This is a genomic window from Phytohabitans houttuyneae (assembly GCF_011764425.1).
GTDB classification, from domain to species: domain Bacteria; phylum Actinomycetota; class Actinomycetes; order Mycobacteriales; family Micromonosporaceae; genus Phytohabitans; species Phytohabitans houttuyneae.
The window spans coordinates 3,431,117-3,486,857 of sequence record NZ_BLPF01000001.1; the positions used below are offsets into that span (position 1 = coordinate 3,431,117).

A 55,741-nucleotide genomic window follows, 5' to 3' on the forward strand; every position below is an offset into this window, starting at 1 on the left:
TGGGCTTGCCCGGACGGATACCCGGGACGAAGCCGCCGTACTTCTTCATGTTCTCCGCGACCTCGGTCGGGTTGAACGTGATCGACACGTAGAAGTACGTGAAGAAGATGATCAGGAAGAAGTAGACGACGATGTACACCCAGTCGGCCGGGTTGGCCAGGTGGTTCTGCACCCACGCCTCGAAGGAGTTGAGGTCGTTGGGGTCGCCGAACTGGAGAGCCAGCTGCGGCAGGTAGAGCAGCGACGACGCGAAGATGACCGGGATGACACCCGCCTGGTTGACCTTGAGCGGGATGTAGGTCGACGTGCCGCCGTACATACGGCGACCGATCATGCGCTTCGCGTACTGCACCGGGATACGGCGCTGCGCCTGCTCGATGAAGACAACCGCGGTGATGACCACGAGAACGAGCGCGAGAACGAGGAAGAACTTGCCCCAGCCCTGGCTCTCCTTGATCGTCCAGCCCTCGGAGGGAAGCCGGGCGGCGATCGAGGTGAAGATCAGGACGGACATGCCGTTGCCGACGCCGCGGTCGGTGATCAGCTCACCGAGCCACATCACCACGCCGGTGCCGGCGGTCATCGTGACCACGAGCGCGACAAGAGTGATCCACATGGGCATCCCCGTGCCCTCGGGGATCAGCGGCCACTGGTCGCACTGGTTGTTGAACAGCTGTCCGGATCGGGCCAGCGCCACGAACGCCGATGCCTGCAGCACCGCCAGACCGAGGGTCAGGTACCGGGTGTACTGCGTGATCTTCGCCTGGCCGGCCTGGCCCTCCTTGCGCAGCTGCTCCAGGCGCGGGATCACCACGGTGAGCAGCTGGAGGATGATCGACGCCGTGATGTACGGCATGATGCCGAGCGCGAAAACCGACAGCGAGAGAAGCGCACCGCCGGAGAAGAGGTTGAGCAGCGTGAAGACGCCGGGCGTGCCCTCCTCCATCGCCTCGATGCATCGCTGCGCGTTGCCATACGACACGCCGGGGCTGGGCAGTGTCGCACCCAGCCGGTAGATCGCCACGATGCCTATCGTGAACAGCAGCTTCTTGCGCAGATCAGGCGTGCGGAACGCACTGAGAAACGCGGAGAGCAACGTCTTCCTCCTGCGCGAGGCGGCCGCCGGATCGTGGCGGACGGGTTGGGCGTCGGGCGGTCACCCGACATCCATACTGGCAACGGACTCTAACAGTACGGTGTGAGTTCGGGCAGATGCGCCCGGGGACATACACGCTTCACTATATTGCCGGCGCGAACCCCGATGTACAACTGGGACGAAACGCCAGATAGTAGACGTGGCGCCCGTCAGTCGCGAAGGCAACTGGCGGGCGCCACGGCTTGTGCCTAGAGCTCGGTGACCGAGCCACCGGCGGCAGTGATCTTCTCCTTGGCCGACGCGCTGAAAGCGTGCGCCGACACCTGGAGCTTCACGCCACCCAGGTCGCCAGTGCCGAGCACCTTCACCAGCTGGCCCTTGCGGACCGCACCGGCGTTGGCCAGCTCGATGGGACCGACCTCGCCCCCGTTGGGGAAGAGCTCGGCCAGCCGCTCCAGGTTGACCACCTGGAAGACGACCTTGAACCGGTTTTTGAAGCCCTTGAGCTTCGGCAGGCGCATGTGGATGGGCATCTGCCCGCCCTCGAACGCCGGCGAGATGTTCTTGCGGGCCTTGGAGCCCTTGGTACCGCGACCGGCGGTCTTGCCCTTGGAGCCCTCACCGCGACCCACGCGGGTCTTCTCGGTCTTGGCGCCGGGAGCCGGCCGGAGGTGGTGGACCTTGATCGTCATTACTCGACCTCCTCGACCTTCACCAGGTGGTTGACGGCGAAGATCATGCCCCGAATCTCGGGACGGTCCTCCTTGACCACCACGTCCCTGATCCGCTTCAGCCCGAGCGAGCGCAGCGAGTTCCGCTGGTTGCTCTTCGCGCCGATCTCGGACCGGATCTGGGTGACCTTCAGGCGTGCCATTACGCGGTCACCCCCGCCCGAGCCGCCAGCATGGCGGCGGGAGCGACGTCCTCGACCGGCAGGCCGCGGCGCGCCGCGACGGCCTCGGGAGCCTCAAGGCTCCGCAGTGCCGCGACGGTGGCGTGCACGATGTTGATCGGGTTGGAGGACCCGAGGCTCTTGGAGAGCACGTCGTGAATGCCCGCGCACTCCAGCACCGCGCGCACCGGGCCGCCGGCGATGACGCCGGTACCGGCCGAGGCCGGCTTGAGCAGGACGACGCCCGCGGCGTCCTCTCCCTGCACGGGGTGCGGGATGGTGGCGGCGATGCGCGGCACCTTGAAGAAGTGCTTCTTGGCCTCCTCGACGCCCTTGGCAATCGCCGCGGGCACCTCCTTGGCCTTGCCGTAGCCGACACCGACGGTCCCGTCGCCATCGCCCACCACGACAAGCGCGGTGAAGCTGAAGCGACGGCCGCCCTTGACGACCTTGGCAACGCGGTTGATCGTGACTACGCGCTCGAGATGGGGGGTCTTCTCGACCGGCGCGTTGCCTTCACCGCGGCCGCGACCGCGGCCTTCGCGACGGCCGCCACCCTCGTTGCCACCGGACCCGCCGCCCCGGCGCTGCTGACCTGGCATTGGTCTTTCCTTCCTAGAACTCGAGTCCGGCTTCGCGGGCGGCCGTCGCCAGGGCGGCGAGCCGCCCGGCGTACTTGTTGCCACCGCGGTCGAAGACGACCTTGGAGATACCCGCAGCCTTCGCGCGGTCGGCGAGCAGGGCGCCCACCTTGCCGGCGAGAGCGCTCTTGTCGCCCTCGCCACCCCGGATCGCCGAGTCCAGGGTCGACGCTGACACCAGCGTGTGGCCCTTGTTGTCGTCGACGATCTGGGCGGTGATGTGCCGCAGCGAGCGAGTGACCACCAGGCGCGGACGCTCGGCGGAGCCGAAGACGTTCTTCCGGACCCGGAAGTGCCTGCGCGCCCGCCCGACGGCGCGCTTCGCGGCCACGCCGCGGCGGCGCTTGAGCAGAGTCGCGCTCACTTCTTACCTGCCTTTCCTGCCTTGCGGCGGATGACCTCGCCCTGGTACTTGATGCCCTTGCCCTTGTAGGGCTCCGGCGGGCGGATCTTCCGGATGTTGGCGGCGATCTCGCCGACCTGCTGCTTGTCGATCCCGGCGATGTGGAACAGCGTCGGGCGCTCGACCGTGAAGGTGATGCCCTCCGGCGCCGGCACCAGCACCGGGTGCGAGAACCCGAGCGCGAACTCCAGGTCCTTGCCCTTGGCGGTGACGCGGTAGCCGGTACCGCTGATCTCCAGGCTCTTCCGATATCCCTCGGTGACGCCGACGATCATGTTGGCGACCAGCGTGCGGGACAGGCCGTGGAGCTCCTTGGCCCGGCGCTCGTCGTTGGGCCGGTTGACGTGCAGCTCACCGTCGTCGCCCCGCTCGGCCGTGATCGGCTCGACGAGGGTGTGCGACAGCTCGCCCTTCGGGCCCTTGACCCGCACGGTGCGGCCGCTGATGGTGACGTCGACACCCGACGGAACGGGGATCGACTTACGTCCGATTCGCGACATTTCTACCTGTCTCCCGTTACCAGACGAAGGCGAGGACTTCCCCGCCCACGCTCCGCTTGCGGGCCTGCCGGTCGGTGAGCAGCCCCTGGGACGTCGAAATGATCGCGACGCCGAGGCCGCCGAGCACCCGCGGGAGCTCGTCGGACTTGGCGTAAACCCGCAGACCGGGCTTGGACACACGCTTGATGCCGGCGAGGCTGCGCTCGCGGCTGGTGCCGTACTTCAGCTCGACGATCAGTCGCTTGCCGACGGCGCCTTCTTCGGGCTCCTCGACCACCCAGGAAGCGATGTAACCCTCGGCCTTGAGGACCTCGGCGATGTTCGCCTTGATCTTCGAGTAGGGCATCGTCACCCGGTCGTGGTACGCCTGGTTGGCGTTGCGCAGACGCGTCAGCATGTCTGCGATCGGGTCGGTCATCGTCATCGGTTCAGATCAGCCTTTCTCGCCGGGGTTCCCGGAGCGCCGCCCGCGGGCCTACGGCGAAGAGAGTTGGTTACCAAGAAGCCTTGGACACGCCGGGGAGCTCACCGCGGTGGGCCATCTCCCGGATGCAGACGCGGCAGAGACCGAACTTGCGGTACACCGCCTTCGGCCGCCCGCACCGCTGGCAGCGGGTGTACGCGCGCACCGAGAACTTTGGCTTCTTGGCGGCCTTGAGGATCAGGGCCTTCTTCGCCATGTTGTCAGTTCTCCTTGAACGGGAAGCCCAGGAGCTTCAGCAGCACCCGGCCCTCGTCATCGGTCTTCGCGGTGGTGACCACCGTGATGTCCATGCCCCGGACCCGATCGATCCGGTCCTGGTCGATCTCGTGGAACACCGACTGCTCGGTGAGACCGAACGTGTAGTTGCCGTTGCCGTCGAGCTTGCGCGCGTCGAGGCCACGGAAGTCACGGATACGCGGCAGCGCGATCGACAGCAGCCGGTCCAGGAACTCCCACATCCGGTCGCCGCGAAGCGTGACCTTGGCACCGATCGGCATGCCCTCGCGGAGCTTGAACTGCGCGATCGACTTGGTCGCGCGGCGCACCAGCGGCTTCTGCCCGGTGATCGTGGCGAGGTCGCGGACCGCGCCGTCGATCAGCTTGGCGTCGCGGGCTGCCTCGCCGACACCCATGTTGACCACGATCTTCACGAGACCCGGCACCTGCATCGGGTTGGCGTAGTTGAACTGGTCCTTCAGCTTCGCCACGATCTCGCTGCGGTACCGCTCCTTGAGGCGCGGCGTGATCTTGGTTTCGGTGGGGGCAGTCATCACAGGTCCTTACCGTTGCGACGCGAGACGCGGACCTTCTGGCCGTTGTCGTCGACGCGGTAGCCGACGCGGGCCGGCTTGCCGTCAGAGTCGACGACCATCACGTTGGAGACGTGGATCGCCGCCTCCTGAGTGACGATGCCGCCGGTCTTGGCGCCACGCTGGGTCGTGCGAATGCGAGTGTGCTTCTTGACGCGGTTGACGCCCTCGACGATGACCTTGTCCTCCCGCGGCAGGGCCTGAATGACCTTGCCCCGGGCGCCCTTGTCCTTGCCGGCGATGACCTCGACCGTGTCGCCCTTCTTAACCTTCACGGTTAGAGCACCTCCGGTGCGAGCGAAATGATCTTCATGAACCGCTTGTCCCGCAGCTCGCGGCCCACCGGGCCGAAGATGCGGGTGCCACGCGGGTCACCGCCGTCCTTGATGATCACAGCGGCGTTCTCGTCAAAGCGGATGTACGACCCGTCCGGGCGCCGCTTCTCCTTCGCGGTGCGGACGACGACCGCCTTGACGACGTCGCCCTTCTTGACACCCGCGCCCGGGATCGCGTCCTTGACCGTGGCCACGATGACGTCGCCGATACCGGCGTAGCGCCGACCCGAGCCACCGAGCACACGGATGCACAGGATCTCCCGGGCACCCGTGTTGTCGGCGACGCGCAGTCGCGACTCCTGCTGAATCACGTCTATCTCCTATGTCTGCCAGTTCTCCGGCGGGTCGGCCGCCGGAGCTTGGCGGAACGGTCGGCTCTACTACTTGGCCTTCTCGAGGATCTCCACGACCCGCCAGCGCTTGGTGGCGGACAGCGGGCGGGTCTCCATCAGCAGCACCCGGTCGCCGACGCCGCACGCGTTCTGCTCGTCGTGCACCTTCAGCTTGCTGGTGCGCCGCAGCACCTTGCCGTAAAGCGGGTGCTTGACGCGGTCCTCGACCTCGACAACGACGGTCTTGTCCATCTTGTCGCTGACGACCAGGCCCTCGCGGACCTTGCGCCGGGCCCGAGGCGCGGCGGCGGTCTCCGCCGCGGCGGTGTTCTCACTCATGACGCAATCACCTCAGTCGGCGCGGCCGAGAGCCCCAGCTCGCGCTCACGCATGATCGTGTAAATCCTGGCGATCTCCTTGCGGATGACCTGCAGGCGCTTGTTGTTGTCCAGCTGGCCGGTCGCGCTCTGTACGCGGAGGTTGAACAGCTCCGCCTTGGCCTCCCGCAGCTTCGCGGTCAGCTCCTCGTCGGACTGCTCGCGCAGCTCGGCAGCCTTGGTGCCCGCTGCCATCAGACCTCACCCACTTCGCGCGTCACAATGCGGCATTTCATCGGGAGCTTGTGGATCGCGCGGCGCATGGCCTCCCGCGCGATCGTCTCGTTCGGGAATGACATCTCGAACAGGACACGCCCCGGCTTGATGTTGGCGACCCACCACTCGGGCGAGCCCTTGCCGGAACCCATCCGGGTTTCGGCCGGCTTCTTCGTCAGGGCCTGGTCCGGGAAGACCGTGATCCAGACCTTGCCGCCACGCTTGATGTGGCGGGTCATGGCGATACGAGCCGCCTCGATCTGCCGGTTGGTCACGTAGGCGGGCTCCAGTGCCTGGATACCAAACTCGCCGAAGACAACCCGGTTGCCGCCCTTGCTCGCCCCGGAACGGGACGGGTGGTGCGGCTTGCGGAAGCCCTTCGGGGGCTTACGCGGCATCAGCATTTGTCAGCCCTCCTGCTGCTCACTCGGGGCGGCGGTGGCGGCGGGTGCGGCCTCTACGGGAGCGGCTGCCGGCGGAGCGGACTGCTCAGCAGCGGCAGCGGCAGCGGCGCGGCCCGCCTCGGTGCCGCCGGCGGTCGTACCGGACGAGCCGGAACGGCCACGGCGCGGACGCTCGGGACGGTCGCCCCGGTCGCGGCGCGGGCGGGCGGGCCCGGTGTCGGCCGGGGTCTCGCGACCCGGCACGGCGTCACCCTTGTAGATCCACACCTTCACGCCGATGCGGCCGAAGGTGGTACGCGCCTCGAAGAAGCCGTACTCGATGTTGGCCCGCAGCGTGTGCAGCGGCACCCGACCCTCGCGGTAGAACTCCGTACGGCTCATCTCGGCGCCGCCCAGGCGGCCCGAGACCTGCACCCGGATGCCCCGCACGATCGGGTTCTTCATCGCGGACTGCATCGCCTTGCGCATCGCCCGGCGGAAGCTGACCCGGCTGGACAGCTGCTCGGCCACGCCCTGCGCGACGAGCTGCGCGTCCGACTCGGGGCTCTTCACCTCGAGGATGTTGAGCTGCACCTGCTTGCCGGTGAGCTTCTCAAGCTCGCCGCGGATGCGGTCGGCCTCCGCGCCCTTACGGCCGATGACAATGCCCGGCCGGGCGGTGTGGATGTCGACCCGCACCCGGTCGCGGGTGCGCTCGATGTCCACCTTGGAGATGCCGGCGCGCTCCAGGCCCTTGGACATCATCCGCCGGATCTTCACGTCCTCGGCGATGTAGTCCTTGTAGAGCTTGTCCGCGTACCAGCGGGACTTCCAGTCGGTGGAGATGCCGAGCCGGAACCCGTGCGGGTGAACCTTCTGACCCATTACTCGGTCCCTTCCTCGGCGGTGGTCTTCTCCGCCTTCGTCTCGGCAGGCTCGGTGGCCTTGGCCGGAGCCGCCTTCTTCGCCGGAGCCGCCTTCTTGGCCGCAGCCTTGCGCGGAGCCGCCGGCGCGACCGCCTCCACCGCCACGGTGATGTGGCAGGTGCGCTTGCGGATCCGGTACGCCCGGCCCTGCGCCCGCGGCTGGAACCGCTTGAGCGTGGGCCCTCGTCGACGAACGCCTCGCTGACGAGCAGCGCGTCGGGGTCCAGCCGCTCGTTGTTCTCGGCGTTCGCGATCGCGCTGGCCAGCACCTTGTACACCTGCTCGCTGGCCGCCTGCGGGGCGAACTTCAGCACCGTGAGCGCCTCCTGCGCGGGCAGACCGCGGACGAGGTTGACCACCCGGCGCGCCTTCGTCGGCGAGATGCGCACGTGACGCGCAACCGCCCGCGCGCCCGGAAGCGCCGGAGCGTCGCCTTTAACTGGCATCGCTGTAACCCCTTGATCCTTTATCCGTAGTCCTGCTGCTTTACCGGCGCCGGCTCTTGCGGTCGTCCTTCTCGTGACCCTTGAACGTGCGGGTCAGCGCGAACTCGCCGAGCTTGTGCCCGACCATCGCCTCGGTGATGAACACCGGGACGTGCTTGCGACCGTCGTGCACCGCGATCGTGTGCCCGAGCATCTCGGGGATGATCGTCGAACGCCGCGACCAGGTCTTGATGACGTTCTTGGAACCCTTGTCGTTCTGCGTCTCCACCTTCTTCACCAGGTGGTCGTCGACGAAGGGGCCCTTCTTGAGACTGCGTGGCATGTGGGATTAACCCCGCTTCCGGTTGGCGTAACGACGGCGAACGATCAGCCGGTCGCTCGGCAGACCCTTGCGGCGGGTGCGACCCTCCGGCTTGCCCTGGGGGTTGACCGGGTGACGACCACCGGAGGTCTTACCCTCACCACCACCGTGCGGGTGGTCGACCGGGTTCATCGCGACACCGCGGACGGTCGGGCGCTTGCCCTTCCACCGCATCCGGCCGGCCTTACCCCAGTTGATGTTGGACTGATCGGCGTTGCCGATCTCGCCGACGGTCGCGCGGCAGCGCACGTCGACGCGGCGGATCTCGCCCGACGGCATACGGAGCGTCGCGTAGGCGCCCTCACGGCCGAGCAGCTGGATGCCGACGCCGGCCGAGCGGGCCAGCTTGGCGCCGCCGCCCGGACGCAGCTCCACGCAGTGGATCTGGGTACCCACCGGGATGTTGCGCAGCGGCAGGTTGTTGCCCGGCTTGATGTCGGCACCCGGGCCGGACTCGACCCGGTCGCCCTGCTTCAGGTCCTTCGGCGCGACGATGTAGCGCTTCTCGCCGTCGGCGTAGTGCAGCAGCGCGATGCGCGCGGTGCGGTTGGGGTCGTACTCGATGTGCGCGACCTTCGCCGGAACGCCGTCCTTGTCGACCCGCTTGAAGTCGATCAGCCGGTACTGGCGCTTGTGCCCGCCACCCTGGTGCCGCGTAGTGATCTTTCCACTCGCGTTGCGGCCGCCCTTCTTGGGCAGCGGCACCAGCAGCGACTTCTCCGGCGTCGACCGGGTGATCTCAGCGAAGTCGGCGACGCTGGAGCCGCGGCGGCCCGGCGACGTCGGCTTGTACTTACGAATCGGCATGATTTAACAACCCCTCAGCTGACCGGGCCGCCGAAGGCCTCGATGCGGTCACCGTCAGCCAGCTTCACCAGCGCCCGCTTGGTGGCCTTGCGCTGCCCCCAGCCGGTGCGGGTGCGCTTGCGCTTGCCCTCGCGGTTGGCGGTGTTGACCGTCAGCACGCGGACGTTGAAGATCTGCTGGATAGCGATCTTGATCTGGGTCTTGTTGGCGTCCGGCCGGACCAGGAACGTGTACCAGTTCTGGTCCAGAACGCTGTAGCTCTTCTCGGACACGACCGGCGCGATGATGATGTCGCGCGGATCCGGGATGGTGGTCACTTGTCGGCCTCCGTCTCGTCCGCCGGCTTCTCGCCCAGGAACTCGGCGAGCGCGTCCTTGGTGAACACGACGTCGTCGGCGACCAGCACGTCGTACGTGTTGAGCTGGCCGGCCTCGATCAGGTGCACGCCCTCGCCGGCCAGGTTGCGCAGCGACAGCCAGTTGAGCTCGTCTTCAGCGCCGAGCACGACCAGCACGCGCGCCCGCTCGCTGGCGGTGCGCAGCGTCTTGAGCGCCGCCTTGGTCGACGGCGTCTCGCCGCTGACGAACGCCTCGACGACGTGCAGGCGACCCTCGCGGGCCCGGTCGGAGAGGGCGCCACGCAGGGCGGCGACCTTCATCTTCTTCGGGGTCCGCTGGCTGTAGTCGCGCGGGACCGGACCGTGCACCACGCCACCGCCGGTGAACTGCGGCGCGCGGATCGAGCCCTGGCGGGCGCGGCCCGTGCCCTTCTGCTTGTACGGCTTCTTGCCGCCACCGGCGACCTCACCGCGGGTCTTCGCCTTGTGCGTGCCCTGGCGGGCGGCCGCGAGCTGGGCCACCACGACCTGGTGCATCAGCGGGATGTTCGCCTGTACGTCGAACACCTCAGCGGGCAGGTCAACGGTGCCGGCCGTCGTGCCCTCGGGGGTCAGAACGCCAACCGTGGTCACTTCGCACCACCCTTCACCTTCGCCTTGGCCGCGGTGCGGACCAGCACGAGAGCGCCGGCCGGACCGGGGATCGCGCCCCTGACCAGCAGCAGGTTGTTTTCCGTGTCGATCGCCTGCACCGTGAGGTTTTGCACGGTGTAGCGCACGCCGCCCATGCGACCGGCCATCTTCACGCCCTTGAAGACGCGACCGGGGGTCGCGCAGGCGCCGATGGAACCGGGCGAGCGGTGCTTGCGCTCGACACCGTGGCTGGCGCGCAGGCCGTGGAAGCCGTGCCGCTTCATGACGCCGGCGAAGCCCTTGCCCTTGGTCTTGCCGGTGACGTCGATGACGGTGCCCGCCCCGAACGCCTCGACAGTGACCTCCTGGCCGAGCTCGTACTCACCCGCGTCGGTCGTGCGCAGCTCCACGATGTGGCGCCGCGGCGCCGTGCCGGCCTTCTCGAAGTGGCCGGTGCGCGGCTTGTTGACCTTGCGCGGGTCGACGGCGCCGAACGCCAGCTGCACCGCGGCGTACCCGTCCTTGTCGGACGTGCGCACCTGGGTCACGACGCACGGGCCGGCCTGCACCACGGTCACCGGGACAACCTTGTTGTTGTCCCAGACCTGGGTCATGCCGAGCTTGGCGCCCAGGATGCCCTTCACTTGCCTGTCCATGAGTTCGCAGTCCCTACAGCTTGATCTCGATGTCGACGCCAGCCGGCAGGTCGAGGCGCATGAGCGAGTCGACCGTCTTGGGGGTCGGGTCGATGATGTCGATCAGACGCTTGTGCGTGCGCATCTCGAAGTGCTCGCGCGAGTCCTTGTACTTGTGCGGCGACCGGATCACGCAGTAACGGTTGATCTCGGTCGGCAGCGGCACCGGGCCCGCGACCTGAGCACCGGTACGGGTCACCGTCTCCACGATCTTCCGAGCCGAGGAGTCGACGACCTCGTGGTCATAGGCCTTGAGCCGGATGCGGATCTTCTGTCCCGCCATGGTGGCTTCGTTTCCTTCTCTCGCGATGCCGCTGTGTTGCGGATGGCTGTCCATCCCTTGGCCGACCCCCGCGGTCGGGCGTGTCGCGCCTTCGGGCCAGACTCCGCCCCAAAAAGCTGGGGCCTAACCTGGTGGCTTGCGGGGGTCAAGGCACCGGGCGTGTCAACACACCCCGGCCACCCGCGAGGATGGCCGGCTGCTGTGCTTTGAACGGCAGCAGCCGGCCACCCCACGAAACGCAACCTGACTAGTATGCCGTACTACCGCACGGCAGGTCTAATCGGGGTTACTCAGCTCACTTGATGATCTTGGTGACCTGGCCCGCACCGACGGTGCGGCCACCCTCGCGGATGGCGAAGCGCAGGCCCTGCTCCATGGCGATCGGCTGGATCAGCTTGACCGACATGGCGGTGTTGTCGCCGGGCATGACCATCTCGGTGCCCTCGGGCAGCGTGACGACGCCGGTGACGTCCGTGGTGCGGAAGTAGAACTGCGGCCGGTAGTTCTGGAAGAACGGGGTGTGCCGGCCACCCTCCTCCTTGGAGAGGATGTAGACCTGACCCTCGAACTCCGTGTGCGGAGTCGTGGTGCCCGGCTTCACGACCACCATGCCGCGCTCGACGTCCTCGCGCTTGATGCCGCGGAGCAGCAGACCGACGTTCTCACCCGCGCGGGCCTCGTCGAGCAGCTTGCGGAACATCTCGATGCCCGTGCAAACCGTCTTGGTCGACTTCTCGCGGATGCCGACGATCTCGACTTCCTCGTTCGGCTTGAGCACGCCACGCTCGGCGCGACCGGTCACCACGGTGCCGCGACCGGTGATCGTGAAGACGTCCTCGATGGGCATGAGGAACGGCTTCTCGATCTCACGCTCGGGCTGCGGGATCGCGGTGTCGACCGCGTTCATCAGCTCCATGAGCTTGTCGGTCCACTCCGGGTCGCCCTCGAGCGCACGCAGCGCCGAGACGCGCACGACCGGCAGGTCGTCGCCCGGGTACTCCTGCGCCGAGAGCAGCTCGCGAACCTCGAGCTCGACGAGCTCGAGCAGCTCCTCGTCATCGACCATGTCGCTCTTGTTGAGCGCCACGACGATGTAGGGCACGCCAACCTGGCGGGCCAGGAGCACGTGCTCGCGGGTCTGCGGCATCGGACCGTCGGTCGCGGCGACCACCAGGATCGCGCCGTCCATCTGGGCGGCACCGGTGATCATGTTCTTGATGTAGTCGGCGTGACCAGGACAGTCGACGTGGGCGTAGTGCCGCGCCTCGGTCTGGTACTCGACGTGCGCGATCGAGATGGTGATACCGCGGGCCTTCTCCTCCGGCGCCTTGTCGATCTCGTCGAACGGCGTGTAGGGGTTCAGGTCGGGCATCTTGTCGTGCAGGACCTTGGTGATGGCCGCGGTCAGCGTCGTCTTACCGTGGTCGATATGACCAATGGTGCCGATGTTGACGTGCGGCTTAGTCCGCTCGAACTTCGCCTTCGCCACTGGTGTCCTCCTGTGGACTTCTTGGTTCGTACGCTTGGTCTTGCAACTGTGCGGCCATCAGGCCCGGTCTGGTGCGGTCCGACTACTCGCCGGTCGCCTTGGCGATGATCTCCTTGGCGACGTTCTGCGGCACCTCGGCGTATGAGTCGAACTGCATGCTGTAGCTCGCCCGGCCCTGGGTCTTCGACCGCAGGTCGCCGACATAGCCGAACATCTCCGACAAGGGGACCAGGGCGCGGACGACGCGGGCACCGCCGCGCTCCTCCATCGCCTGGATGATGCCCCGGCGGGAGTTGAGGTCGCCGATGACGTCACCCATGTTCTCCTCGGGAGTGGTGACCTCAACGGCCATCATCGGCTCGAGCAGCGCGGGGTCGGCCTTGCGAGCGGCCTCCTTGAGCACCATCGAGCCAGCGATCTTGAACGCCATCTCGGACGAGTCGACCTCGTGGTACTTCCCGTCCAGCAGCGTCAGCCTGACGCCGACCAGCGGGTAGCCGGCGAGGATGCCGTACTGCATGGCGTCCTGGGCACCGGCGTCGACCGAGGGGATGAACTCCTTCGGGATGCGACCACCGGTGACCGAGTTCTGGAACTCGTACGTCGGGGCGTCGTTGTCGAGCGGCAGTGGCTCGAGGCTGACGATCACGCTCGCGTACTGACCGGAGCCACCGGTCTGCTTCTTGTGCGTGTACTCGACCTTGTCCACCTTGCGGCGGATGGTCTCGCGGTACGCCACCTGCGGCTTGCCGATGTTGGCCTCGACGTTGAACTCCCGGCGCATGCGGTCGACCAGGATGTCGAGGTGCAGCTCGCCCATGCCCGAGATGACCGTCTGACCGGTCTCCTGGTCGTTGGCGACGCGGAAGGTCGGGTCCTCCTCGGCCAGGCGCTGGATCGCGGTGCCCAGCTTCTCCTGGTCGGCCTTCGTCTTCGGCTCGATGGCGACCTGGATCACCGGCTCCGGGAACGTCATCGACTCCAGGATCACCGGGTTGGCCGGGTCACACAGCGTGTCGCCGGTGGTGGTCTGCTTGAGACCCTGCACCGCGATGATGTCGCCGGCCTGCGCGGTCGCACGCTCTTCTCGCTTGTTCGCGTGCATCTGGTAGATCTTGCCGATGCGCTCCTTGCGGTCCTTGGTGGAGTTGATCACCTGGGAACCGGACTCGAGCTTGCCGGAGTAGACCCGCACGTACGTCAGCTTGCCGAGGTGCTTGTCCGTCTGGATCTTGAACGCCAGCGCGGAGAAGGGCTCGGACATCGAGGGCCGGCGCAGGAGCGGGGTCTCGCCGTCAGTCGCCGTGCCCTCGATCGCCGGGATGTCCAGCGGCGACGGCAGGAAGTCGATGACGGCGTCCAGCATGGGCTGGATGCCCTTGTTCTTGAACGCGGAGCCACACAGCACCGGGTTGGCCTTGGAGGTGATGGTGGCGCGGCGGATGCCGGCCTTGATCTCGTCGGCCGAGATCTCCTCGCCCTCCAGGTACTTCTCCATCACGCTGTCGTCGACGTCGGCGAGCGTCTCGATGAGCTTCTCGCGCCACTCGGCGGCCTGGTCGGCGAGCTCGGCCGGGATCTCCTCGACCGCGTAGTCCTCGCCCTTCTGGGTCTCGCCGCGCCACGTGAGCGCGCGCATCCCGATCAGGTCGACGACGCCGATGTGGTTGCCCTCGAGGCCGATCGGGATCTGCAGCACCAGCGGGGTGGCGTTGAGCCGGTCGATCATCATCTGCACGCAGCGGAAGAAGTCGGCACCCGTGCGGTCGAGCTTGTTGACGAAGCACATCCGCGGAACGTTGTACTTGTCAGCCTGGCGCCAGACGTTCTCGGTCTGCGGCTCGACACCGGCCACACCGTCGTACACCGCGATCGCACCGTCGAGCACCCGCAGGTTGCGCTCCACCTCAACGGTGAAGTCGACGTGCCCCGGGGTGTCGATGATGTTGATGGGGTGGCCCTTCCACTCGACCTTTGTGGCGGCCGAGGTGATGGTGATGCCCCGCTCCTGCTCCTGCTCCATCCAGTCCATGACGGCGGCGCCCTCGTGGACCTCACCGATCTTGTACGTGATGCCGGTGTAGAACAGGATTCGTTCCGTCGTGGTCGTCTTACCGGCATCGATGTGCGCCATGATGCCGATGTTGCGTAGCTTGGCGAGCGCGTTGTCGGCGGCAGCCACGGTAATCCCTACTTCGTCGTCTCGTCGGGCGCTGGGGTCACCAGCGGTAGTGGGCGAAGGCCTTGTTGGACTCCGCCATCTTGTGCGTGTCCTCGCGCCGCTTCACCGAGGCGCCGAGGCCGTTGCTCGCGTCGAGCAGCTCGTTCTGCAGTCGCTCGATCATGGTCTTCTCGCGCCGGGCCTTCGAGTACTGCACCAGCCAGCGCAGGCCCAGGGTGGTCGCCCGGGTCGGGCGAACCTCAACCGGCACCTGGTACGTCGCGCCACCGACACGGCGGCTGCGGACCTCGAGGGTCGGCTTCACGTTGTCCATCGCGCGCTTGAGGGTCACGACCGGATCGGTGCCGGTCTTCTCCCGGCAGCCCTCCAGGGCGCCGTACACAACGCGCTCGGCGAGCTGGCGCTTGCCGCGCATCAGGATCTTGTTGACCAGCTGCGTGACCAGCGGCGAGTTGTACACCGGGTCAGCGACAAGCGGCCGGCGCGGCGCGGGGCCCTTACGCGGCATGTCAGCTCTTCTCCTTCTTCGCGCCGTAGCGGCTGCGCGCCTGCTTGCGGTTGCGGACACCCTGGGTGTCCAGCGAACCGCGGACGATCTTGTACCGGACGCCGGGGAGGTCCTTCACACGGCCGCCACGCACGAGCACGATCGAGTGCTCCTGCAGGTTGTGGCCGACGCCGGGGATGTACGCCGTCACCTCGATCTGGCTGCTCAGCTTCACACGAGCGACCTTGCGCAGCGCCGAGTTCGGCTTCTTGGGGGTGGTGGTGTACACACGCGTGCACACTCCGCGCCGCTGGGGCTCCCCTTCAGCGCCGGGGTCTTGGTCTTGCTCGTCTTGGCCTGCCGGCCCTTGCGGACCAGCTGCTGGATCGTGGGCACCGGGTTTCTCCGCTCCCTTGCTTCCTCTGTGCGTGCCTGTGTCTGTGTGCCGTGCCTCTGCGCCGGTCGGCACGCGGCCGACCTGGCACTTTCGCCGGGTGGCCCTCGTCCTCCCGGCACCCGCGGTCGGGCGTGTCGTCCGGCACACGGTTGCGGCGCGCGCTGTCACGTGCACCGCGTTTGTCTCGTTGCCCGTGTCGCGGCCCACTATGAGGGCGCACGCACGGATTGCCCGGGCACGCCCGGGCACGAGGGGAAAGAGTACCCACCGTGAGCGCACAGGTCAAAACGGGGGACCCGTCTTTGCCTTCTCGCCCGCGGCGAACAACTCCAGTCGTTCAGTGTACCCGCTCCTGTGCGGGCCACCCATCGACGGGGTCCTCAGACGCTCACTTGGATCAACAGGGAGGTCCCGACGCCGAGCGCGGTGAGCCCGAGCCCCACGGCACCGCAGACCAGGCCGGCGATGGCCACGCCACGGCCGGTGACCCGGATCCCGGAGACCGCCCGCTTGATCTGCCGCATGCCGAGCACCGCGAGCACGACCGCGGCACCCCCGGCCAGGCCGGCGATCATCGCGAAGGCGCCCGCGACCCACGCACCCCAGCCGGCCGAGGCACCGACCACGCCGAAGCACGCTACGACAAACGACACGAGGACCGAACCGATTCCCGCCACCAGCGAACCGACGGCCAGGCCCGACGTGGACGGCGGCAGATTGAGGTGTACGACAGCGAAGTTGGTGCCCGGCACCGCCTCGACCCGCTGCGGCGCCAACCACGCCTCGCGCGGCGGCGGCGGGACCGCGGCCGGCCGCCCCCAGTGCGACGCGGCGGCCCCGACCGGCTGCGGCATCGGGGCGGGGCTCATCCCACCCGGCCATCCCGCCGGCGGCGGCACGTAAACGGGCGCCGAGGGCTGCGCCATGCCCGGTGCCGCCGTCCCGTACGGCGGGCGCCAGCCAGGCGTGTCCTGCGGCTCCACGGGCCTTGCGGGCCAGCCAGGGTGCGCCGGCACGTCCTGCGGCCCCGGGGCCTTGCAGGCCAGCCAGGGTGCCCCCGCACGTCTGGCGGCCCGCTCTGGACCACGCCCGCACCCGCTTGCGCCGGCGCGGGTTGCTCGGCCGCTCCTTGCGCCGGCTCAGCCGCTGCCTGCCCCGGCTCGGCCGCTGCCTGCCCCGGCCCGGGCGCTGCCTGCCCCGGAGCCGCGGGCGCCGGCTGCTCGTCGGCGGGCCCGGTGTCCGCTTGCTGCGCGCTCGGCTGCTCGGCGGGAGCAGGCTCGGTGTCCGTCTGGCGCGCGCTTGGCTGCTCGGCGGGAGCGGGCCCAGTGTCCGCCTGCGGCGCGCTCGGCTCCTCGGTGGCAGTGGACCGGCTCTCAGGCGCCGCCGCCTCATCCCCGGTGACTGACTCGCTCCTGGACGGTGCTGGCCTGCTTTCCGGCGATGGCTCGCCCTCCGGAGCCCCGGCGCGCTCGGCACGCCACAGGTCGCTGGCGCCGATGGACCGCCCCGCCTCACCGATCGAACGCCCGGCCTGACCCATGCCTGAACTGGATTCGCCGAAGCCGGAGCGGGACTCGCCTGTGCCAGTGTCCGCGGGGTGGGCGGATCCTCGGGCCGCGCCGGCCGCGGCGCCTCGTCCGTCACTCCGCCACCTCGCCCTCAGGCCCGCCGGTCTCGACGGGCAGTGTGCCGCAGGACCGCCACATCGCCACGGCCGCCGAAAGACACCGCCACGCTAGTCGACCCCGGGCGCGAAGTCGTGTCCCGCCGGGGTGCCCGCGTAGTCGACCACGCCGATCACGACCGCGACGACCAGGGACGTGGCGGCCAGGGCGACGCCGATCCAGGCCAGCTTTTCACCGCGGCGCAACCAGGCCGAGCCGGTCAGGTAGCCCTCGGAGCGGAACGCCTCGCGCCGCGCCTGCCCGGCCAGCGCGATCGCGATGCTGGCGGGCACAAGGCCACCCACGAACGGGCCGGTGACGAGCGCGACAAGCCCCAGGGCGAACACCGTGCCGGCCTTGGTCGAGCGCACCGGCTCGGGATCGAGCGGGTGGCGCAGGGCCGCCGGCGATGTGGTCACCTCGCAAGCCTACAAAGCGAAAGCGCCCCGCACGTGACGTGCGGGGCGCTTCGCGACTTACCAGGACTTCTCAGCCACCGACCGGGGTCAGCGGTAGGACCCGAAATCGAAGTCGTCCAGCGGCACAGCCTGCCCGCTGGCCGGCCCGAAGCCGTAGTCGGTCTCGGGGTACCCGGTCATCGAGTACACCTTGGCCTTGGCCTCCTCGGTGGGCTCGACCCGGATGTTGCGGTACTTGCTGATGCCCGTACCGGCCGGGATGAGCTTGCCGATGATGACGTTCTCCTTCAGACCGATCAGCGAGTCGCTGCGCGCGTTGATCGCCGCGTCGGTCAGCACCCGGGTGGTCTCCTGGAAGGAGGCCGCCGAGAGCCAGGAGTCGGTCGCCAGCGAGGCCTTGGTGATACCCATGAGCACCGGACGGCCGGCGGCGGGCTCGCCACCCTCCGACACGAGCCGGCGGTTTTCCGACTCGAAGACGGCGCGGTCGACCAGCACACCCGGCAGGAACTCGGTGGAGCCCGAGTCGATGACCGTGACCCGCTTCAGCATCTGCCGAATGATGATCTCGATGTGCTTGTCGTGGATGAGCACACCCTGCGAGCGGTAGACCTCCTGGACCTCCTGGGTCAGGTGGACCTGCACCGCGCGCGGGCCGAGGATCCGCAGGAGCTCGTGCGGGTCGATCGTGCCCTCGGTGAGCTTTTCGCCGACCTCGACGTGGTCTCCGTCGTGCGCCCGGAGCCGCACGCGCTTGGAGATCTTGTCGTGGACGATCTCGTCGCTCCCGTCGTCGGGAACGATGATGATCTTCCGCGAACGCTCGCCATCCTCGATCCGGATCCGGCCAGGCGTGTCGGCGATCGGCGCCTTGCCCTTGGGCACGCGCGCCTCGAAGATCTCCTGCACACGCGGCAGACCCTGCGTGATGTCCTCACCGGCGACACCGCCGGTGTGGAACGTACGCATCGTGAGCTGGGTGCCCGGCTCACCGATCGACTGGGCGGCGATGATGCCGACCGCCTCGCCGACGTCCACGGTCTTGCCGGTCGGCAGCGAACGGCCGTAGCAGGCCGCGCAGACGCCCAGCTTGGACTCGCAGGTGAGCACGCTGCGGACGCGCACCGTCTCGACGTTCGCGGCGACAAGCTTGTCGACCACGATCGAGTTGAGGTCGGTGCCCCGCTCCGCGACGACCGTGCCGTCGGCGCCCTTGACGTCGTCGGCAAGGGTACGGGCGTGCACACCCGTCTCGGCGTGCTCGTGCACCGCGAGCTGACCGTTGATGGTCTCGCCCACCTGCATCGGGATCGCGCGGTCGGTGCCGCAGTCCTCCTCGCGGATGATCACGTCCTGCGACACGTCGACCAGACGCCGGGTCAGGTAACCCGAGTCCGCCGTACGCAGCGCGGTGTCGGCCAGACCCTTGCGGGCACCGTGGGTGGAGATGAAGTACTCCACCACCGACAGGCCCTCGCGGTAGCTGGACTTGATCGGCCGCGGGATGATCTCACCCTTGGGGTTGGCCACCAGGCCACGGATCGCCGCGATCTGGCGGAGCTGAAGCAGGTTACCGCGGGCACCCGAGTTGATCATCTTCCACAACGGGTTTTCCTGCGGCAGCGAGGTCTCCATCTCCTTGGCCACCTCGTTGGTCGCCTTGGTCCAGATCTCGATGAGCTCGCCGCGACGCTCCTCGGCCGTCATCAGACCACGCTGGTACTGCTTGTCGATCCGGTCGGCTTCCTTCTCGTACCGCTCCATGATCTCGGGCTTGCGCGGCGGCGCGATGACGTCCTCCATGCCGATCGTCACGCCGGACCAGGTGGCCCAGTGGAAACCGGCCTCCTTGAGCGCGTCCAGAGTGGCGGCCAGGGCCACCTTCGGGAACCGCTCGGCGAGGTCGTTGACGATCGCGGAGAGCTGACCCTTGCGGATCTCGTAGTTCACGTACCGGTAGCCCTTGGGCAGGGTCTCGTTGAAGAGCGCCCGACCCAGCGTGGTCTCGACGATGAGCGGCTCGCCCGGCGTCCACCCCTCGGGGCGGTCCACCTGGGCTGGCCGGCACCGTTGTCGACCTCGACGACGTCGCGCAGCCGCACCTTGATCGGCGCCTGCAGGTGCAGCTCGCCGTTGTCGAAGGCCATCCGCGCCTCGGCGTCCGAGCTGAACTCCCGCCCGACCCCCTTGGCGTCCGCCGTGAGGTGGGTCAGGTGGTACAGCCCGATGACCATGTCCTGGGTGGGCATGGTGACCGGCTTGCCGTCGGCCGGCTTGAGGATGTTGTTCGACGAGAGCATCAGGATCCGCGCCTCGGCCTGCGCCTCGGCGGACAGCGGCACGTGCACCGCCATCTGGTCACCGTCGAAGTCCGCGTTGAACGCGGTGCAGACGAGCGGGTGGATCTGGATCGCCTTGCCCTCGACCAGCTGCGGCTCGAAGGCCTGGATGCCCAGACGGTGCAGCGTGGGTGCGCGGTTGAGCAGCACCGGGTGCTCCCCGATGACCTCTTCCAGCACGTCCCACACGACCGGCCGCTGCCGCTCGACCATCCGCTTGGCGGACTTGATGTTTTGCGCGTGGTTGAGGTCAACCAGGCGCTTCATCACGAACGGCTTGAAGAGCTCCAGCGCCATCTGCTTGGGCAGGCCGCACTGGTGCAGCTTCAGCTGCGGGCCGACGACGATCACGGAACGGCCGGAGTAGTCGACGCGCTTGCCGAGCAGGTTCTGCCGGAAGCGGCCCTGCTTGCCCTTGAGCATGTCGGACAGCGACTTCAGCGGCCGGTTACCCGGGCCGGTGACCGGACGACCGCGGCGGCCGTTGTCGAACAGCGCGTCGACGGCCTCCTGCAGCATCCGCTTCTCGTTGTTGACGATGATCTCGGGCGCACCCAGGTCGATCAGGCGCTTGAGCCGGTTGTTCCGGTTGATCACGCGGCGGTACAGGTCGTTGAGGTCGGAGGTCGCGAAGCGGCCACCGTCGAGCTGCACCATCGGACGCAGGTCCGGCGGGATGACCGGCACGCAGTCGAGCACCATGCCGAGCGGCGAGTTACGGGTGTTCAGGAACGCCGCCACGACCTTGAGCCGCTTGAGCGCCCGGATCTTCCGCTGACCCTTGCCGGACCGGATGATCTCGCGCAGGTTGTCGGCCTCCGCGTCAAGGTCCATGTTTTCGAGCAGGGCCTTGATCGCCTCGGCACCCATGCCGCCGTTGAAGTACTCGCCGAACCGGTCGCGCAGCTCCCGGTAGAGCAGCTCGTCGGTGACCAGCTGCTTGGGCTCCAGCTTGCGGAACGTGTCGAGCACCTCGTCGAGCCGGTCGATCTCGCGCTGCGCCCGGTCGCGGATCTGGCGCATCTCACGCTCGCCAGACTCCTTGACCTTGCGCCGCACGTCGGCCTTGGCGCCCTCCGCCTCCAGCTCGGCCAGGTCGGCCTCGAGCTTGGCGGCCCGCTTCTCGATCTCCGAGTCGCGGCTGTTTTCCGACTGCCGCTTCTCGGCCAGGATCTCGTTTTCCACCGTCGACATGTCGCGGTGGCGGGCCTCGGTGTCCACCCCGGTCACCACGTACGACGCGAAGTAGATGATCTTTTCGAGGTCCTTGGGCGCCAGGTCGAGCAGGTAGCCGAGGCGGCTGGGCACACCCTTGAAGTACCAGATGTGCGTGACCGAGGCGGCCAGCTCGATGTGGCCCATCCGCTCACGGCGGACCTTCGAGCGGGTCACCTCGACGCCGCAGCGCTCACAGATGATGCCCTTGAAGCGGACTCGCTTGTACTTGCCGCAGTAGCACTCCCAGTCCCGCTGAGGACCGAAGATCTTCTCGCAGAAGAGCCCGTCCTTTTCCGGCTTGAGCGTGCGGTAGTTGATCGTCTCGGGCTTCTTCACCTCGCCGTGCGACCACTGGCGGATGTCGTCAGCTGTCGCCAGGCCGATTCGCAACTCGTCGAAGAAGTTGACGTCGAGCAATTTATGTCCCTCGAGTCGTGTCTCGTATCTTTTGCCAGCTCATCGGTGGGGTCAGGAGCCGGTTGGCCCCTGACCCCGCCGCCTCAGACTTCCTCGACGCTGCTTGGCTCACGCCGAGACAGGTCGATGCCCAACTCCTCCGCGGCCCGGAAGACCTCGTCATCGGTCTCCCGCATCTCCAGCGCCACGCCGTCGCTGCTCAGCACCTCGACGTTGAGGCACAGCGACTGGAGCTCCTTGAGGAGCACCTTGAACGACTCCGGGATGCCGGGCTCGGGGATGTTTTCGCCCTTGACGATGGCCTCGTAGACCTTCACGCGGCCGAGCACGTCGTCGGACTTGATCGTGAGCAGCTCCTGCAGGGCGTAAGCAGCGCCGTACGCCTGCATCGCCCAGCACTCCATCTCACCGAAGCGCTGACCACCGAACTGCGCCTTACCACCCAGCGGCTGCTGCGTGATCATCGAGTACGGTCCGGTCGAACGCGCGTGGATCTTGTCGTCGACCAGGTGGTTGAGCTTCAGGATGTAGATGTAGCCGACCGCGATCGGGTCCGGCAGCGGCTCACCCGAGCGACCGTCGAACAGCTGGGCCTTGCCCGAGCCGCCGACGAGCTGGACGCCGTCACGGTTGGGCAGGGAGCTGGCCAGCAGGCCGCTGATCTCCGCCTCCTTGGCGCCGTCGAAGACCGGCGTCGCCACGTTGGTGTCAGGCTCCGAGGTGTCGGCACCGATCGACTTGAGCGCCCGCTTCCACTCGGCGTCCTCGCCCTCGATCTTCCAGCCGGTCTTGGCCACCCACCCGAGGTGGGTCTCCAGGACCTGACCGATGTTCATCCGGCTCGGCACACCCAGCGGGTTGAGCACGATGTCGACCGGCGTGCCGTCCTCAAGGAACGGCATGTCCTCGACCGGCAGGATCTTGGAGATGACGCCCTTGTTGCCGTGGCGGCCCGCGAGCTTGTCACCGTCCTGGATCTTGCGCTTCTGTGCCACGTAGACGCGGACCAGCTCGTTGACACCCGGGGGCAGCTCGTCGCCGTCCTCGCGGGAGAAGGTGCGAACGCCGATGACCGTGCCGGTCTCGCCGTGCGGCACCTTCAGCGAGGTGTCCCGGACCTCGCGCGCCTTCTCGCCGAAGATCGCGCGGAGCAGCCGCTCCTCCGGGGTCAGCTCGGTCTCGCCCTTGGGCGTGACCTTGCCGACCAGGATGTCGCCGGGCACGACCTCCGCGCCGATCCGGATGATGCCGCGCTCGTCGAGGTCGGCGAGCATTTCCTCGCTGACGTTCGGGATGTCGCGGGTGATCTCTTCCGGACCCAGCTTGGTGTCGCGGGCGTCGACCTCGTGCTCCTCGATGTGGATCGAGGTGAGCACGTCCTGCTGCACGAGGCGCTGCGACAGGATGATCGCGTCCTCGTAGTTGTGGCCTTCCCACGGCATGAACGCGACGAGCAGGTTGCGCCCGAGCGCCATCTCGCCCTCGTCGGTGCACGGACCGTCGGCGATGACCTGGCCGGCCTCGACGCGGTCGCCCTCGAAGACGACCGGCTTCTGGTTGACGCAGGAGCCGGCGTTGGAGCGGCGGAACTTGTGCAGCAGGTAGGTGCGGCGGTGACCGTCGTCCTGGTGCACCGTCACGTAGTCGGCGCACAGGTCCTCGACCACGCCACCGACCTCGGCGACGACGACGTCACCGGCGTCGACGGCGGCCCGGTACTCCATACCCGTGCCGACCAGCGGCGACTCGGCCTTGACCAGCGGCACCGCCTGGCGCTGCATGTTGGCGCCCATGAGCGCCCGGTTGGCGTCGTCGTGCTCGAGGAACGGGATCATGGCGGTCGCGACCGACACCATCTGGCGCGGCGAGACGTCCATGTAGTCCACGGCGGCCGGCGTGACGTAGTCGACCTCGCCGCCCTTCCGGCGGACCAGGACTCGGTCCTCGGCGAAGGTGCCGTCGGACTTCAGCGGGGCGTTGGCCTGGGCCTTGACGAACCGGTCCTCTTCGTCCGCCGTCAGGTAGTCGATCTGGTCGGTGACCCGACCGTTGTCCACCTTCCGGTACGGCGTCTCGATGAAGCCGAACGGATTGACCCGCCCGAACGTGGAGAGCGCGCCGATCAGGCCGATGTTCGGACCTTCCGGGGTCTCGATCGGGCACATCCGGCCGTAGTGGGACGGGTGCACGTCGCGAACCTCGAAGCCGGCCCGCTCGCGGGACAGACCACCGGGGCCCAGCGCCGACAGGCGCCGGCGGTGGGTCAGGCCCGCCAGGGGGTTGGTCTGGTCCATGAACTGGGACAGCTGCGACGTACCGAAGAACTCCTTGATCGCCGCCACCACGGGGCGGATGTTGATCAGAGTCTGCGGCGTGATCGCTTCGACGTCCTGCGTGGTCATCCGCTCGCGGACGACCCGCTCCATGCGGGAGAGGCCGACCCGAACCTGGTTCTGGATCAGCTCGCCTACCGTGCGGAGGCGCCGGTTGCCGAAGTGGTCGATGTCGTCCGGCTCGTAACCCTCCTCGCCCGCGTGCAGGCGGCAGAGGTACTCAACCGTGGCGACGATGTCCTCGACGGTCAGCGTGCCCTTGTTGATCGGGATGTCGATCTCGAGCTTCTTGTTGAACTTGTAGCGCCCGACCTTGGCTACGTCATACCGCTTCGAGTTGAAGAAGAGGTTGTCGAGCAAGGTCTGGGCGTTTTCCCGCGTCGGCGGCTCACCAGGCCGCAGCTTGCGGTAGATGTCCAACAGCGCCTCGTCCTGGCCGGCGATGTGGTCCTTTTCCAAGGTGGTCATCATCAGCTCGGACCAGCCGAACCGCTCGCGGATCTGCTCGTTGGTCCAACCAATGGCCTTGAGCAGGACCGTGACGGCCTGGCGGCGCTTGCGGTCGATGCGGACGCCGACGGTGTCGCGCTTGTCGATGTCGAACTCCAGCCAGGCACCCCGGCTGGGGATCACCTTGACGCTGGAGAGGTCGCGGTCGGACGTCTTGTCCGGCTGCTTGTCGAAGTAGACGCCCGGGGAGCGGACGAGCTGGCTGACGACCACGCGCTCGGTGCCGTTGATGATGAAGGTGCCCTTGGGGGTCATCATCGGGAAGTCACCCATGAACACCGTCTGGCTCTTGATCTCACCAGTGGTGTTGTTGGTGAACTCCGCGGTCACGAAGAGCGGAGCGCAGTACGTCAGGTCCTTCTCCTTGCACTCTTCGATCGAGGCCTTGACCTCGTCGAAGCGGGGAGCGGAGAAGGAAAGGGACATGGTGCCCGAGAAGTCCTCAATCGGACTAATCTCGTCGAGGATTTCCGCGAGACCTGAGCGGGCGTGCGGGTCATCAGCCGACCGGCCCTGCCACGCCTCGTTGCCAACCAACCAGTCGAAGGACTCGTTCTGGATGGCGAGGAGGTTGGGGACCTCAAGATGTTCGGTGATCCTGCCGAATGAAATCCGGCGGGGAGCAAATGCGCTCGACGTACGACTGGTCTTCGCAGGGCGGGAAGCTGCCAAGATGCGTCCTTCCGAGGACCGGTGCTGCAAAACGGCCGTTGCGCGCGCACCCCGACTGACCCCGATCCGGACGGCCAGTTTCGGACATTCCGGGCAGGGCTGAAGTCGGAAGGCAGCGCAAACTAGCAGTGTAGCCGAACGGCTAACCGCTGTCCAGCCCACCACGGCAGCGCGACGCGGAACGCACCTCGTGGCACCTCACGATGCCTCCAGGCCGCTCAGAACGCGGCACGCTAACCACGGTGCCGTCAGGTCGGCTGCGTTGCGATCTCACCAATGGCAATGCCACTTGTGGACCCAACGCCGCCTTACCCAGCCGGTGGCCGTTGCAAGCGCGGAAGGACTTGCTGATGTCAGCGTGCCTGCCAGCAAACGCTGCGTCAAGGGTTCTGGCGCGGGTCGGACCACCGTGATCGGCGCCACGCCCGAATTTCTACTTCGGATGCATGAAGTGGGCTCCCCGTCACCACCTTTTCGGGTAACGAGGAGCCCACTGGAGAGCTTGCGCGAGATTGCCTGAGGGTGAGCGTTTGGGCTAGCCCGACGCGCCCCCGGCCTCCCGCCGGCCATCCACTTACTTGAGGGTGACCTTGGCGCCTTCGGCCTCGAGCTTGGCCTTGGCCTTGTCGGCGGTCTCCTTGTTGGCCTTCTCCAGGACCGGCTTCGGCGCGGCCTCGACCAGGTCCTTGGCCTCCTTGAGGCCCAGGCCGGTCAGCTCACGCACGACCTTGATGACCTGGATCTTCTTGCCACCGTCGGCCTCGAGGACGACGTCGAACTCGTCCTTCTCCTCCTCGACCGGCGCGGCAGCGGCGGCCGGGCCGGCAGCGGCGACGGCGACCGGCGCGGCGGCCTGGACGTCGAACGTGTCCTCGAACTGCTTAACAAAGTCCGACAGCTCGATCAGCGTCATCTCCTTGAACGCGTCGAGCAGCTCGTCGGTGCTGAGCTTCGCCATGGTGTCTGGCGTCCTTCCTAGGTTTGTTTCGAATTTCCCGGGGTTTGGCCGTCACGTGGTACGCCCGCACCCAAAGAAGCTGACTCGCCGCGTTACTGAGCGGCTTCTTCCTTCTCGCGCTTGTCCTGCAGAGCGGCCGCCAGACGAGCGGTCTTCGTCAGCGGAGCCTGGAGCACGGCCGCGGCCTTGCTCAGGTTCGCCTTCATGGCACCGGCCAACTTGGCCAGCAGCACCTCACGGGACTCGAGGTCGGCGAGCTTGTTGACCTCGTCAGCCGAGATCGCCTTGCCCTCGAACACGCCGCCCTTGATGATCAGAGCCGGGTTGGCCTTCGCGAACTCGCGCAGGCCCTTCGCCGCCTCCACCACATCGCCGGAGACGAAAGTGAGCGCGGTAGGACCGGAGAACAGCTCGTCGAGGCCGCTGATGCCCGCGTCCGTCGCAGCACGCTTGGCCAGGGTGTTCTTCGCGACCGAGTACGTCGCGGTCTGGCCCAGCGAGCGCCGCAGCTGGGTGAGCTGCGCGACCGTGAGGCCGCGGTACTCCGTCAGCACGGTCGCCTCCGCCTTGCGGAAGTGCTCGGTGAGCTCGGCGACGGCCGTGGCTTTGTCGGCCCGAATCGGCTTGTCCGCCATGTCCCTCCTCTCGTTGCGCCTGGCTGGTGCACCCGGCCCGGACAACGAAAACGCCCCGGCGCAAGGCGCACGGGGCGGGACTTGACGTCACGCTTACTCGCACATCGCCCTGCGCGGGTCGCCCGTCGAACGGGACCTTCGACCGCGCCTGAGCGCGGTGACCAGCGGTCTTCGGGTGGTACTTCGCGGGCAAGAGTACGCGGTGGTGCCGGTACCCGCCAAATCGAGAGCGGCGCGCTCCCCCAGAGGGAAGCGCGCCGCTTTGGCGATGAGGGGATCAGGCCTCCGCCGTGGCCTCCGTGAGGCCGCGGGTCACGTTGGGGTCGATCGGCACGCCGGGACCCATCGTCGTGGTGACGGTGACCTTCCTCAGGTACTTGCCCTTCGCCGCGGACGGCTTGGCGCGAAGCACCTCGTCCAGCACTGCGGCGTAGTTTTCGACCAGCTTGTCCTCGGTGAAGGACGCCTTGCCGATGATCAGGTGCAGGTTGGAGTGCTTGTCCACCCGGAACGTGATCTTGCCGCCCTTGATGTCGGCGACGGCCTTGGCGACGTCCATGGTCACGGTGCCCGTCTTGGGGTTGGGCATCAGACCGCGCGGGCCCAGGATCCGCGCGATCCGACCGATCTTGGCCATCTGGTCCGGCGTGGCGATGGCCGCGTCGAAGTCCAGCCAGCCGCCCTGGATGCGGGCCACCAGCTCGTCGGTGCCGACCTCGTCAGCACCGGCACCCACGGCCTCCTCGGCCTTGGCACCCGCCGCGAAGACGATCACGCGAACCGTCTTGCCGGTGCCGTGCGGCAGGTTGACCGTGCCGCGGACCATCTGGTCGGCCTTGCGGGGGTCGACGCCGAGGCGCATCGCGACCTCGACCGTGGCGTCGAACTTGACCGTGCTGGTCTCCTTGGCGAGCTTGATCGCCTCGGAGGGGGTGTAGAGCTTCGACCGGTCGATCAGGTCGAGCGACTTGCGGTAGTTCTTGCTGTGCGGCATGTCCTCTGTATCTCCTGTGGTCTCGGCGGGCCCACGCGGACCCTCCCACGAGTGCTGCTGCTTATTCCTTGACGGTGATGCCCATGGAGCGGGCGGTACCAGCGATGATCCGCTCGGCGTGGTCGAGATCGTTGGCGTTCAGATCCGACATCTTCTTCTCGGCGATCTCGCGCAGCTGGGCGCGGGTGACCGAGCCGACCTTCTCGGTGTGCGGAGTGCCGGAGCCCTTCTGGACACCGGCCGCCTTGATCAGCAGGCGGGCGGCGGGCGGGGTCTTCAGCACGAAGGTGAAGGAGCGGTCCTCGTACACGCTGATCTCAGCCGGGACGATGTCGCCCCGCTGCGACTCGGTCTGCGCGTTGTAGGACTTGCAGAACTCCATGATGTTGACGCCGTGCTGGCCCAGCGCCGGACCGACCGGCGGCGCCGGCGTGGCCTGGCCCGCCGGCAGCTGCAGCGTGAACGTCTTGACTAGCTTTTTCTTCGGAGGCATGGCTCTTTCCTGGGCGTGGTGATGACGTGGATGACGGCCGTTGGGCGCGCACGGTCAAGCGCGGCCGACAGACCGACGTTCTAGAGTAGCGCCAGTCGACTGCTGAACGTAAAGCGGCCCGCCTCCACGAGGCGGGCCGCTAACGAGCGCTCTAGATCTTTGCGACCTGGTTGAAGTTGAGCTCGACCGGCGTCTCCCGACCGAAGATCGACACGAGCACCTTGAGCTTCTGCTGGTCGGCATTGATCTCGCTGATCGTGGCCGGCAGCGAGGCGAAGGCGCCATCGGTGACCGTGACGGAGTCGCCAACCTCGAAGTCAAGCACCTTGACCTCCGGCTTGGCCTTCTTCTGCTCGGTCTCGACAGCCGGTGCCAGCCACTTGAGCACCTCGTCGAGCGAGAGCGGCGCGGGGCGGTCGGCCCGGTCGGTCGCGCCGACGAAGCCGGTCACACCTGGGGTGTTGCGCACGCAGGAGTAGGACTCCGGGGTCAGCTCCATCCGCACGAGGATGTAGCCGGGGAAGACCTTGTTTTGCACCTGCAGGCGCTTGCCGTTTTTGACCTCGACCTCTTCGCGGGTCGGCACCTCGACCTGGAAGATGAAGTCCTCCATGTCGAGGCTCGTGATCCGGGTCTCGAGGTTGGTCTTGACCTTGTTTTCGTAGCCAGCGTAGGAGTGCACCACGTACCAGTCGCCGGGCGCGTAGCGCAGCTTCTGCCGCAGCTCGGCGACCGGGTCGTAGTCGGCATCCGGTTCGGCGGCCGGCGTGTACTCCGGCTCGCTGTCGGCCTCGACCGCCTCCGGGTCGGCGGCGGTCGCCACCGCGGACTGCTCGTCGGGCGCCGCAGCGGTCTCGTCGTACTCAGGCACGCTCGCTCACTTCCGTCTTTGTCTATTCCTGGTTGCCGAAGACGAACAACACGCCCTTGGCGAACCCGTAGTCGAGGCCAGCCACGATCGCCAGCATGAAGGCGACGAACACGACCACGACCGCGGTGTAGGTCAGCAGCTCCTTGCGGGTCGGCCAGATGACCTTGCGGAGCTCGGCGACGACCTCACGGAAGAACCGCAGGATCCGGCCGAAGAACCCCACCCGAGTGACGTCCTTCTTCGCCTTCGGCTTGTCGGCAGGCTCGGTCTTGCGGCGCTCGCGAGTGGCCGTGCCGCCGCGCGAGACCGGCTGGTCCTCGTCGTCGTCGGCGTCATCGTCGACAGCGTCGTCGAACGACTCGTCGAGGTCGTCGAAGTCGTCGTCCGCGGGCTCTTCGCCGCGCCGCTTGCTCTCGGCCACTTCGCCCTCCGTGGGGGGTGGGTTTGACACGTTGCCCCACCGGTCCCGGAGACGAGCCTCGGCCAGCGGAGCCGGCGGGACCCGTCCCGGGGCCGGTCAGGCCTTAGGCGCAGGGGCGACAGGACTCGAACCTGCAACCTGCGGTTTTGGAGACCGCTGCGCTGCCAATTGCGCCACACCCCTGTGTAGGCAGCGGTCCCGCCCAAGGCACGCCCGGGCAGGGGTAGCTACCCCACGGCGCACCAGTGTACGGGTACGTCCCTGAGATTCCCAACCTGGCACCCGTCTACGCGTGATGACGGCGGACGATCGCCCGAGCCTGGGAGAGCACCTTCTCGCCGTGGCAGGTCGCGGTGATGTCGATCTGGGTGAGCCCGTCCTCGGTCTCGCCCTTCACGACGCCGCGGAACTCGATCTCCGTGCCCTCGTCGTCGTCCGGCACCGGCACCGGCCGGCTGAACCGCACGTTGAAGTCGACCACCGCGTCGGCCGACCCGGCCCAGGTGGTGACCGCGCGGCCGGCCAGCGCCATCGTGAGCATGCCGTGGGCGATCACGCCGGGCAGGCCCACCTTGGTGGCGAGGCGCTCGCTCCAGTGGATGACGTTGAAGTCGCCGGAGGCCCCCGCGTACCGCACGAGGTCGGCGCGGGTCACCCGGTACGTCTGTGTAGGCAGCTCTTCCATGTCAGCCCTCCCCGCGCACGACGAGCTTGGACCAGACGCTCACCACGGGCTCACCGGCCGAGGTGCTCACGTCGGTGCGGATGGTGAGAAAGTCGTGGCCGCCGCGGGACAGGATCTCCTCGACGGTGTTGACGGAGACCAGCTCGTCACCGGCCACGACCGGCCGCTTGTACGCGAAGCGCTGGTCGCCGTGGACCACGCGGGTGTAGTCGACGCCAAGCTCCGGGTCGTCGACGATCTGCCGGCTGGCCGCCATGGTGATCACCACCGGAAATGTGGGCGTCGCGACGACGTCGGAGTAGCCGGCGGCACGGGCGGCCTCCGGATCGTGGTGCAGGGGGTCGGTCGCGCCGATCGCCTTCGCGAACTCGCGGATCTTTTCCCGCCCAACCTGGTAGGGAGCGGTCGGCGGGTACGTCCGGCCGATGAAGGACTGGTCCAGAGCCATAGCAGCGAACCTACCGCCCTGTGACGCCTGGAGCGTGTGTGGCCGGTGCTGGACCGCAACGACAAATGGACGGCCGCCCGACCGAAGCCGGGGGCCGTCCGCAGCGTCAGACCGAGCTCAGCGCGTCTCGCGGTGCGCGGTGTGCTTGCCGCAACGCGGGCAGAACTTCTTCAGCTCGATGCGGTCCGGGTCGTTGCGACGGTTCTTACGCGTGATGTAGTTGCGCTCCTTGCACTCCACACACGCCATAGTGATCTTGGGACGGACGTCGGTCGCCTTGGCCACGGCGGAGTGCCTTCCTCGTCAACTGGGGTATCTTCGCGTTACCGGCGCACCAGAGTACCCGGACACGCGAAGCGGACGCCAGTGGCGTCCGTTACGTGCGTAGCGGTGGCCGGACTTGAACCGGCGACACAGCGATTATGAGCCGCTTGCTCTGCCATCTGAGCTACACCGCCGAGGTGGGTCCAGGATGACCCGCTGAGCCCCCTTACGGAATCGAACCGTAGACCTTCTCCTTACCATGGAGACGCTCTGCCGACTGAGCTAAGGGGCGCGTGCGCCTGGGTAAGAGTACACGTCACGCATCCCGAGACGAAATCGGGATACCCGTGTCGTCGCAGGCCGCGACAGACGGCCGCGGGTCCCCCGCCCAGCCTGCGCGCGGACGGGCTTGGGTCTGCGCGACCGCGGAGGGTGAGGCCGCGGGAACGCACCCGCGCAACGGTCCGGACCACCGCGGACAGGTCGCGGTAGCTCTGATCCTGGAAAGGCTTGGCTACGTGACGGCGCGGAGGCGGCGGACCTCGCCGAGCGGCGTGGGCTCGGACTCGGTGCGGGCGCCGAACCATGCCTCCAGCCGCTCGTACGGCAAGGGGCGGCTGAAGAGGAAGCCCTGGCCGATCTCGCAGCCCATCTCCTTGAGCAGGTCGAGCGTCAGCTCGCTCTCCACGCCCTCGGCGACCACCGTGAGGCCGAACTGGAGCGACAGGGCGACCACCGCGCGCACGATCGCCAGGTCGCCGGCGTCGGTCGCCATGCCTTGGACGAAGGTGCGGTCGATCTTCACCTCGTGCACCGGGAGGCGGCGCAGGTAGGAGAGGGACGAGTAGCCGGTGCCGAAGTCGTCGACCGACAGGCGCACGCCGATCTCGCGCAGGCGCCGCAGGGTGGGCAGCGGGCGGTCGGTGGGGCCGGTGACTCCGTCTTCCTTGATCTCGAAGGTGACCTGCTCGGGCTCCACGCCGTACTCCTGGAGGAGCGCCTCGACGCGGGCTGGGAAGCCGGGGTCGACCAGCGTGCGCGGGGAAAGGTTGACCGCGACGGCGAGCGGCCGGTCGGCGTCGGCCCACTCTCGGCAGCGGCGCAGGCCCTCCTTGAGCACCGCCTCGGTGAGGCGGCTCAGCTGGCCGGTGTGCTCGGCGACCGCCACGAAGTCTTCGGGCGAGACCGCGCCGTGCGCCGGGTGCTCCCAGCGAGCCAGGCACTCCACCCCGACGAGCCGGCGGTCGGTCAGCGTCACCTTGGGCTGGAAGTAGACCTCCAGCTCGTCATTGTCGAGGGCGCGGCGCAGGTCGCCGGCGAGCTCCAGGCGGCGCACCGACCGCGACTCAAGGCCCACGCTGAAGAGCTGGACGCCGCCGGGCACCGACTTTGCGGCGGTGGCGGCCACGTCGGCCCGCTGCAGCAGCGTCGCGGGATCCGTCCCGTGATCCGGGTGTACGACAACGCCGACGGCCGTGTCGACGTCGAGCGTGAGGGTGCCGAACATGATCGGGTCGCGCACCTGCTCACGAAGCTCGGTGGCCAGCTGGGCGGCCGCCTCGATGCTCTCCGAGCGGAGGGTCACCACGAACTCGTCGCCGCCGACCCGGCCCACCAGCGCCGCGGGCGGTGCGAACGCTCGCAGCCGCCGCGCCACCTCGGCGAGCAGCTTGTCGCCGGCCGCGTGGCCGAGCGACTCGTTGACGTCGCGCAGCCGGTCGACGTCGAACAGGAGCACAGCGACCACCTCGCCGGGCGCCCGGACGACGACCGACTCCTCAAGGGCCTCGGTGATCCGCCGCCGGTTGGCGAGGGCGGTCAGACCGTCGTGGTACGCGTCGTAGCGGAGCCGGTCGACCAGCCGCGAGTTTTCCATCGCCACGCCGGCGTGCGCCGCGATCGTCTCCAGCACCTGCACGTCGCCGGCGGTGAAATGGACGGTGTCGCCGAGCCGGTTGACCACCTCGAGCGTGCCGATGACCGCCTGGCCGGAGCGCAGCGGCGTGACGATCACGTCCTTGACCCCGCTCGCGCGCAGTGCCGTGCGCAGCTCGCCGCTGGTCTCCAACCGCGAACCGGCGGTCACCGTGCGCCCGTTGCCCTCCTGGGCGAGCGCGCGGGCCAGCGGCGGCGTCGGTGTGATGTCGAGCAGGCCGGAGTCGTCGACCCGGGCCGAGAGCAGGACCTCCGGGTAGCGGCCCTGGGCGGGCAGCCACAGCGTCGCGTACTCCGCCTGCATCAGCGCCCGCACCCGGAAGAGCAAGTCGTCGGCGAGGCCGCCCTCCTGGTCGCCGCGGCCGATCGCGCGGCTCAGGTCGTAGAGCTGGGAGAGCATGCGGTGCTGGCTGAGGAACACCGCGTACGACCGGTAGAAGATCGCCAGCACGATGGCCAGACCCAGCACGAGCAGGGCGGACCAGGGGGTCACCTGCAGCACGATCAGGATGATCAGGCCGACCGCGACGTTGACGCCGACGGTGATGACGAGCGTGCGGATGCCGGTGCGCAGCACCTCACGCGCGGCCGCAACGCCCTGCACGAGCAGGAACACACCGATCACGGCGAAGAACGTGACCAGCGTGTACGTCGCGACGGCCAGGAAGAGGATGCCCCACGTGCCCGGCCCGACGCCGCGCATCGGCGGAAGGGCGAGCATGACCGCGCAGGCGATCGCGGCGGCCACGGCGGCTCTTGCGACGTTGAACCAGAGCTTGACCGGCGGGAGGCGCCGGCGCATCTGAGTGATCAGGTTGCCGAGTGCGAAGGTCAGCACCACGATCGGCGGCGGTAGGAAGAAAAGCGCCAGGACAAGCGGGATCTCGTAGATCGCGACGATCATGTTGTGCCGGCGGACAATGAACGGCAGGATCGCGACCTCGGCGCCAACGAGGATCGCCAGCAGCGCCGCAGCGATAGCAAGATCGCTTGGCGTGACCGTGTCGTCGACCAGCGCAAGGCTCGTGGTGATGACCACCGCCAAGATCCCCAGGGGACCGGTGATCAGCCAGGCGTTTTCAGCCTTGCGACGTCGCGCTGCCTGCCGGGAGGACATGCCTGTCAGGGGATGAGGGGAAGGTGCCCCACTCGTAATCAAGCACCGCGCCGCCCCACTCGTAATCCATGGCTGAGAAGCCGCCGCCTGACCATCCGGCAACCACGCCGAGGGTCACGGCCAGCGCCAGCACCAAGCCTGCGAGGCGGCTCAGTCTGCGTGCACGCATCGAACGCTCCCGTCGGGGTAACCGCATGTAACTCGCGAACTTTTGGGGTGACCTGATCGTGCCACACCACAGCCCTCGGAGACATCCTGATCGGCGGCTTAGAACCACACTGCGCGAAAAACATGGCTGAACGGCTGACCGGAAACTTAGCTGGACTTTAGGAACCCATCCCCATGCAAGATTTCACGGCCATGCCGAACCCCCTGACGGCACCCTCATCAAGTTGGGAAAGGACCGATTTTCCCGGCTTGCTGTTTAGAGGGCCGCTCACTTTGTGCAGGATTTGTGGGCTATGACGCTCCGTCACGTTTGTCCAAACTTGCCAGACCTTCCCCGTTCGCGCCACCTCGTCCTACCTTGCGCTGGCCTCCCCGCACGTCGCGCGCCTTCGGATAGTGGATCTTGACGCTCACCGGGACGCCCACCCCTGGAACTTCCCGATCCGACGGTTGCATTTGCGTATTCGCTCGCGTTTATCAAACCTTATTTGGTGACTCGCGAGTAAGCAACGACAAACTTCGACCTATTGCGTAGTGGCGCAGTTCTGACACGACGAGTTACACCCGTGGAACGCGAAACCACTTCCTGATCCAGCGGTCAGGAGGTCAGCACACGACGCAATCCAAACCCATGACACGCACTTATTCCACGGGCCTTTGTCCCAATCGAACCAAATGGTCGATGACCTAATCAACCTAACGCACGATCCCGGGCCACCGAAGTACCGACACCCGATCGGTGCAGGTCCCAGCCCTACCGGCCCACGGGCGAGGAAGCGCTGCCGCCACAGCGGCAAGCGATCGAGGACGCGAGCGCTACCGATCTCCGCTAATCCGGATCGCTTCCAGATTTCGGCGAGATGACGGGCACCGAGATAGCGATGATCGGGCGACTCGAGGGGCACAGCGGTGACCGCCGAAGGATCGGCCGCACCAACAAGATCGGCCCCGGCCAGCGGCATGGCTGGTCGGGGCCGATTTCCCTAGGTGTGGCGGGTAGAGGATTCGAACCTCTGTAGCTTTCGCGACGGATTTACAGTCCGCTCCCATTGGCCGCTCGGGCAACCCGCCTAGGGCGTGCCGCCACGGTGACCGCGGCAGCGGAAGCAAGGATAGCGGTTGCGGTGGCGGGTCACGCAACCGGGTACGGTCGGGGGTCACTGGCCCCGGAACATCTTCATATCGCCACAAAGCAGGAGCATGACCTATGGCAGCCAACCCGTCGTTCGACATCGTCAGCAAGGTCGACCGGCAGGAGGTCGACAACGCCCTCCGGCAGGCGGAGAAGGAGCTCACCACGCGCTTCGACTTCCGCGGCACGGGCGCGCAGATCTCCTGGTCTGGCGAGGAGGCGGTGAGCCTCCAGGCGGAGACCGAGGATCGGGTCCGCGCCGCGCTCGAGGTGTTCAAGGACAAGCTGGTCAAGCGCAACATCTCGCTGAAGGCGCTGGACGCGGGCGAGCCGCGTACGTCGGGTAAGACGTCGAGGATCGACTGCAAGATCATCCAGGGCATCGACCAGGAGAAGGCCAAGGCGATCAGCAAGGCGATCCGCGACGAGGGTCCCAAGGGCGTCCAGGCCCAGATCCAGGGCGACCAGCTCCGCGTCACCGGCAAGAAGAAGGACGACCTTCAGGCAGTGATCACCCTGCTCAAGGCCGGCGACTTCGGCGTCGCCCTCCAGTTCACGAACTACCGGTAGCGGTCGCTGCCAGCGCCTGGTCGATCCGGGCCGTCGCGCGCGCGTCGGCCCGGGCGATCGAGCCGGACGGGAGCCCCGCCACCACGGCGGCGACGCCCACCGCCGCGCCACCGAAGAGGAACGCCCACGGCACGCCACCGGGCTGGTCGACGATCAGCCCGGACACCGAGCCGCCGAGGGCGGAGGAGCCGATGGCGACGGTGATGACCCAGGTGTATGCCTCGTTCAGCATCGTGACCGGCGCGATGCGCCCCACCATGTTGTTTTCGAGCGTGAGGGCGGGCGCGATCGTGGCACCGCCGGCGGCGAGGGCCACGCCGAGCGCGATCGGGTGCGGCATGAGGGCGTAGAGGGCGAACGTCGCCGCCAACGCACCCAGCAGCAGCGAAAACTGCCGCGCCTGGTTGCGCACGGCCGGCCGCGCGCCAAACCAGAAGCCGCCGGCCGCGCTGCCCAGCGCCCATACCGCGAGCAGCACGCCGCCCAGGCTGTCGCCTTCGCTGTGCTGGCTGGCGTACGCGGGAACGATCACGCCGGCCGCGCCGAACGCCGTGCCGAGGCCGGCCACGCACACGAGCAGCGCCGGAAAGCCACTGATCCGCAGCGGGCCCAGGCCGCGGGTGTGGTCCTCGGCCGGGTGGGGACGCCAGCCGCGCATCGCCCGCCCTCGGGCGACCACGGTCGTGCCGAACAGCGTGAGGACGGCGGCGCCCACGATCGCGGCGGCCGGGCTGGCGAAGAGCACGAAGCCGGCGACAAGCAGCGGGCCGATCACGAAGACGAGCTCGAAGAGCGTGGTCTCGGCGGCGAGCGCCGCGCCGCGTACGTGATGGCGGCCGCTGCCGGGCTCGGTGAGGTCGTTCCAGGCGCCGCGGATGGCGGCACTCAACGGCGGGTACGTGGCGCCCGCCACCGCAGACGCCGCGAAGATCATCGGCAGCGCGTCCATCCGGCTGGCGAACAGCAGCGCGCCGAGCGCGACGGGGTGGGTGATGCCGGTCAGCAGGAGCACCGGTGACGGCCCGATCCGGTCCGCGATCCGGCCGGCCACGGGGCTGAGCGCGGCGCCGGCCACCGCGTAGATGCCACCCGCTATCGCGGCGGGCGTGTACCTGTCGGTGGCCTGCTGCACGAGCAGCAGCAGCGCCAGCGGGGTCATGCCGATGCCGAGCCGGGCGATGATCCCTACGACCAGGAGAACCGGAGCGCCGGGGATGCGCCAGACCGCCGAATACTGGCGCAGCGCAGCCACAGCACACCTCCCCTGTAATGACCGAAAGACCCACCGACCCTAACCAAGATCCTTGGCCGGGAACCACATGATTATGGGCTCGGGGTCTGTGACCCCGAGCCCATAAGAGGTACGGACTACCGCTGGAACTGGACCGGACCGGAGTTGGCGGCCATCTGCTCCAGGCGGCGCACCCGCTCGGCCATCGGCGGGTGGGTGGAGAACAGCGACGCGATGCCGCCGCCCTTGAACGGGTTGTCGATCATCAGGTGCGCGGTGCTCGTGAGCTGGCCCTCCGGCGGTAGAGGAAGCTTCTGCGCACCGTAGTGGATCTTGCGAAGCGCGGAGGCGAGCGCCAGCGGGTCCTTGGTCAGCTGCGCGCCCGAGGCGTCCGCCTGGTACTCGCGGCTGCGGCTGATCGCCAGCTGGATCACCGAGGCCGCGATCGGGCCGAGGATCACCATCAGCAGCAGCACGGCCGGGTTGACGCCGTCGTCGTCGCTGCCGCCCATGGGCAGGAACAGCGCGATGTTGGCGACGAACGTGATGATGGTCGCGAGCGCGCCGGCCACGCTGGAGATCAGGATGTCGCGGTTGTACACGTGCGACAGCTCGTGGCCGATGACTCCGCGCAGCTCGCGGTAGTCGAGGATCTGGGTGATGCCCTGCGTCACCGCGACCGCCGCGTGACGCGGGTTACGGCCGGTGGCGAAGGCGTTGGGCTGCATCGTGGGGCTCACGTAAAGCCGTGGCATCGGCTGGCCCGCCTGCGTGGAAAGCTCCCGAACCATCTGGTACAGGGCGGGGAACTCCGCCTCGCTGACCGGCTTGGCCCGCATCGACCGCAGCGCGATCTTGTCGGACCAGAAGTAGCTGACGGCGTTGATGCCGAGCGCGATGAACACCGCGATGACGAGACCGCCGCTGCCGCCGAGCCAGTAGCCGAGGGCCAGGACGATACCGGAGAGCAGGCCGAGCAGAGCGGCCGTCTTGAGACCGTTCCAGTGCCTGTGCACGATCACTCACTCCTTCAGGACCCGGGACCGGGAGGGCCCGGCATCAGGCGTAACAACCTGATGCCCCTCCCATCATCCGCGCATACCTGTGACCTTGCTGAAAGTCAGCGCAGGTCAGGAGAGGTCGAGCACGAGCTGCGGCGCGAACCCGACCACCACGATCGCGAGCGTGGCCACGCCGAGCGTCGTCGCCACCGCCCACGGGATCCGCACCCGCGTGCCGGGCGCCGGGGCGGGTCCGTAGAGCACCGCCGCGACGCGTACGTAGTAGGCGAGGCCGATCACCGCGTTGAGCGCGACGACCACGGCCAGCCAGCCGGCGCCGCCGTCGAGCAGCGAGCGCACGACCACGACCTTGGCGAAGAGCCCGGCCAACCCCGGGGCAGCCCGGCGAGTCCGATCAGCGCCAGCACCAGGGCGGCGCCGACCCATGGGTGGGTACGCGCGGCGCCTCGGTAGTCGGCGATCAGCCCGCCGTCCTCCCCGGCCGCAGCGCCACGACCGATCCGAAGGCGGCGAGTTCGAGGAGCACATAGAAGACGGTGTACGCCACGGTCGCCGCGACGGCCACGGACAGCGCCTCGTCGGTGCGCCCCTCGGCGAGCATGAACGCGCCGAGCGGCGCCAGGATGTACCCCGCCTGGGCCACGGACGACCACGCGAGCAGCCGCACCATCCGGGTCTGCCGGAGCGCGACGAGGTTGCCGACGGTCATCGTGAGGACGGCCAGTACGGCGAGGGCGGGACCGGCGAGGTCGAGCGCGGGGCGGAGGGCGTCGACGACCGCGTACAGGATCGCGACCACCCCGCCGAGCTTGGAGGCGGTGGAGAGGTACGCGGCGATCGGGACGGGCGCGCCGTCGTACGCCGCCGGGGCCCAGGCGTGGAACGGCACCGCGGCCACCTTGAACGCCAGCCCCGCCAGGACCAGCACCACCGCGGCGCCGGTGAGCGGGAGGTCGGGCAGGCCGGTGGCGAGTGTGGCGAAGTGGAGGCGGCCGCTGACCGCGTACAGCAGGGCCGCGCCGAGCAGCGTCACGGCGGTCGCCACGACGCTGACCACGAAGAACGTGACCGCACCCTCGGCGCTCTCCACGGTGCGGCGGCGCAGGCCGACCAGCACGTACAGCGGGAGGGTGAGCGTCTCCAGCGCCACGATCAGCGTGATCAGGTCGCCGGCCGAGCCGAGCGCCACGCCACCTGTCATCGAGCAGGCCAGGAGGAAGGCGTACTCCCCCGGAGGAACGTCTCTCGTCGTGGCGGACAGGCCGATCACACCGAGCGTGAGCAGCGCGAAGAGGGTGGCGACCAGGGCGGAGCGGTCGTTTGCCACGAAACTGCAGGCGTCCGGCACGCAGAAGGTCCGGCGGTCGTCGCCCAGCCCCACCCCGATCGCGCCCGCCGCGGTGGCGAGCGCGCCGAGCGCGGCCACCGCGAGGACCGCGGCCCGGCGGGCGAGGATGAGGTCGGTGAGCAGCACGAGTACGGCGGTGCCGGCGGCCAGGTAGACCGGCAGCAGCGCGACATGGTCCACGGACTGGGTCACGACCGCACCGCCTCGACGAGAGCCCCGACCGGGTCACCGGCCATGCCGAGCACCAGCGCGGGCAGCAGGCCGACGATGAGCGCGAGCAGTACCAGCGGTGCCCAGGCGGCCACCTCGGCGCGGGCCAGGCCGGGCGGATTCAGTGTGCCGACGGCGGGGCCGTGTGTGACCTTGCGGAGCAGGCGCAGGAAGTACGCGGCGGTGAGCGCGCCACCCACGGCGGCTATCGCGGCCAGGGTCGTCCAGAGTGGACCGCCCTTGTCCAGGGAGGCCACGACCGCGAACGCCTCGCCCCAGAAGCCGGCCAGGCCCGGCAGCCCGAGCGAGGCGATGGCGGCGAAGGCGAGGATGCCGGCGAGCCACGGCGACTGCTCGCGCAGCCCGCCGAGCTGGGCGAGCTCGCCGGTGTGCGCCCGCTCCTTGATCGCTCCCGCGAGGAAGAACAGCAGGCCGGTGATCACGCCGTGTGCCACGTTGCCGATCAGCGCGGCCTGGATGCCGGTGGCGGTCAGCGTGGCGATGCCGAGCAGCACGAAGCCCATGTGGCCCACGCTGGAGTACGCGATGAGCCGCTTGAGCTCCGTCTGCGCCAGGCACACCAGCGAGCCCACCACGATCGCGGCCACGGCCAGGATGCCCAGCGCGGGCGCGGCCCACCGCGCACCCTCGGGCGCCACGCCGACCGCGACCCGGATCAGGCCGTACGTCCCCATCTTCAGCAGGACGCCGGCCAGGATCACGCTGCCGACCGTGGGCGCCTGCGTGTGCGCGTCCGGCAGCCAGGTGTGCAGCGGCCACAGTGGACTCTTCACGGCGAACGCGATCGCCAGCAGGATGAACGCCGCGATCTGCGTGCCCCGCGACAGCTCCCCGCCGCCGGTGAGCGCCACGATGTCCGCGGTGCCGGCCGAGACCACGACGGTGAAGACGCCGACGAGCAGCAGGACCGAGCCGAAGAGCGTGTAAAGCACGAACTTGCGCGCGGCGTGCGCCCTGTCTTCGCCGCCCCAGACCGCGATCACCGCGTACATGGGCAGGAGCACGACCTCGAAGAAGACGAAGAAGAGCACAAGGTCGAGCGCGAGGAACGTGCCGAGGATGCCCACCTCGATCACCAGCAGCAGGGCGACGAGCGTGTGCCCTCGGCCGGGCGCGGGTGCCCGCCACAGGGTGTACGCGCAGCAAAGCAGCGTGAGGAGGGCGGTGAGCACGACGAGGGGGTAGGAGACGCCGTCGATGCCGAGGTGGAAACGCAGGTCGAGGCCGGGCACCCAGGTCAGGTCGACATCGTGCCAGGGGCGGACGGCGGCCGGGCCGTACGAGAACCAGGAGTCGCGGTAGAGCGGGACGCTCAGCACCAGCGCGGCGGCGGCCGCCACGGTGCCGGCGACCTGTCCCGCCCTCGTGGGCAGCAGGGCCGCGAGCAGCGCACCGGCGGCCGGCACCGCCAGCACCGCGACGAGCAGCCACCTCACAGCGCCGCCTCCGATCGCTCGCTCAGTGACGTCGTGGGCAAGCCCCGCTCACTCACAGGATCACCCCCAGGGCGGCGAGCAGGACGGCGGCGGCGAGCACCGCGGTGGCGGCGCGCGGCAGGCCGGTGCGGTGTGCGGTGGCCAGGCGCCGGCCGAGGCGCACGGTCAGACGTCCGGTGCCTTCGACCGCTCCGTCGACCCCTGCCTCGTCGCCCAGTCGGGTACTGCGGGCGAGGGAGCGCACGGGTCGTACCAAAAGGAAATGCTGGACCTCGTCGAGCCAGAAGGCGCGCGCGAAGGCCGGCACGGTCGGCACGCCGCGCCAACCAACGACGGCGCCGGCGGCCAGCAGCGCCACCGGGAGCAGCACCCAAGCGTCGATCTTGGCCTCTTCGAGGCCGAGGGCCTCGCGGAACGCGGGCCAGAAGACGGCCAGCCCGAGTAGCGCGCTCGGGATGGCGAGGAGGGCGACCGGCCAGCGCATCAGCGGCGGGGCTTCGTGGCCGTGGGTGGTGGCGGGCCCGAAGAAGACGCCGCGCAGGAGGCGGGCGGCGTAGAGCGCGGTGATCGCGACGCCGGCAAGCGCTGTCAGCCACACCAGCCAGCCCACCCACGCCGGCGCGGGGCCGTGCGGGTGGTGGGCGGCGTTGATGATGCCTTCCTTGCTCCAGAAGCCGGCGAGCGGTGGGAGGCCGGCGAGCGCGCCGAGGCCGATCGCGAACGACCAGAACGTGACCGGCATGTCCCGCCGCAGCCCACCCATCCGCGACATCAGGTTGCTGCCGACCGCGTGGATCACGCAGCCGGCGGCGAGGAAGAGCAGCGCCTTGAACGCGGCGTGCGTCAGCAGGTGGAAAAGCGCGGCCGAGGTGGAGCCGACCGCGAGCGCGCCGGTCATGTAACCGATCTGGGAGACGGTGGACCAGGCGAGCACCCGCTTGATGTCGTCCTGCGCGGTCGCGGTGAGCGCGCCGAGCAGCAGCGTGATCGCGGCCATCACGCCCAGGACCGCCAGGACGGCACCGGTGAAGATCGGGTACAGCCGAGTGACCACGTAGACGCCGGCCGCCACCATCGTCGCGGCGTGGATGAGCGCGGAGATCGGCGTGGGGCCGGCCATCGCGTCGGGCAGCCACGTGTGCAGCGGGAACTGCGCGCTCTTGCCCGCCACACCCGCGAGCAGCAACAGGCCGGCGACGGTGAGCGTGGTGGTGCTGTAGTCGTGTGCGAGCACGTCGGCGATGCGGAACGTGCCGGCGCCGATGCCGAGCACCGCGATGCCTAGGAGGAAGCCGACATCGCCGACGCGGGTGACGATGAACGCCTTCACCGCGGCGGCGGGCGCCTCGGGCAGGCGGCGGTCGTGGCCGATGAGCAGGTACGAGCAGATGCCCATCACCTCCCACCCGACCAGCAGCATGATCAGGTCGCCGGCGACGACGACCAGCAGCATGGCGGCGGTGAAGAGGCTGACCTGGGCCGCGTACGGCGGGTAGCGGTCGTCGTCGGCGAGGTAGGTGACCGAGTAGACCTGCACCGCGAGGGCGACCACGCCGACCGCGACGGCGACGAGCACGGCGGGTTTGTCGACCCGGGCGCCGAAGGTGACGGTGAGGTCGCCGATCTGGAGCCATTCTCGGCTCGTGTCCGACGTGTCGAGAAATATGGCTGCTAGCAGGGCGCCGGCCGCACCGACGACCGCGACGGTCGCCGCGGCCTTGCGCGCCCTCAGGGGCAGCAGGAGGCCGATGAGCGCGGCGGCGAAGGGCACGGCCGGGAGGAACACCCCCGGGATCACGCGTCGACCCTTTCCAGCGGCACCTCGTCGACGGCCACGCTCGCGCGCAGGCGGTAGAGCTGGAGCACGATCGCCAGCCCCACCCCCACCTCGGCGGCGGCGATCACGATCACGAAGAGCGCGAAGACCTGCCCGGTGTGCGGCAGCGCGGACCGCACCGTGGCGTCGGCGGTGATCAGGATCAGGTTGACCGCGTTGAGCATGAGCTCGACGGACATCAGCAGCAGGACCGCGTTGCGGCGGCGCAGGACGCCGTAGACGCCGATGCCGAAGAGCAGGGCGGCGATGACGTACGGGATGACCGGCCTCATCGGTCGACCCGCTCGCCGATGTCGGGGCGGGACACCACGATGGCGCCGACCAGCGCGGCGAGCAGGAGCACGGACAGCACCTCGAAGGGCAGCACCCAGGAGCGGAAGATCTCGCTGCCGAGCCGCTCGGCGGTGCCCGCCTCGGGCATGTCCACTGTGGTCCACCGGAACGCGTCGATCAGCAGCGCCGCGAGGCCCAGGCCCGCGCCGCCGCCGACCAGCAGGGCCGGCCACCCGGGGCGGTCGAGGTCGTCCGAGGCGCCGATCGGGGCGCGGGTCAGCATCACCGCGAAGAGCAGCAGCACCACGACCGCGCCCACGTAGATCAACACCTGCACCCACGCCACCAGCTCCGCGGTGAGCACCAGGTAGAGGCCGGCCATGGCGCCGAGGCAGACCACGAGGTACAGCCCGGCGCGCACCAGGTGCTTGGTGGTGACGACGAGCAGGGCCGAGCCCACCGCCACGGCACCCAGCCCCAGCAGCAGCACGTCGGTGGCCGTCACGTCTCGGCCTCATCGGCTGGCGAGGTCCGTTCCGAGGAGCGCGGCGAGGAGGCCGGACCGCGCCGGCCGACGGGGCCAGCGGGAGCGGGGCGATCGCCAGCGGGGAGAGCCTTCTTGGCCGCGGTGCTCTCTTCCTTGGACGGCTCGCCGTTGGGGTCGTGGACGGGCGGCGGCGGCACGGTGGCCATCCAGTCGCCCAGCCGCTCCTTGTCGTGCAGGAGGTCGCGGATGTCGTACTCGGCGTACTCGAACTCGGGCGTCCAGTAGAGCGCGTCGAAGGGGCACGCCTCGATGCAGATCCCGCAGTACATGCACAGGGAGAAGTCGATGTCGAAGCGGTCGAGCACATTGCGCTGGCGTGCCCTGGCCGCGCCGGGCACGACCACCTCTTCCTTGTGCGAGTCGATGTAGATGCACCAGTCAGGGCACTCGCGGGCGCACAGCATGCATACGGTGCAGTTTTCCTCCAGCAGCGCGATCACTCCGCGCGACCGCGGCGGGAGGTCGGGCTCCACATCCGGGTACTGCTGCGTGTGCGACCTGCGGGTCATCGTCTTGAGGGTGACTGCCAGCCCTTTAACCAGACCCTCGCCAGGCACGCTCATGCCGCATATCCTGCACCGTCAGCCGCTGGGGCGCGAGCACCACGGCGAATGGACCTGCTCTTCGCCCACGCCAGAAGACAGAGAACTGGGCTACCGCGATGTCCGCCGTGGTCCAGACCGTCAATCCCGCAGCAGATCGTGGTACGCCACTGCTGTCATAGGGGCGGGTTCGTACCAAGACCTACTGAAGTAGCCGGGGACCGGAGCCTCGACGCTAACTTGCCAAGATCTGCCGGAGCAGGCTCCTGGGTTGAGCCGGACGACCGCGGAGGGTGAGGCGGCAACCGAGGGCACAGCGGCGGCTCACAGCTAAATCGAGTCGGACTCCAAGAAGGCTCACCCCGACCGCGGGAGGACTCCAGACGACGAAACTCCGGAAGTCGAGGAGCCCAGGCGGGTCATGATCCAGGGCCGCCCTGACGCACGGGTATCCCTTGGAATGAGTCGTCTAGGGGCTGAGTGCGGGCGGGGCTCGCGCTAATGCGCTTCGTCCCTCTGGGTCGGCGGGGCGGCCCGATCGGGGTTGGTTGCGGCCTCGGGTTGGCGTGGTGATCGTTGACCCGAAAACTGCGCGACACGCCGTCGAGAGCGCGGATTTGGGTCAACGATCACGCCGCCACGGTGACTCAAGCGGGCCGCGGAGGGTGAGGCTGCGGGAGCAGCGGTCCGGACCACGACGAGCGTCGCGGTAGCTCAAATCCTCGTTGTGGAGATCGACTTGGCGTGGCTGGTCAGGCGCCCGGTGGGGTGGCTGGCTCGCCGGCGCCGCCGGGCGGGACGAACTCGACGCCTAGCTGCTGGAGCACCTGAAAGAGCTCGTTGACGCTCCACACGTCGCTGATTTTTCCGTCACCGTCGAAGCGCAGGAACGTGGCACCCGAGTAGCTGACCACCTCGCCGGTCGGCGGCACCGGCCCGAACTGACCGGTCTGCGTGCCGGCCGCGCGCCAGTGGATTGCCGCGCGCTCGCCGTCCACGAGCAGGTCAATGATTTTGTAGCGCAGGTCCGGGAAGGCGGCGCGGCGCTCACCGTGCCAGGCCAGCACGCCCCGAGGGCCGCTTTCGCCCAGCCCCGGACAGTCGGAGGCGACCAGGTCGTACGCCGTTTGCTCCTGGTTGCCATTCCACACGTCAGAAACGAACTGTCGTACCGCTGTGTCCACATCGACCACGGTGGCGCAGCTTACATCACAACCTTGACCGCCGCGGTGAGCACCAGCTGTGCCAGCGCGAGTGGCACGAGGATCAGCCAGCACAGGCGTTGCAGCTGGTCTTCGCGCAGGCGGGGTACGAGACGCGGAGCCAGATGATCACAAAGGACACCGCGAAGACTTTGACGAGCGTCCACAGCCACCCGAGGTAGTCGTCGCCGAACGGGCCCTGCCACCCGCCCAGGAAGAGCACGGTGGTGAGGGCGGCGATGACCACGATGCCCACGTACTCGGCGAGGAGGAAGAACGCGAAGCGCAGGCCGGTGTACTCGGTCATGTACCCGAAGACGAGCTCGGAGTCGGCGATCGGCATGTCGAAGGGCGGGCGCCGGATCTCCGCCACGCCGGCCACGAAGAAGACCACCATCGCGGGCGCCTGCCACAGCAGCCACCACGGCTCCCACGCCTCGACGATGCCGGGCAGCGAGAGCGTGCCGGCCGCCATGGCCACGCTGGCGGCGGCGAGCACCAGCGGCAGCTCGTACCCGAGCAGCTGCGCTGCCGCGCGGAGGCCGCCCAGCAGGCTGTACTTGCTGGCCGACGCCCAGCCGGACATCAGCACCGCCACCACGCCCACTCCCACCACGGCGAGCACGAAGAAGAGGCCGATGTCGAGCGGCTCGCCGACCAGGTCGCCGGGGCCGAGCGGGATGACGAGGAGCGCGAGGAGGTACGGCACGAGGGCCACCACCGGCGCCAGCCGGAACACCTGCCGGTCGGCGGCGCCCGGGGTGACGTCCTCCTTCTGCACGAACTTGACGCCGTCGGCGATCAGCTGGGCCCAGCCGTGGAAACCGCCCGCGTACATCGGGCCGAGCCGCCCCTGCATGTGCGCCATGACCTTGTGCTCGGCCTGCCCGACGAGCAGCGGCAGGGTGAGGAAGGCGACCACCACACCGGCGACCCGGATGATCAGCTCCAGCCAGAGCGGCATCAGCGACCCTCCTCCGGCGCGTCCGGCGCGGTCGTGGGCGCCGGCCGGGTCTGCTGGGCGTTGGGCCCCCACTCCCCCGGCGCGGGCACGCCCGGCGGGCGCATCGGGGCGCGCTTGCCGCCGCCGTGCCCGGACTCGCCCGGCTCCTTGGCGCCCGGCCACGGCTTGGCCACACGGGACGCCAGCACGAACTCCTTGCGCAGCGGGTGCCCCTCGAACTCCGGCGCCAGCAGCAGCGGCCGCAGCTCGCCGTGCCCGGGAAAGTCGATGCCGAACATCTCGTGCGTCTCCCGCTCGTGCCACGCCGCGCCGGGATAGACCGCCACTACCGACTCGACGGCCGGCGTGTCGCGGGGCAGGCGGGTGCGGACGAGCAAGCCGTGCCGCAGCGTCGTGGACCAGAGGTGCGCCACGACCAGGAAGCCCTCGTCGAGCTCGTCGACAGCGGAGAGCCAGTCGAAGAAGTCGAAGGCCAGCGCGGCGTCGTCGCGGGCGGCGAGCAGCGCCGCGGACCAGGAAAGCGCGGGCACGTCGACGGTCGCGCGGGCGTGCGTCTGGCCGCCGGAGACGGACGCGACGGCGTCCTGGGCGGGCCCGAGCACTTCAACCAGCCGCGCACCGACCTCGTCCGGCGTCATGCGGGCAGTTTAGGGCCTGTACGTCCGATCCCGGTGCAGTGATGTCAGGCGGTGGTCGTGGCGATCACGGCGCCGGGGAGCAGGGAGTCGACCTCGGCGCGGGGCGGCGGGAGCGCGCCGGGGCGGGAGCAGACGGCGGCGGCGGTCGCGCTCGCGTACCGCAGGGCGCGGGTGACCGACTCGACCGCGAGGTCGCCGCCGAGGCTCGACAGCAGGCCGGTGGTGAAGGCGTCTCCCGCGCCGACCGTGTCCGCGACCGTGACGGGCGGCGCGGCGCAGACGGTCACGAGCCCGTCGTGTACCGCCACCGCGCCCTCGCCGCCCCGCGTCACCACGACCAGCCGCGGCCCCATCGCCAGCCACCGCCGGGCCACGGCGACGTCGACCTCGTCCGGGCACAGCCAGCGCAGGTCCTCGTCGCTCACCTTGACCACGTCGGCGGAGCGGACGATCTCCTCCACCCGGGCCAGCGCGCCCGCCCGGTCACCGACGAGAGCGGGGCGGATGTTCGGGTCGTACGACACGAGTGCGCCGGCGCGCCTGGCCGCCTCGACGACCGCCAGGGCCGCCGCGTCGCCGGGCGCGACCGCGGTGGCGAGGGAGCCGGTGTGCACGCAGTCGACGCCGGTGAGGTCGGGCTTGCCCGCGTACGCCCAGGTGAAGCGGAAGTCGTAGGTGGCCGCGCCCGCCGCGTCGACCCGCGCGAACGCGACGCTCGTGGCCGGCGTGTCGACGAGCTCGCCGGCCGACACACCAAACGTCTCCAGGTGTGAGCGGAGCAGCCCGCCGAACAGGTCGGTGCCCACCTCGCTGGCCAGCCGCACCTCGTGCCCGTCGGCGGCCAGGCCGACCGCCACGTTGAGCGGGCTGCCGCCAGGCGTCGCCGCGAAAGACCACGAGCCGTCACGGCTGATCAGGTCGACCAGACTCTCGCCCACCACCAGAAACGCCACGAGCGTAAGGATAGGCACATGAGCGCCACACCCTCGCTGCCCGTCATCGACATCTCGCTGCCCGGTGACGGCCCGGCCCGCGCGATCGAGGCGGCCTGCCGCGACACCGGCTTCTTCTACGTCACCGGGCACGGCGTCCCGCCTAAGCTCCTCGCCGACCTGGACACGGCGGGGCGGGCGTTCTTCGCGCTGCCGGAGGCGGAGAAGATGCGGATCTCGATGGACCGCGGCGGCCGGGCGTGGCGCGGGTACTTTCCGGTGGGCGGGGAGCTGACCTCGGGGCGGCCGGACCTCAAGGAGGGCATCTACTTCGGCACCGAGCTGCCTGACGGCCACCCGCGGGTCCGCGCCGGTCTCCCGCTGCACGGCCGCAACCTCTTCCCAGAGGGGGTACCGGCGCTGCGCCCGGCCGTGCTCTCCTACCTGGACGCCCTGACCGGCGTGGCGCAGGACGTGTTGCGGCTGGTGGCCCGGAGCCTCGACCTGCCCGCCGACTACTTCGCGGCCGGCTACACGGCCGAGCCGACGGTCCTCTTCCGGATCTTCCACTACCCGCCGTCGCCTCCGGACAGCGACGACTGGGGCGTGGGGCAGCACACCGACTACGGCCTGCTCACGCTCCTCGCCCAGGACGCCAACGGCGGGCTGCAGGTGCGCACGCCGGGCGGCTGGATCGACGCGCCGCCGGTGCCGGGCACGTTCGTGTGCAACATCGGCGACATGCTCGAACGGCTCACCGGCGGCTGGTACCGCTCGACGCTGCACCGCGTGCGCAACGTGAGCGGGCGCGACCGCCTCTCGTACCCCTTCTTCTTCGACCCGGACTTCACGGCCGAGGTGCCGGCGCTCCCGCCGCGGGCCCGGACCACCGCGGCGGGCGCCCCTCGGTGGGACGGCGCGGATCCTCGGGCCTTCTCGGGTACGTACGGCGACTACCTGCTGGGGAAGGTGTCCAAGGTGTTTCCCCAGCTCTCCGGCGACGTGCTCTGAAGCCGTCACGCGTGGGCACCCAGTCGACGCCGTCCCGGCTGTCGACCGTCCAGCCCAGCGCCGACGCCGCCGACAGCACGACGAGGAACGCGACAAGCACGACGAGGTCCATCACAGGTACCTGGACCAGACCTCTTCGACCATGTCGTGGCCGAAGGCACGCGCCTTCTTCTCCTCGTCGAGGGTGAAGCCCAGGCGCTGGTAGATGCGGTGCGCGTCGACGGTCTTGTCGTACGTCCACAACATGATCCGCCGGTAGCCCGCGCGGCGGGCGAAGCGCAGGCACTCCTCGACAAGCCGCCCGCCCACGCCCAGCCCGCGCGCGGCCGGCTCGACCAGCAGCAGGCGCAGCTGCGCGGTGGTGTCGTCGCGGCCGACGCAGAACACGCAGCCGACCGGCGCGCCGTCGACCTCGGCGATCCAGGCGGCCTCGCGCCGCGGGTCGTGGCCGGCCGCGTAGTCGGCGACCACGCGGGCCACCAACGCCTCGAAGGTCTCGTCCCAGCCGAACTCGCGCGCGTAGATCGCGCCGTGCCGCTGCACCACCCAGCCCAGGTCGCCCGGCGCCGGCGGCCGCAGCACCACGAGGTCGGCCGGCGCGCGCTCGCCGAGCAGCTCGCGGATCGTGCTCATCGCGCCCAGCAGCCGCCGCTGGTCGACCTCGCCGAGGCGGCCGATCAGCTCGGCGATCTGCGCGTTGCTGCGGTGCTCCAGGTCGGTGTCGACGACGCGGCCGGCCTCGGTCAGCTCGATCACCTGCCGGCGCGCGTCGGTCGCGGACCGGGACCGCCGCACAAGCCCGTCGGCCTCGAAGCGGGCCAGGATGCGGCTCAGGTAGCCGGCGTCGAGGCCCAGCCGGCGGCGCAGGTCGACCACCTCGACGGCGTCGCCCTGACCGAGCTCGAAGAGCAGGCGGGCCTCGGTCAGCGTGTACGGCGTGCTCAGCAGCCCCTCCTGGAGCACGCCGATGAGGCCCGTATAGAAGCGGTTGAACGCCCGAACCTCACTCACAGAATCGCCCATTGCCCACCCCGCTGCGCTCACTCATTGCCGACCTCAAAGAATCCTTTGACTTCGTCAACTATCTCGTGAACCTGCGCGACAGGCAAGAGCGGGCTGAGAATGAGTCACATGCGGGCAATCGCCGTCACCCCAGGCACGAAGGACTCATTGCGCCTCATCGAGGACGCGCCGGAGCCACCCGAGTCGGAGGGACAGGTGCTCGTCGAGGCCCTCGCGGTGGGGGTGTGCGGCACCGACCGGGAGATCATCGCCGCGGACTACGGTGACGCGCCGCCCGGCGAGGACCTGCTGATCCTCGGCCACGAGTCGCTGGGCCGGGTGATGGAGGATCCGACCGGCACGTTCCAGCGGGGAGACCTGGTCGCCGGCATCGTGCGCCACCCCGACCCGGTGCCCTGCCTCAACTGCGCGGTCGGCGAGTGGGACATGTGCCGCAACGGGGAGTACACCGAGTGCGGGATCAAGGAGCGGCACGGCTTTGCCCGCGAGCGGTGGCGGGTGGAGCCGGACTTCGCGGTGCGGCTCGACCCGGCGCTCGCCGAGGTGGGCATGCTCCTCGAGCCGACGAGCGTCGTGACCAAGGCGTGGGAGCACATCGAGGCGGTGGGCCGCCGCGCGCACTGGGATCCGCAGACCGTGCTCGTCACCGGCGCCGGGCCGATCGGCCTGCTCGCCGCCCTGCTGGCTACGCAGCGCGGGCTGACCACGCACATCCTCGACCGGACCGACGCAGGGCCGAAGCCGGAACTCGCCTCGCGGCTCGGTGCGACGTACCACACCGGGCAGGTCAAGGACCTCGACTTCGAGCCGGACATCGTCGTGGAGTGCACCGGGGCGCCGCCGGTGGTGGTCCAGGTGATCGACAAGGTCGGCCGGGACGGCGTGGTGTGCCTGACCGGCGTGTCGTCGGCCGGCGAGCGGGTGGGCGTCGACGCCGGCGCGCTCAACCGCGCGGTCGTGCTGGAAAACAACGTGGTCTTCGGCTCGGTCAACGCCAACCGCCGGCACTGGAGCGCGGCCGCCGGCGCGCTGGACAAGGCCGACCGCGCGTGGCTGGGCGACCTGATCACGCGCCGCGTCCCGGTGGACGGCTACGCCGAGGCGTACGCCCCCGGGACGGGGACATCAAGGTCGTCCTAGGGTTTTAGAACGATCTTGCCGACCACCGCGCGGTCGTCGAGCATCCGCAGCGCCTCGGGCGCCTCGGCCAGCGGCAGGCGGGCCGCCACCTGCGGCTGAAGCTCGCCCTTGCGCAGCAGGTCGATGACGGTGGCGAGGTCCTCGTCGAAGTGGTTCTTGTGGTTGATCGAGTAGAACCGGCCCCGCCGGCCGTTGGGCAGCAGTGACCACCAGATCAGCCGGCCCATCGCGCTCACGAACGGCATCATCCGCCAGCCCTTGTCATCGAGGGTGGCCGCGCTGCCATACACGATCAGGATGCCGCCACGGCCGAGCGCGGCCCACGACCGCTTGAGGCCAGGGCCGGCGGCGTGGTCGAAGACCGCTGCCACCCCGCCCGGCGCGTGCTGGCGCACCCGCTCGACAAGCAGCGGGTCGCGGTAGTCCAGCGGGATCGCGCCCATCTCGCGCACCTTGTCGTGCTTGCCCGGCGAGGCCGTGCCGATCACCCGCGCGCCCGCCCGCAGAGCCAGCCGCACCAGCAGCGTGCCGACGCCGCCGGCCGCGCCGTGCACCAGCACCGTCTGGCCCTCGGCCACCTTCGCCACGCGATGGATCATCTGGTACGCCGTGACGCCATTGGTGATCAGCGCGACCACCTCGGCGGCGTCCAGGTCCTCGGGAACCGGCACCAGGTGCGCGGCGGGCAGCACCACTCGCTCGGACCACGCGCCGGTGCGGGTCATGGCGGCGACCCGGCCGTCGAGCGTGACGCCCGGCCCGGCCGCCTCCACCTCGCCGACCAGGTCGTAGCCGGGGACGAACGGAAACTTCGGCTGCGCGTAGTAGCGCCCGCGCAGCATCTGCACCTCGGCGAACGCGACACCGGTCGCCTCGACCTTGAGCCGCACCTGGCCCGGGCCGGGCTCGGGCAGGTCGCGCTCTGCGATCTCCAGCACCTCGGGACCGCCGGCGTGCGGCATGACCACCTGCGTCGTCTTCATGGTTAGATCCTGTCTCTTTGATTAGAAGCTCTTGGTTTAGTTAGAAGCTCTAACTCAGGTTAGACTCTCCCACATGGAAACCGCAAGCCGCCGGGAGAGACTTCGGGCACAGACCCGCGAGGAGGCCAAGGCGGCGGCACTACGGCAGATCGCCGCGGCCGGGCCGCAGTCGCTGTCGCTCAACGCGATCGGCAAGGAGCTCGGGATGAGCGGGCCGGCCCTCTACCGGTACTTCGCCGGGCGGGACGAGCTGCTCACCGAGCTGATCAGCGACGGGTACCACGACCTGGCGGACGCGGTGGAGGCGGCGGGCGAGGCGGCGGCGGACGCGGAGCCGGCTGACCGGATCCGGGTGCTCACCCGGGCGTACCGGGAGTGGGCGCTGGCCCAGCCACACCGCTACCTGCTGCTGTTCGGCACGCCGGTGCCCGGCTACGCGGCTCCGGCGCACACGATCCAGGCGGCGAGCCGCACGCTGAGCGCGTTTCTCGAACCGATCACGGCGCTCCGCCCGGCCTCGCGCGCGCCGGAGCTGGAGGAGCAGTTCGCGGCGGGCCTCGCCGACCGCGACCCGGACCACCGCTGGTCGGGCGCGGCGCTGCGGCTCGGCGTGACCGGCTGGACCCGCATGCACGGCGTGGTCAGCCTGGAGGTGGAGGGGCACTTCGCGCCGATGGGGTTCGACCCCGGCCTCCTGTTCGAGGCCGAGGTCGAGTCGTTGATCGCGGAAGCTAGCGGGTCAGAGGCCGGGTAGCTTTCCGTTGCGGAAGAGGTCCACGAAGATCTGGTGGTCCTCGCGGGCGCGGATGCCGTACTCGTGGGCGAAGTCCACCAGGTGCGCGGCGAAGCCCTCCGGGTCCCGGTCGACCGCCGCCACGATCGCCTCCTCGGTGGAGAAGTCGACGAGGTCGTGGCTGGACTCGTCGTCGGCGACCGAGTGCATGCGGGCCACCGCGCGCCCGAGGTCGGTGACCACGCCGGCGAGCTCGTCCGGCTCGTTCACGTCGGCCCAGTCGAGGTCCGCCGCGTAGGGCGACACCTCCGCGACAAGCTGGCCCACTCCCTGCAGCTCGGTGAAGCCCAGCCACGGGTCGGCGTGCGCCTGGAGTGCCCGCTGCGACTCGGCCGTGCGGTGCCCCTGGTGCGTGAAGTAGCCCCGCACCCGTCCGTCGGTGATGTGGCGGGCGACGGCGGGCACCTGGGCCTGCTTCATGTAGATGACGACGTCGTTTTCCAGCGCCTGGGTGTGCCCCTCCAGCAGCAGGTTGTACGACGGCAGCCCGGCCGAGCCGATGCCCACGCCTTTGCGCAGCACCACGTCCTTGATGTGCGTGGCGACCGGCCGCAGCGCGGCGGTGGCCTCGGGCAGCGTGGTGAGGTACTGCTCGAACGCGGCCACCACGGTCGCCCGCATCTGCGCGTCGATCTCGTACACGCCGTCGCCCAGCGAGAAGCGCCGCTCGTAGTTGTCGATCGTCGTCTGCTCCTTGAGCAGGTCGACCCGCGTGTTGAGCCGCGCCTGCTGGAGCACGGTGCGCAGGACGCCGTCCGCGTTCTCCAGCGTGATCGAGCCGATCGCGTCGTCACCGCCGGCGGCGATGGCCCGCAGCTCGGTCAGGTACGCGCCGGCGAACCGCGTCACCAGGTCGCTGATCACGCCGTCGGAGAGCGCCTTGGCGTACCCGATGAGCGCCACGCTGGCCGAGAAGCGCTTGAGGTCCCACGAGAACGGCCCGACGTACGCCTCGTCGAAGTCGTTGACGTTGAAGACGAGCTGCCCGGACGAGTTCATGTACGTGCCGAAGTTTTCCGCGTGCAGGTCACCGTGTATCCACACCCGGCTCGTCCACTCGTCCAGGAACCTCTGATCGGCGAAGTCGCCGGTCATGTCCGCGTAGAAGAGGGCGGCGCTCCCCGGTAGAACGCGAACGGCGAGGCGGCCATCTTCCGGAACTTGCGCCGGAACGCCGCCGGGTCCAAGGCCATGAGCTCGCCGAACTCTGCCAGCAGCACGTCGACAATCTTGGCCGGACGCTGATCATTGCTCATAAGTCCGCAGGCTAGACCCGCTCCGCCAGGGTTTTGTCAGCCACGCGACTTCATCGCGTCACCGATCGGTGCAGGGTGCTCACCATGCCGGTCCATGTCTTCGTCGGCTACGCCGGCCCCGACCGCCCGTGGGCCGAGTGGGTGGCGTCGGGCGTGGTTCGAACGGTCCCGCTACACGACGGACGAGTGGGCGTCCGCCGTGGCGACGCGGCAGCCGCTCGTACCGCTGCGGATCGAGGAGGTCGAGCCGCCACCGATCCTCGCGCCGCTCGCGTACGTGGACCTGTTCGGCGTGGACGAAACCCAAGCCCGCGAACGGCTGCGCCGGGCGCTGGAAGGTCCGCGCCGGTCCCTTCCCGGCGGGCGCCGTCCCCCGCCTTCCGGGCTCCCGCCCGGGCGTCTGGAACGTGCCGCCCAGGCTGCGCGCGTTCACCGGCCGCACCGCGCACCTGGCCGGGCTGCGGGAGAGGGCTGTCGGCGGGTGAGCGGGCGGTGGTGCAGGCCCTGCACGGGCTGGGCGGCCTGGGCAAGACCCAGCTGGTACCCGGACGCCTTGGCCCTGGACGAGGAGTCGCTGCGCGGCTGCCGGCGCACGTTCGGCGCGGACCGCCCCTACACGCTGGCGTGCGCGGCGAACCTCGCGCTCACCCGGCGCGTACTGGGCGGGTAACCCCCTACATCCGCAGGTGGGCGTCGCCCGTCACGACGTACTTGGTGGAGGTCAGCTCGGGAAGGCCCATCGGGCCGCGGGCGTGCAGCTTCTGGGTCGAGATGCCGATCTCGGCGCCGAAGCCGAACTCGCCGCCGTCCGTGAAGCGGGTCGAGGCGTTGACCATCACCGCGGCCGCGTCGACGTGGGCCACGAACTCGCGGGAGGCGGCCACCGACTCGGTGACGATGGCTTCGGTGTGCTGGGTGCCGTACCGGCGGATGTGCCGCACCGCGTCCTGGAGTGAGTCGACGACGGCGGCCGAGATGTCCGCGGAGAGGTATTCGGCGGCGAAGTCCTCGTCGGTGGCGGGCACGACGGCGGACGAGTAGGCCGCCACGCGGGGGTCGCCGTGCACGGTGACGCCCGCCTCGGCGAACGCGTCGAGCATGCGCGGCAGGAACGCGTCCGCCACGCCGGCGTGCACCAGGAGCGACTCGGCGGTGTTGCATGTGGACAGTCGTTGGGTCTTGCTGTTCATCACGACGGCGAGTGCCTTGTCGAGGTCGGCGGCCGCGTCCACGTACACGTGGCAGTTGCCCACGCCGGTCTCGATGACCGGCACCGTCGACTCCTCGACCACCGCCTTGATCAAGGAGGCGCCGCCGCGGGGGATGAGGACGTCGACAAGGCCCCGCGCGCGCATCAGCTCCTTGACCGAGTCGCGGGTGGTGGCGTCGAGCAGCTGCACGGCGTCGGCGGGCAGGCCCGCGGCCTCGACCGCGTCGCGCAGGACGGCGGTCAGCGCGGTGTTGGAGTGGACCGCGGAGGACGAGCCGCGCAGGAGGGCGGCGTTGCCGGACTTGAGGCAGATGCCGGCCGCGTCGACGGTGACGTTGGGGCGGCCCT

The 55,741-nt window shown here is 69.2% G+C and carries 58 protein-coding genes, 4 tRNA genes and 6 pseudogenes (2 of these 68 cut by a window edge); 5 read left to right on the forward strand and 63 right to left on the reverse strand.

What is annotated here, in order from left to right:
* From secY to Phou_RS15440, 47 genes and pseudogenes are all read right to left on the reverse strand, one after another.
* A protein-coding gene (gene secY, locus Phou_RS15220) for a preprotein translocase subunit SecY (RefSeq protein ID WP_173056644.1) crosses the window boundary here: on the reverse strand, positions 1 to 1,096 show its 5' portion. The gene continues 233 nt to the left of window position 1, outside the view; only the first 1,096 of its 1,329 coding nucleotides appear in the window; it begins with the start codon at positions 1,094 to 1,096; its stop codon lies off the left edge, out of view.
* A gap of 248 nt (positions 1,097 to 1,344) precedes the next feature.
* Positions 1,345 to 1,788 (reverse strand): 50S ribosomal protein L15, encoded by a 444-nt coding sequence (rplO, locus tag Phou_RS15225; protein WP_173056645.1) that lies wholly within the window; start codon positions 1,786 to 1,788, stop codon positions 1,345 to 1,347.
* A complete protein-coding gene (gene rpmD / locus Phou_RS15230) occupies positions 1,788 to 1,970 on the reverse strand; it encodes a 50S ribosomal protein L30 (RefSeq protein WP_173056646.1) in 183 nt (60 codons plus the stop codon). The genes rplO and rpmD overlap by 1 nt, the downstream gene beginning before the upstream one ends.
* Positions 1,970 to 2,590, reverse strand: a complete 621-nt coding sequence (gene rpsE, locus Phou_RS15235; RefSeq protein ID WP_173056647.1) for a 30S ribosomal protein S5 — start codon at positions 2,588 to 2,590, stop codon at positions 1,970 to 1,972. Before rpsE ends, rpmD begins: the two co-directional genes overlap by 1 nt.
* A 13-nt stretch (positions 2,591 to 2,603) precedes the next feature.
* On the reverse strand, positions 2,604 to 2,993 hold the full coding sequence (rplR, locus tag Phou_RS15240) for a 50S ribosomal protein L18 (RefSeq protein WP_173056648.1): 390 nt from the start codon (positions 2,991 to 2,993) through the stop codon (positions 2,604 to 2,606).
* A complete protein-coding gene (rplF, locus tag Phou_RS15245; protein WP_173056649.1) occupies positions 2,990 to 3,532 on the reverse strand; it encodes a 50S ribosomal protein L6 in 543 nt (180 codons plus the stop codon). The genes rplR and rplF overlap by 4 nt, the downstream gene beginning before the upstream one ends.
* 16 nt (positions 3,533 to 3,548) lie before the next feature.
* Positions 3,549 to 3,956: a 30S ribosomal protein S8 gene (gene rpsH, locus Phou_RS15250; RefSeq protein WP_173056650.1), complete on the reverse strand. Its 408-nt coding sequence runs from the start codon at positions 3,954 to 3,956 to the stop codon at positions 3,549 to 3,551.
* A 70-nt stretch (positions 3,957 to 4,026) separates the two neighbouring features.
* Positions 4,027 to 4,212, reverse strand: coding sequence for a type Z 30S ribosomal protein S14 (locus tag Phou_RS15255; RefSeq protein ID WP_173041252.1), 186 nt, complete (start codon positions 4,210 to 4,212; stop codon positions 4,027 to 4,029).
* A gap of 4 nt (positions 4,213 to 4,216) precedes the next feature.
* A complete protein-coding gene (rplE, locus tag Phou_RS15260) occupies positions 4,217 to 4,786 on the reverse strand; it encodes a 50S ribosomal protein L5 (protein WP_173056651.1) in 570 nt (189 codons plus the stop codon).
* Positions 4,786 to 5,100, reverse strand: coding sequence for a 50S ribosomal protein L24 (rplX, locus tag Phou_RS15265; RefSeq protein WP_173056652.1), 315 nt, complete (start codon positions 5,098 to 5,100; stop codon positions 4,786 to 4,788). Before rplX ends, rplE begins: the two co-directional genes overlap by 1 nt.
* 2 nt (positions 5,101 to 5,102) lie before the next feature.
* A complete protein-coding gene (rplN, locus tag Phou_RS15270; RefSeq protein ID WP_089244879.1) occupies positions 5,103 to 5,471 on the reverse strand; it encodes a 50S ribosomal protein L14 in 369 nt (122 codons plus the stop codon).
* A 69-nt stretch (positions 5,472 to 5,540) separates the two neighbouring features.
* Positions 5,541 to 5,831: a 30S ribosomal protein S17 gene (gene rpsQ / locus Phou_RS15275; RefSeq protein ID WP_173056653.1), complete on the reverse strand. Its 291-nt coding sequence runs from the start codon at positions 5,829 to 5,831 to the stop codon at positions 5,541 to 5,543.
* Positions 5,828 to 6,064: a 50S ribosomal protein L29 gene (gene rpmC, locus Phou_RS15280; RefSeq protein ID WP_173056654.1), complete on the reverse strand. Its 237-nt coding sequence runs from the start codon at positions 6,062 to 6,064 to the stop codon at positions 5,828 to 5,830. Before rpmC ends, rpsQ begins: the two co-directional genes overlap by 4 nt.
* Positions 6,064 to 6,489 carry a 50S ribosomal protein L16 gene (gene rplP / locus Phou_RS15285; protein WP_173056655.1) on the reverse strand — a complete coding sequence of 142 codons (426 nt, stop codon included), beginning with the start codon at positions 6,487 to 6,489 and terminating at the stop codon, positions 6,064 to 6,066. The genes rpmC and rplP overlap by 1 nt, the downstream gene beginning before the upstream one ends.
* Before the next feature lie 3 nt (positions 6,490 to 6,492).
* The gene (rpsC, locus tag Phou_RS15290; RefSeq protein WP_173056656.1) at positions 6,493 to 7,353 is read right to left on the reverse strand and encodes a 30S ribosomal protein S3; all 861 of its coding nucleotides are present in this window, start codon (positions 7,351 to 7,353) and stop codon (positions 6,493 to 6,495) included.
* A complete protein-coding gene (locus tag Phou_RS55480; RefSeq protein ID WP_371872197.1) occupies positions 7,353 to 7,493 on the reverse strand; it encodes a hypothetical protein in 141 nt (46 codons plus the stop codon). Before Phou_RS55480 ends, rpsC begins: the two co-directional genes overlap by 1 nt.
* Before the next feature lie 54 nt (positions 7,494 to 7,547).
* A pseudogene (gene rplV, locus Phou_RS55485) lies at positions 7,548 to 7,840 on the reverse strand (50S ribosomal protein L22); the annotation flags it as partial.
* Between the two features lie 40 nt (positions 7,841 to 7,880).
* Positions 7,881 to 8,162 (reverse strand): 30S ribosomal protein S19, encoded by a 282-nt coding sequence (rpsS, locus tag Phou_RS15300; protein WP_173041244.1) that lies wholly within the window; start codon positions 8,160 to 8,162, stop codon positions 7,881 to 7,883.
* Between the two features lie 6 nt (positions 8,163 to 8,168).
* Entirely contained in the window at positions 8,169 to 9,008 is an 840-nt protein-coding gene (gene rplB, locus Phou_RS15305) for a 50S ribosomal protein L2 (RefSeq protein WP_173056657.1), read from the reverse strand.
* Positions 9,009 to 9,022: 14 nt separating this feature from the next.
* Positions 9,023 to 9,325, reverse strand: coding sequence for a 50S ribosomal protein L23 (gene rplW / locus Phou_RS15310; protein WP_173056658.1), 303 nt, complete (start codon positions 9,323 to 9,325; stop codon positions 9,023 to 9,025).
* Complete coding sequence (gene rplD, locus Phou_RS15315) at positions 9,322 to 9,978, reverse strand: 50S ribosomal protein L4 (RefSeq protein ID WP_173056659.1); 657 nt, start codon at positions 9,976 to 9,978, stop codon at positions 9,322 to 9,324. Before rplD ends, rplW begins: the two co-directional genes overlap by 4 nt.
* Positions 9,975 to 10,634 (reverse strand): 50S ribosomal protein L3, encoded by a 660-nt coding sequence (gene rplC / locus Phou_RS15320; RefSeq protein WP_173056660.1) that lies wholly within the window; start codon positions 10,632 to 10,634, stop codon positions 9,975 to 9,977. The genes rplD and rplC overlap by 4 nt, the downstream gene beginning before the upstream one ends.
* 13 nt (positions 10,635 to 10,647) lie before the next feature.
* Positions 10,648 to 10,956 carry a 30S ribosomal protein S10 gene (rpsJ, locus tag Phou_RS15325; RefSeq protein ID WP_018347762.1) on the reverse strand — a complete coding sequence of 103 codons (309 nt, stop codon included), beginning with the start codon at positions 10,954 to 10,956 and terminating at the stop codon, positions 10,648 to 10,650.
* Between the two features lie 295 nt (positions 10,957 to 11,251).
* A complete protein-coding gene (tuf, locus tag Phou_RS15330) occupies positions 11,252 to 12,445 on the reverse strand; it encodes an elongation factor Tu (RefSeq protein ID WP_173056661.1) in 1,194 nt (397 codons plus the stop codon).
* 82 nt (positions 12,446 to 12,527) lie between these two features.
* A complete protein-coding gene (gene fusA / locus Phou_RS15335) occupies positions 12,528 to 14,633 on the reverse strand; it encodes an elongation factor G (protein ID WP_425571166.1) in 2,106 nt (701 codons plus the stop codon).
* A 31-nt stretch (positions 14,634 to 14,664) separates the two neighbouring features.
* On the reverse strand, positions 14,665 to 15,135 hold the full coding sequence (rpsG, locus tag Phou_RS15340; RefSeq protein WP_173056663.1) for a 30S ribosomal protein S7: 471 nt from the start codon (positions 15,133 to 15,135) through the stop codon (positions 14,665 to 14,667).
* 1 nt (position 15,136) lies between these two features.
* A pseudogene (rpsL, locus tag Phou_RS15345) lies at positions 15,137 to 15,510 on the reverse strand (30S ribosomal protein S12).
* A 381-nt stretch (positions 15,511 to 15,891) separates the two neighbouring features.
* Complete coding sequence (locus tag Phou_RS15350) at positions 15,892 to 16,380, reverse strand: hypothetical protein (RefSeq protein WP_246273569.1); 489 nt, start codon at positions 16,378 to 16,380, stop codon at positions 15,892 to 15,894.
* Positions 16,381 to 17,246: 866 nt separating this feature from the next.
* Complete coding sequence (locus Phou_RS15355; RefSeq protein ID WP_173056664.1) at positions 17,247 to 17,594, reverse strand: hypothetical protein; 348 nt, start codon at positions 17,592 to 17,594, stop codon at positions 17,247 to 17,249.
* Positions 17,595 to 17,681: 87 nt separating this feature from the next.
* On the reverse strand, positions 17,682 to 19,646 hold the full coding sequence (locus tag Phou_RS55490; RefSeq protein ID WP_371872126.1) for a DNA-directed RNA polymerase subunit beta': 1,965 nt from the start codon (positions 19,644 to 19,646) through the stop codon (positions 17,682 to 17,684).
* Positions 19,541 to 21,568 (reverse strand): hypothetical protein, encoded by a 2,028-nt coding sequence (locus tag Phou_RS55495; protein ID WP_371872127.1) that lies wholly within the window; start codon positions 21,566 to 21,568, stop codon positions 19,541 to 19,543. The genes Phou_RS55490 and Phou_RS55495 overlap by 106 nt, the downstream gene beginning before the upstream one ends.
* An 83-nt stretch (positions 21,569 to 21,651) precedes the next feature.
* The gene (gene rpoB / locus Phou_RS15365) at positions 21,652 to 25,083 is read right to left on the reverse strand and encodes a DNA-directed RNA polymerase subunit beta (RefSeq protein ID WP_173056665.1); all 3,432 of its coding nucleotides are present in this window, start codon (positions 25,081 to 25,083) and stop codon (positions 21,652 to 21,654) included.
* A gap of 574 nt (positions 25,084 to 25,657) precedes the next feature.
* A complete protein-coding gene (gene rplL, locus Phou_RS15370; RefSeq protein ID WP_173056666.1) occupies positions 25,658 to 26,041 on the reverse strand; it encodes a 50S ribosomal protein L7/L12 in 384 nt (127 codons plus the stop codon).
* 92 nt (positions 26,042 to 26,133) lie between these two features.
* Entirely contained in the window at positions 26,134 to 26,676 is a 543-nt protein-coding gene (gene rplJ / locus Phou_RS15375; RefSeq protein WP_173056667.1) for a 50S ribosomal protein L10, read from the reverse strand.
* Positions 26,677 to 26,953: 277 nt separating this feature from the next.
* Positions 26,954 to 27,670, reverse strand: coding sequence for a 50S ribosomal protein L1 (rplA, locus tag Phou_RS15380; protein WP_173056668.1), 717 nt, complete (start codon positions 27,668 to 27,670; stop codon positions 26,954 to 26,956).
* A gap of 61 nt (positions 27,671 to 27,731) precedes the next feature.
* Positions 27,732 to 28,163 carry a 50S ribosomal protein L11 gene (rplK, locus tag Phou_RS15385; protein ID WP_173056669.1) on the reverse strand — a complete coding sequence of 144 codons (432 nt, stop codon included), beginning with the start codon at positions 28,161 to 28,163 and terminating at the stop codon, positions 27,732 to 27,734.
* Between the two features lie 151 nt (positions 28,164 to 28,314).
* A complete protein-coding gene (nusG, locus tag Phou_RS15390; RefSeq protein ID WP_173056670.1) occupies positions 28,315 to 29,034 on the reverse strand; it encodes a transcription termination/antitermination protein NusG in 720 nt (239 codons plus the stop codon).
* A 22-nt stretch (positions 29,035 to 29,056) separates the two neighbouring features.
* On the reverse strand, positions 29,057 to 29,455 hold the full coding sequence (secE, locus tag Phou_RS15395; RefSeq protein WP_173056671.1) for a preprotein translocase subunit SecE: 399 nt from the start codon (positions 29,453 to 29,455) through the stop codon (positions 29,057 to 29,059).
* Positions 29,456 to 29,565: 110 nt separating this feature from the next.
* Positions 29,566 to 29,638 (reverse strand) — tRNA-Trp (locus Phou_RS15400).
* A gap of 103 nt (positions 29,639 to 29,741) precedes the next feature.
* Positions 29,742 to 30,140 (reverse strand): MaoC family dehydratase, encoded by a 399-nt coding sequence (locus Phou_RS15405; protein WP_173056672.1) that lies wholly within the window; start codon positions 30,138 to 30,140, stop codon positions 29,742 to 29,744.
* Position 30,141: 1 nt separating this feature from the next.
* Complete coding sequence (locus Phou_RS15410; protein WP_173056673.1) at positions 30,142 to 30,588, reverse strand: MaoC family dehydratase N-terminal domain-containing protein; 447 nt, start codon at positions 30,586 to 30,588, stop codon at positions 30,142 to 30,144.
* A 117-nt stretch (positions 30,589 to 30,705) separates the two neighbouring features.
* On the reverse strand, positions 30,706 to 30,873 hold the full coding sequence (rpmG, locus tag Phou_RS15415; protein WP_167925014.1) for a 50S ribosomal protein L33: 168 nt from the start codon (positions 30,871 to 30,873) through the stop codon (positions 30,706 to 30,708).
* Positions 30,874 to 30,973: 100 nt separating this feature from the next.
* A tRNA-Met gene (locus Phou_RS15420) sits at positions 30,974 to 31,046 on the reverse strand.
* Between the two features lie 25 nt (positions 31,047 to 31,071).
* Positions 31,072 to 31,145: transfer RNA gene (locus tag Phou_RS15425), tRNA-Thr, on the reverse strand.
* Positions 31,146 to 31,366: 221 nt separating this feature from the next.
* Positions 31,367 to 33,904: a putative bifunctional diguanylate cyclase/phosphodiesterase gene (locus tag Phou_RS15430; protein WP_173056674.1), complete on the reverse strand. Its 2,538-nt coding sequence runs from the start codon at positions 33,902 to 33,904 to the stop codon at positions 31,367 to 31,369.
* A complete protein-coding gene (locus Phou_RS15435) occupies positions 33,867 to 34,040 on the reverse strand; it encodes a hypothetical protein (protein WP_173052348.1) in 174 nt (57 codons plus the stop codon). The genes Phou_RS15430 and Phou_RS15435 overlap by 38 nt, the downstream gene beginning before the upstream one ends.
* 1,022 nt (positions 34,041 to 35,062) lie before the next feature.
* Positions 35,063 to 35,143, reverse strand: a tRNA-Tyr gene (locus tag Phou_RS15440).
* Positions 35,144 to 35,279: 136 nt separating this feature from the next.
* Between Phou_RS15440 and Phou_RS15445 the strand changes: the two genes are divergently transcribed.
* Positions 35,280 to 35,774, forward strand: a complete 495-nt coding sequence (locus Phou_RS15445) for a YajQ family cyclic di-GMP-binding protein (protein ID WP_173056675.1) — start codon at positions 35,280 to 35,282, stop codon at positions 35,772 to 35,774.
* On the opposite strand, the gene Phou_RS15450 is transcribed toward Phou_RS15445, so the two are convergent.
* From Phou_RS15450 to Phou_RS15505, 12 genes and pseudogenes are all read right to left on the reverse strand, one after another.
* Positions 35,758 to 37,026, reverse strand: coding sequence for an MFS transporter (locus Phou_RS15450; RefSeq protein WP_173056676.1), 1,269 nt, complete (start codon positions 37,024 to 37,026; stop codon positions 35,758 to 35,760). The genes Phou_RS15445 and Phou_RS15450 overlap by 17 nt on opposite strands.
* Before the next feature lie 116 nt (positions 37,027 to 37,142).
* Complete coding sequence (htpX, locus tag Phou_RS15455; RefSeq protein ID WP_173056677.1) at positions 37,143 to 38,021, reverse strand: zinc metalloprotease HtpX; 879 nt, start codon at positions 38,019 to 38,021, stop codon at positions 37,143 to 37,145.
* 114 nt (positions 38,022 to 38,135) lie between these two features.
* Positions 38,136 to 39,567: pseudogene (locus tag Phou_RS15460) on the reverse strand (NADH-quinone oxidoreductase subunit N).
* On the reverse strand, positions 39,564 to 41,042 hold the full coding sequence (locus Phou_RS15465) for a complex I subunit 4 family protein (RefSeq protein WP_246273570.1): 1,479 nt from the start codon (positions 41,040 to 41,042) through the stop codon (positions 39,564 to 39,566). The pseudogene Phou_RS15460 and the gene Phou_RS15465 overlap by 4 nt, the downstream one beginning before the upstream one ends.
* A 52-nt stretch (positions 41,043 to 41,094) precedes the next feature.
* Entirely contained in the window at positions 41,095 to 42,840 is a 1,746-nt protein-coding gene (locus Phou_RS15470; protein ID WP_173056678.1) for an NADH-quinone oxidoreductase subunit 5 family protein, read from the reverse strand.
* On the reverse strand, positions 42,837 to 43,151 hold the full coding sequence (nuoK, locus tag Phou_RS15475) for an NADH-quinone oxidoreductase subunit NuoK (RefSeq protein WP_173056679.1): 315 nt from the start codon (positions 43,149 to 43,151) through the stop codon (positions 42,837 to 42,839). The genes Phou_RS15470 and nuoK overlap by 4 nt, the downstream gene beginning before the upstream one ends.
* Entirely contained in the window at positions 43,148 to 43,657 is a 510-nt protein-coding gene (locus Phou_RS15480) for an NADH-quinone oxidoreductase subunit J family protein (RefSeq protein ID WP_173056680.1), read from the reverse strand. Before Phou_RS15480 ends, nuoK begins: the two co-directional genes overlap by 4 nt.
* Positions 43,654 to 44,262, reverse strand: coding sequence for a NuoI/complex I 23 kDa subunit family protein (locus Phou_RS15485; RefSeq protein ID WP_173056681.1), 609 nt, complete (start codon positions 44,260 to 44,262; stop codon positions 43,654 to 43,656). The genes Phou_RS15480 and Phou_RS15485 overlap by 4 nt, the downstream gene beginning before the upstream one ends.
* Before the next feature lie 731 nt (positions 44,263 to 44,993).
* Positions 44,994 to 45,434 carry an ester cyclase gene (locus Phou_RS15490; RefSeq protein WP_173056682.1) on the reverse strand — a complete coding sequence of 147 codons (441 nt, stop codon included), beginning with the start codon at positions 45,432 to 45,434 and terminating at the stop codon, positions 44,994 to 44,996.
* A gap of 11 nt (positions 45,435 to 45,445) precedes the next feature.
* Positions 45,446 to 46,407, reverse strand: a pseudogene (locus Phou_RS15495) (complex I subunit 1/NuoH family protein).
* Positions 46,407 to 47,045 (reverse strand): NADH-quinone oxidoreductase subunit C, encoded by a 639-nt coding sequence (locus tag Phou_RS15500; protein WP_173056683.1) that lies wholly within the window; start codon positions 47,043 to 47,045, stop codon positions 46,407 to 46,409. The pseudogene Phou_RS15495 and the gene Phou_RS15500 overlap by 1 nt, the downstream one beginning before the upstream one ends.
* Positions 47,046 to 47,089: 44 nt before the next feature.
* Entirely contained in the window at positions 47,090 to 47,998 is a 909-nt protein-coding gene (locus Phou_RS15505; protein WP_173056684.1) for a carbohydrate kinase family protein, read from the reverse strand.
* A gap of 18 nt (positions 47,999 to 48,016) precedes the next feature.
* Between Phou_RS15505 and Phou_RS15510 the strand changes: the two genes are divergently transcribed.
* A complete protein-coding gene (locus Phou_RS15510; protein WP_173056685.1) occupies positions 48,017 to 48,988 on the forward strand; it encodes an isopenicillin N synthase family dioxygenase in 972 nt (323 codons plus the stop codon).
* 111 nt (positions 48,989 to 49,099) lie between these two features.
* Here Phou_RS15510 and Phou_RS15515 read toward each other — a convergent pair whose 3' ends face one another.
* Positions 49,100 to 49,999, reverse strand: coding sequence for a bifunctional helix-turn-helix transcriptional regulator/GNAT family N-acetyltransferase (locus Phou_RS15515; protein WP_218579029.1), 900 nt, complete (start codon positions 49,997 to 49,999; stop codon positions 49,100 to 49,102).
* 120 nt (positions 50,000 to 50,119) lie between these two features.
* On the opposite strand from Phou_RS15515, the pseudogene Phou_RS15520 reads away from it, so the two are divergent.
* Positions 50,120 to 51,159: pseudogene (locus Phou_RS15520) on the forward strand (glucose 1-dehydrogenase).
* On the opposite strand, the gene Phou_RS15525 reads toward Phou_RS15520, so the two are convergent.
* Entirely contained in the window at positions 51,148 to 52,134 is a 987-nt protein-coding gene (locus tag Phou_RS15525) for a medium chain dehydrogenase/reductase family protein (protein ID WP_173056688.1), read from the reverse strand. The pseudogene Phou_RS15520 and the gene Phou_RS15525 overlap by 12 nt on opposite strands.
* Before the next feature lie 73 nt (positions 52,135 to 52,207).
* Here Phou_RS15525 and Phou_RS15530 point away from each other — a divergent pair, with 73 nt between their 5' ends.
* Positions 52,208 to 52,888 (forward strand): TetR/AcrR family transcriptional regulator, encoded by a 681-nt coding sequence (locus tag Phou_RS15530; protein ID WP_173056689.1) that lies wholly within the window; start codon positions 52,208 to 52,210, stop codon positions 52,886 to 52,888.
* Here the strand turns inward: Phou_RS15530 and Phou_RS15535 are convergent.
* Positions 52,874 to 54,183, reverse strand: a pseudogene (locus Phou_RS15535) (DUF2252 domain-containing protein). The gene Phou_RS15530 and the pseudogene Phou_RS15535 sit on opposite strands and share 15 nt — an antisense overlap.
* 94 nt (positions 54,184 to 54,277) lie before the next feature.
* On the opposite strand from Phou_RS15535, the gene Phou_RS15540 reads away from it, so the two are divergent.
* Positions 54,278 to 54,853, forward strand: a complete 576-nt coding sequence (locus Phou_RS15540) for a toll/interleukin-1 receptor domain-containing protein (protein ID WP_173056690.1) — start codon at positions 54,278 to 54,280, stop codon at positions 54,851 to 54,853.
* Positions 54,854 to 54,857: 4 nt separating this feature from the next.
* Here the strand turns inward: Phou_RS15540 and Phou_RS15545 are convergent, their stop codons facing one another.
* On the reverse strand, positions 54,858 to 55,741 hold the 3' portion of the coding sequence (locus Phou_RS15545; protein ID WP_246273571.1) for a glutamate-5-semialdehyde dehydrogenase. It continues 361 nt past the right edge of the window; only the last 884 of its 1,245 coding nucleotides appear in the window; the start codon falls outside the window, past its right edge — the gene reads right to left on this strand; the stop codon is at positions 54,858 to 54,860.

Coding starts and splice junctions, on each gene's coding strand:
- rplO (WP_173056645.1), bottom strand. CDS start 1,788: ATGACGATCAAGGTCCACCACCTCCGGCCGGCTCCCGGCGCCAAGACC.
- rpmD (WP_173056646.1), bottom strand. CDS start 1,970: ATGGCACGCCTGAAGGTCACCCAGATCCGGTCCGAGATCGGCGCGAAG.
- rpsE (WP_173056647.1), bottom strand. CDS start 2,590: ATGCCAGGTCAGCAGCGCCGGGGCGGCGGGTCCGGTGGCAACGAGGGT.
- rplF (WP_173056649.1), bottom strand. CDS start 3,532: ATGTCGCGAATCGGACGTAAGTCGATCCCCGTTCCGTCGGGTGTCGAC.
- rpsH (WP_173056650.1), bottom strand. CDS start 3,956: ATGACGATGACCGACCCGATCGCAGACATGCTGACGCGTCTGCGCAAC.
- Phou_RS15255 (WP_173041252.1), bottom strand. CDS start 4,212: ATGGCGAAGAAGGCCCTGATCCTCAAGGCCGCCAAGAAGCCAAAGTTC.
- rplE (WP_173056651.1), bottom strand. CDS start 4,786: ATGACTGCCCCCACCGAAACCAAGATCACGCCGCGCCTCAAGGAGCGG.
- rpsQ (WP_173056653.1), bottom strand. CDS start 5,831: ATGAGTGAGAACACCGCCGCGGCGGAGACCGCCGCCGCGCCTCGGGCC.
- rpmC (WP_173056654.1), bottom strand. CDS start 6,064: ATGGCAGCGGGCACCAAGGCTGCCGAGCTGCGCGAGCAGTCCGACGAG.
- rplP (WP_173056655.1), bottom strand. CDS start 6,489: ATGCTGATGCCGCGTAAGCCCCCGAAGGGCTTCCGCAAGCCGCACCAC.
- rpsC (WP_173056656.1), bottom strand. CDS start 7,353: ATGGGTCAGAAGGTTCACCCGCACGGGTTCCGGCTCGGCATCTCCACC.
- rpsS (WP_173041244.1), bottom strand. CDS start 8,162: ATGCCACGCAGTCTCAAGAAGGGCCCCTTCGTCGACGACCACCTGGTG.
- rplB (WP_173056657.1), bottom strand. CDS start 9,008: ATGCCGATTCGTAAGTACAAGCCGACGTCGCCGGGCCGCCGCGGCTCC.
- rplC (WP_173056660.1), bottom strand. CDS start 10,634: ATGGACAGGCAAGTGAAGGGCATCCTGGGCGCCAAGCTCGGCATGACC.
- rpsJ (WP_018347762.1), bottom strand. CDS start 10,956: ATGGCGGGACAGAAGATCCGCATCCGGCTCAAGGCCTATGACCACGAG.
- rpsG (WP_173056663.1), bottom strand. CDS start 15,135: ATGCCGCGTAAGGGCCCCGCGCCGCGCCGGCCGCTTGTCGCTGACCCG.
- Phou_RS15350 (WP_246273569.1), bottom strand. CDS start 16,380: ATGAGCCCCGCCCCGATGCCGCAGCCGGTCGGGGCCGCCGCGTCGCAC.
- rplL (WP_173056666.1), bottom strand. CDS start 26,041: ATGGCGAAGCTCAGCACCGACGAGCTGCTCGACGCGTTCAAGGAGATG.
- rplJ (WP_173056667.1), bottom strand. CDS start 26,676: ATGGCGGACAAGCCGATTCGGGCCGACAAAGCCACGGCCGTCGCCGAG.
- rplA (WP_173056668.1), bottom strand. CDS start 27,670: ATGCCGCACAGCAAGAACTACCGCAAGTCGCTCGACCTGATCGACCGG.
- rplK (WP_173056669.1), bottom strand. CDS start 28,163: ATGCCTCCGAAGAAAAAGCTAGTCAAGACGTTCACGCTGCAGCTGCCG.
- Phou_RS15405 (WP_173056672.1), bottom strand. CDS start 30,140: ATGGAAGAGCTGCCTACACAGACGTACCGGGTGACCCGCGCCGACCTC.
- Phou_RS15410 (WP_173056673.1), bottom strand. CDS start 30,588: ATGGCTCTGGACCAGTCCTTCATCGGCCGGACGTACCCGCCGACCGCT.
- Phou_RS15430 (WP_173056674.1), bottom strand. CDS start 33,904: ATGTCCTCCCGGCAGGCAGCGCGACGTCGCAAGGCTGAAAACGCCTGG.
- Phou_RS15445 (WP_173056675.1), top strand. CDS start 35,280: ATGGCAGCCAACCCGTCGTTCGACATCGTCAGCAAGGTCGACCGGCAG.
- nuoK (WP_173056679.1), bottom strand. CDS start 43,151: ATGAGGCCGGTCATCCCGTACGTCATCGCCGCCCTGCTCTTCGGCATC.
- Phou_RS15485 (WP_173056681.1), bottom strand. CDS start 44,262: ATGAGCGTGCCTGGCGAGGGTCTGGTTAAAGGGCTGGCAGTCACCCTC.
- Phou_RS15500 (WP_173056683.1), bottom strand. CDS start 47,045: ATGACGCCGGACGAGGTCGGTGCGCGGCTGGTTGAAGTGCTCGGGCCC.
- Phou_RS15510 (WP_173056685.1), top strand. CDS start 48,017: ATGAGCGCCACACCCTCGCTGCCCGTCATCGACATCTCGCTGCCCGGT.
- Phou_RS15525 (WP_173056688.1), bottom strand. CDS start 52,134: ATGAAGACGACGCAGGTGGTCATGCCGCACGCCGGCGGTCCCGAGGTG.
- Phou_RS15530 (WP_173056689.1), top strand. CDS start 52,208: ATGGAAACCGCAAGCCGCCGGGAGAGACTTCGGGCACAGACCCGCGAG.
- Phou_RS15540 (WP_173056690.1), top strand. CDS start 54,278: ATGTCTTCGTCGGCTACGCCGGCCCCGACCGCCCGTGGGCCGAGTGGG.